A 48,443-nucleotide genomic window follows, 5' to 3' on the forward strand; every position below is an offset into this window, starting at 1 on the left:
GGTGTCCCGGTGGTCGCCGCAGACGTAGAGGCCCTGCAGGATCCGCACCGGGCGGCGCAGGTCGTGCGGGGCCGTCATCGCGGGGAGCGCCTCGGCGTCGTGGTGGACGGCGAGCAGCTCCCACGCCGCCGTGGACGTGCCGTAGAGCTCCGCGAGGTGGGTCCGGACGGCGATGTCGTCCGGGACGGGGGCGGCGGCGCGGCCGAGCAGTACGGAGGTGACCAGGGCGCGGCCCACGGGGGCGCGGGAGGGGTCGACGAGGCTGGCCGGAAACGTGTGGGAGACCGGCCCGCGCCGGTCCGCGTCGAGGACGAGCGCGGGCTGCTTCAGCGGTGCCGCGGGCGCGGCGTGGTGCAGGACGGTGACGCCGTGGAAGGCGGGGACCCGCAGCCCCGGCAGCAGTCCGGCCGCCGCGCGGGCCCCGGTGGCGACGACCACGGCCCGGCACGGGATCTCGTCCCCGCCCGCGGTGCGGACGCCGTTGGTGGCCGCGGCGACCGCCCGCACCCCGGTGCGGACCGTCCCGGGCGGCAGCGCGGCCACCAGGGCCTGCGGCACCGTCACGGCGCCGCCCGCCGGCAGGCACGTACGGCCGAGCGCGAAGCCGCGCAGGACCAGGTCGGCGACCCGGCTGGACGTCGTGAGGTCCGGGTCGCAGAGCAGCGCGGACAGCAGCGGCCGCAGGTACCCGTCGACCGTGCGGGGTGCGAAGCCGCGCGAGGCGAGGGCGGCGGCGGCCGTGGTCTCGGGACGGTCCAGGAGGCGCTCGACGGGGGCGTCGGCCAGGCGGTTGAGGGCCGCCCGCAGCCGGGCCTTGTCCAGCGGCGAGCCGATGGGCGCCCGCGCGGCGGCGAGTGCGCCGCGCGGGTCGCCGACGCGGTAGCCGCGGCCGGCGGCCCGTACCAGGACGCCGGGGGAGAGCGGCCGCAGCTGCAGGCCCCGCAGGACCGCGGTGCGGCGCAGCTCCGGGTAGGAGGTGCTGAGCAGTTGTGGACCCCTGTCGAGGAGGAAGCCGTCGACCTTCTCGGTCGCCATGCGGCCACCGACCCGGTCCTCGGCCTCCAGCACGGTGACGGTGAGCCCCGCACCGGTGAGGTGATGTGCCGCGGAGAGCCCGGCGAGGCCGGCTCCGATCACGCACACGTCCGTAGGTGAACCCGTAGAGCGTGCTGTAGAGAGCACGATGCCCCTCCCCGAGGTCGGCACGTTTCCCCGCTCGCGTCAGCTGGCGCTGGAACCGTCATGCCCACTCACGCGCCAACTGATGCCGGAAAATGGCTGTGGGTGGCATTCAGTGCCTTTCTTCGGCCAGTGCGGCGCGGATCGCCTCGTCGATCCCGGGGTGGGTGTGGGTGAACCCGGAGTCGAGCAGCACCCGCGGCACCGCACGGGTGCTGCCGAGGATCTCGGTGGCGAACTCCCCGACGACCGTGCGCAGTACGGGTCCGGGGACCGCGAACACCGTGGGCCGGCCCAGCACCCGTCCCATCGCCCGGGTCACCTCGGCGTTGGTCAGCGCTTCGGGCGCGCACAGGTTGACCGGCCCGGAGACGGACCCGGTGTCGACGATGTGGCGCAGCGCCGCGATCTGGTCGTGCAGGGAGATGAAGCTCCAGTACTGGCGGCCGTCGCCGAGCCGGCCGCCCAGGCCCGCCTTGAAGAGCGGGAAGAGCCGGCCCCACGCCCCGCCCCTGCCGGAGACGACCAGACCGGTGCGGGCGAACGCCGTGCGGACGCCGGCGTCGCGGGCCGGGCCGGCGGCGGCCTCCCAGTCGCGGCAGACGGAGGGGAGGAAACCGGTGCCCAGCGGGGCGCCCTCGTCGACGCGGCGGTCGCCGGTGTCGCCGTACGCGGTGATGCCGGAGCCGCTGACGAGCACCCGCGGTGGGGTGTCCAGGGAGGCGAGGGCCCGCGCGAGGGTGTCGGTGCCCCGCACGCGGCTTTCGCGGATGGTCCGCTTGTAGTCGTCCGTCCAGCGGTGGTCGCCGACCCCGGCGCCGGCGAGGTGGACGACGGCCTCCACGCCCGCGAGTCCCGCGGTGTCGATCGTGCCTTCCCATGGGTCCCAGCGCACTTCGTCCGGCCCGGACGGCTCGCGCCTGACGAGGCGTACGACCTCGTGCCGGTCGGAGCGCAGGGAGCGGACCAGGGCGGAGCCGATGAGGCCGGACGAACCGGTGATGGCGATGCGCATGGGGACATCGTCGCGCGGAACGGCCCCCGTGGTGTGGGAAGGTGACCCGCATGTCCGACCTCCGCGTGCGCCCGGCCCAGCTCTCCGACGACCCCGCGCTCGTCCGTCTGGAGCGGGCGACCTGGTCGACCCTGCACGCGGTGCGGCCGCCCCGGGAGGAGAACGAGGACTTCTTCAGCGAGCGCTGGGGCCCGGACGCGTTCCTGGTGGCGGAGGCCGACGGCCGCGTCGCCGGCTTCGTCGGGGTGGCGCCGCCGACGCCGCTGGCCTCCAACGCCCACGTGCGCCAGATCCAGGGCCTGGCGGTCGACACCTGGGCGCGGGGCCGCGGGGTGGGGCTGGAACTCGTCCTGGCGGCCGTGGCGGAGGCCCGCCGGCAGGGCGCGGTGCGCGTCACGCTGCGGGTGCTGGGCCACAACACCCCGGCCCGGCGGCTGTACGAGGCGGCCGGGTTCACCGTGGAGGGCGTCCTGCGGGGGGAGTTCCTGCTGGACGGCGTCTACGTGGACGACGTGTGCATGGGGCGCCGGGTCTGACGGGTCACCCGGTACGGCCCGGCGGCGCGGGACGCCGGGCGCCCGGCCGACGCGGTCCGGCTCAGCCGAAGCGTTCCCAGAGCCGGGGGAATCGTTCCGCCACCGCGGCCGTGTTCTCGAAGTCGATGTAGACGCCCTCCGGCTCGGCGGGCTGCGGCGGCAGGTCCAGGTCCGGCAGCCGGACCCCGGTGAGCTGCTCGTACGCCTCGTCCGCCGCGTAGCCGAGGTCCTCCGCGTCGCCGTCGACCTCGGGGTCGAAGGAGTCGGTCATCTCCGCGAGGCTGTCGGGGTCGTGGACGGCACCCTCGAAGACGTGCCGGCCCTGGCCGATGAGCCAGCACCGGAAGAAGTCGAAAGCGTCGTCGCCGGCGCCGCCCAGCATGAGGTCGGCGGCGCCCCACACGTCCCAGCGGTAGGCCCGGTTGAAACGGCTCTCGAAGTGCCGCGCGAAGTCGACGACGGACTCCGGGTCGAGCTGGGTCAGCCGTTCCACCAGGAGGTCGGCGTGCTCCTCCGGGTCGCCCCCCGCTGCCTCACGCGTGCTGTCGACGATCTCCCAGAACTCCGTCTCGTCCATCACCGCTCCAGCATCCTGGCTGCGGCCCTCCGACGCACGCGGAACACGGCAGACGCGGCCCCGTGTCGCGGGCCGCACCGCACGGCCCTCAGGCGTAGACGGCGGCCATGGCGCGGACCGCGTCGGCCAGCCGCTCGCGCAGGGCCGGCGGGCCGAGCACCTCGGCGTCGGGGCCGAGGGAGAGGAGTTGTTCGTAGGCGACGTCCTGGCTCTCGACGGGGAGCGTGACGGTCACCCGCCCCCGTGCGTCCGGCGGCGCGGCGGCCGCGAGGGCCTCGCGGGCCGCGGTGCGGTCGGCGGCGTACGGCAGGCGGCGGGCGCCGTCGGGCGTCAGGCGCAGGACGACCTCGTCGCGGAGCACCGAGCGGGCGAACTCGGCGGCCCGGGCGTCCCAGAACGCGGGGAGGTCGAAGTCCGGGTCCCTGCTGAAACGATCCTCCGTCGGCTCCGCCGCGGTGAACCGGTCCACCCGGTAGACCCGGACGTCCGCGCCGCAACGCGCCACCAGGTACCAGACGCCCCCCTTGAGCACGAGGCCGTACGGATCCAGCGCGCGCTCCACCTCCATCTCCGCCTCCCCGCGCCGGTATCGGGCCCGCAGCCGCCGGTCCCCCCACACCGCCTCGGCGAGCGCCGGCAGCAGCCGCGGCGTCTGCGGTTCCTGCCACCAGCCCGGCGCGTCCAGGTGGAAGCGCTGTGCCGCCGCGCGCGGCGCGTCCCGCAGTTCGGGCAGCAGGGCGGCCGAGACCTTCAGGCGGGCCGAGGAACCGGCGTCGTGCAGGCCCATGGCCCGCAGCGCGGCGGGCACCCCGGACAGGAAGAGCGCCTCCGCCTCCGCGCGGGCCAGCCCGGTCAGCCGGGTGCGGTAGCCGTCGACCAGCCGGTAGCCGCCGGCGCGTCCCCGCTCGGCGTAGACCGGCACCCCCGCCTCCGACAGGGCCAGTACGTCCCGGCCGACGGTGCGCTCGGACACCTCCAGGGCCTTGGCGAGTTCGGTGGCCGTCATCGACTCGCGGGACTGGAGCAGGAGGACGAGGTGGATCAGTCGTGCCGCACGCATGCCCCGAGGCTATGCGGTCGCCGTGGGCACCGGGACGGGGCCGGTCCGGGAGGTCCGGACCGGCCCCGCCGGAGCCCGCTGCGTGCGCGTCAGCGCGGGGGGAAGGTCACCGCAGCGTGCAACCCGCCAGGGCGGCCGGGCCGGTGGGGACGGTGGCGCCCCGGCGGGAGCAGGGGACGGTGACCCGCGGACACCGCCCGGCGGTGGTCGGCCTCGCCGATCCGCCGTCGCTGCAGGGCGCGTTCGGCGGCATCCGGCTCCCCGGGCCCTGCCCCCTTCCGTACGTACGCCGGGCCCGGACCGTTCAACGGGCGGGGGAGTTGCCGGAGAACGGCCGAGGCCCCAGCCCGGAGGGGGCTGGGGCCTCGGCCGTCGTACGGTCCCGCGAGGACTCCGGTCGGTTACAGACCGAGGTCGCCCTCGAACTCGCCGGCCTCGAGACGGGCCTTGACGTCGTTCAGGTAGCGGGCGGCGTCCGCGCCGTCGACCAGCTGGTGGTCGTACGACAGGGTCAGGTACGCCACGTCGCGGATCGCGATGGTCTCACCCAGGTCCGGGTGGTTGATCACGATCGGGCGGCGCACGGTGGCGCCGATGCCGAGCTCGGCGACCTGCGGGTAGTTCACGATGATCGTGTCGAACAGCGCACCGCGCGAGCCGGTGTTGCTGATCGTGAACGTGCCGCCGGACAGGTCGTCCGGGCTGATCTTCTTGTTGCGGACCTTGCCGGCCAGCTCGGCGGTCTTCTTGGCGATGCCGGCCAGGCTCAGGTCGCCGGCGCCCTTGATGACCGGGACCATCAGGCCCTGCTCCGAGTCCACCGCGATGCCGACGTTCTCGGCGTCGTGGTAGGTGACGGTGCCGTCGTCGTTGATCTTGGCGTTGATGACCGGGTGGGCCTTCAGCGCCTCGGCGGCGGCCTTCACGAAGAACGGCATCGGCGAGAGCTTGACGCCCTCGCGGGCCAGGAAGGACTCCTTGGCCCGGGCCCGCAGCTTCATGATCTTGGTGACGTCCACCTCGACCACGGTCGACAGCTGCGCCTGGCTGTGCAGGGCCTTCATCATGTTCTCGGCGATGACCTTGCGGATGCGGGTCATCTTGACGGTCTGCCCGCGCAGCGCGGCGGCGGCGGCCGGCACCGTGACGCCCGCGGCCGGGGCCGGGGCGGTCGGCGCGGCAGCGGCGGCCTTGGCTGCCTCGGCGGCGGCCAGGACGTCCTGCTTGCGGATGCGGCCACCGACACCGGTGCCCTTGACCGAGGCGAGGTCCACGCCGTTCTCGGCGGCGAGCTTGCGCACCAGCGGGGTCACGTACGCGCCCTCGTCGGTCGGCGCGGTCGCCGAGGGGGCGGCCGGGGCGGCCGGAGCCGGGGTGACCGGAGCCGGAGCCGCGACCGGCGCGGGGGCCGGGGCGGGCACCGGAGCCGGGGCGACCGGGGCCGGAGCAGGCGCCGGCGCGGGGGCCGGAACCGGGGCAGCGGCCGGGGCGGGCGCCGGGGCCGCGGCGGCCGGGGCCGGAGCGGGGGCGGCGGGGGCCGGGGCGGCGGGCGCGGCACCGGCGGCACCGATGACGGCGAGCTTGGCGCCGACCTCGGCGGTCTCGTCCTCGCCGACGAGGATCTCCAGCAGGGTGCCGGCGGCCGGCGACGGGATCTCGGTGTCGACCTTGTCGGTGGAGACCTCGAGCAGCGGCTCGTCGGCCTCGACGCTCTCGCCGACCGACTTCAGCCAGCGGGTGACGGTGCCCTCGGTCACCGACTCGCCCAGCGCAGGCAGCAGCACCGGGGTGCCCTCGGCGCCACCGGCCGGGGCCGGGGCGGGGGCCGCGGCGGCGGGCGCCGGGGCCGGGACGGGGGCGGGGGCCTCCTGCACCGGAGCCGGCGCGGGCTCCGCCGCGGCGGCCGGGGCGGGGGCGGCAGCGGGGGCGCCCGTGCCGTCGTCGATGACGGCCAGCTCGGCGCCGACCTCCACCGTCTCGTCCTCGGCCACCTTGATGGAGGAGAGGATGCCCGAAGCGGGCGCCGGGATCTCGGTGTCGACCTTGTCGGTCGACACCTCGAGCAGCGGCTCGTCGGCCTCGACGCGTTCACCCTCGGCCTTGAGCCAGCGGGTGACGGTGCCCTCGGACACGCTCTCGCCGAGCGCCGGCAGGGTTACGGAAACCGCCATGGTTTCGGTTGCTCCTAACGATCTGTGCGGATCTGTCTGCGTGTCCGTGGGTCAGTCGTGCGAGTGAAGGGGCTTGCCCGCGAGCGCGAGGTGCGCCTCGCCGAGGGCCTCGTTCTGCGTCGGGTGCGCGTGGATGAGCTGCGCGACCTCGGCCGGCAGCGCCTCCCAGTTGTAGACCAGCTGGGCCTCGCCCACCTGCTCGCCCATGCGGTCGCCGACCATGTGGACACCGACCACGGCGCCGTCGCGGACCTGGACGAGCTTGATCTCGCCCGCGGTCTTGAGGATCTTGCTCTTGCCGTTGCCGGCCAGGTTGTACTTCAGGGTGACGACCTTGTCGGCGCCGTACAGCTCCTTGGCCTTGGCCTCGGAGATGCCGACGGAGGCGACCTCCGGGTGGCAGTACGTGACGCGCGGCACGCCGTCGTAGTCGATCGGCACGGTCTTCAGACCGGCCAGCCGCTCCGCGACGAGGATGCCTTCGGCGAAGCCGACGTGGGCCAGCTGCAGGGTCGGGACGAGGTCGCCGACCGCGGAGATGGTGGGCACGTTGGTGCGCATGTACTCGTCGACGAGGACGTAGCCGCGGTCCATGGCGACCCCGGCCTCCTCGTAGCCCAGGCCCTGGGAGACCGGGCCGCGGCCGACGGCCACGAGCAGGACCTCGGCCTCGAACTCCTTGCCGTCGGCCAGGGTGACCTTGACGCCGTCGGCGGTGTACTCGGCCTTGGAGAAGAAGGTGCCGAGGTTGAACTTGATGCCCCGCTTGCGGAAGGCGCGCTCCAGCAGCTTCGAGCTGTTCTCGTCCTCGACCGGCACGAGGTGCGGCAGGCCCTCGACGATGGTGACGTCGGCGCCGAAGGACTTCCACGCCGAGGCGAACTCGACGCCGATGACACCGCCGCCGAGGATGATCGCGGACTTCGGCACACGGTCCAGGACCAGCGCGTGGTCGGAGGAGATGATGCGGTCGCCGTCGATGGCCAGGCCCGGCAGCGACTTCGGCACGGAGCCCGTCGCCAGCAGGACGTGCCGGCCGGTGTAGCGCTGGCCGCCCACGTCCACGGAGGTGGGGGAGGAGAGCCGGCCCTCACCGGTCACGTAGGTGACCTTGCGGGAGGCCACCAGGCCCTGCAGGCCCTTGTAGAGGCCCGAGATCACGTCGTCCTTGTACTTGTGGACCCCGGCGATGTCGATGCCCTCGAAAGTGGCCTTGACACCGAACTGATCGGCCTCGCGGGCCTGGTCCGCGATCTCACCGGCGTGCAGCAGAGCCTTCGTGGGGATGCAGCCGCGGTGCAGGCAGGTGCCGCCGAGCTTGTCCTTCTCGATCAGGGCGACGTCCAGACCGAGCTGCGCCGCACGCAGCGCTGCGGCGTAGCCGCCGCTACCGCCACCGAGGATCACTAGGTCGAAAACGGTGCTGGCGTCGTTCGCCACGTCACGTCCTCCATGCATGGATACGCCGGAGCCGGTCCGTCATGACCGGGCGGCGGCTTTTGTTCGGCCGCTTCTGTTAAACGGGGCCCTGTCGTGCCGAGACAACATCTTCGCACTTGTTCGGGGCCGACGAGGCACCGGGCCGGTGTCTGAGACGTACGGAACGTCCCCGGCCGGGGCTACTCGCCGGTATCCCTTGCGAAATACGGAGCGGTTGCACTCTTTGCTCGCCCTTGGCGAACGCGTACGGCCCCGGATGCCATACCCGGGGCCGTACGGAATGTGCCGAGGCTTACACCGCGGTCAGAGCAGCTCGCCCTCGCCGGCCTTCTCGGCCACGCGCACCAGGGTGCGGATGGCGGAGCCGGTGCCGCCCTTGGGGGTGTAGCCGAAGGGGCCGGACTCGTTGAAGGCGGGGCCCGCGATGTCCAGGTGGGCCCAGGTGATGCCCTCGCCGACGAACTCCTTCAGGAACAGGCCGGCCGCCAGGCCGCCGCCCATGCGCTCGCCCATGTTCGCGATGTCCGCGGTGGGGGAGTCCATGGCCTTGCGCAGGTCGGCCGGGAGCGGCATCGGCCAGGACTGCTCGCCGACCTCGGTCGCGACCTCGTGCAGCGCGGTGCGGAAGGCGTCGTCGTTGGCCATGACGCCGAAGATGCGGTTGCCCAGGGCCAGCACCATGGCGCCGGTCAGGGTCGCCACGTCGATGATCGCGTCGGGCTTCTCCTCCGAGGCGCGGGTGAGGGCGTCGGCCATCACCAGGCGGCCCTCGGCGTCGGTGTTGAGCACCTCGACGGTCTTGCCGCTGTACATCTTCAGCACGTCGCCGGGGCGGGCGGCGCTGCCCGAGGGCATGTTCTCGGCGAGCGCCAGCCAGCCGGTGACGTTGACGGGCAGGCCGAGGCGCGCGGCGGCGACCACGGTGGACAGCACGGCGGCGGCACCGCTCATGTCGCACTTCATGGTCTCGTTGTGACCGGCCGGCTTCAGGGAGATGCCGCCCGAGTCGTAGGTGATGCCCTTGCCGACCAGTGCCAGGTGCTTGGCGCCGCGGCCCTTGGCACCCGTGTAGGCGATCTTCACCAGGCGGGGCGGGTTCGCCGAGCCCTGGCCGACGCCCATGATGCCGCCGTAGCCGCCCTTGACCAGCGCCTTCTCGTCCAGCACCTCGATCTTGAGGCCGTGCTCCTTGGCGGCCTCCTGCGCGAGCGCGGCGAAGGACTTCGGGTGGAGGTCGTTCGGCGGCATGTTGATCAGGTCGCGCGCCCGGTTGACCTCCGCCGCGATGACGGCGGCCCGCTCGGCGGCGGCCTTGAACGCCTTGTCCCGCGGCTTCGCGCCCACCAGCGCGACCTCGGCGAGCGGGGCCTTGCCGTTGGACGACTGGTACGCGGTGTACGCGTAGGCGCCGAGCAGCGCGCCCTCGGCGACCGCCTGCGCGGCGTCCGCGTCCTGCACCGGAAGGGCGTAGGCGGCCTTCTTCGACCCGGCCAGCGCGCGGGCGGCGGCGCCGGCGGCCTTGCGCAGCGCCTCGGTGTCGTACGCGGCGCCGTCGGCCGGGGCCTCACCGAGCCCGACCGCCAGCACGACCGGGGACTTCAGGCCGTCCGGGGCGGGGAGCTTGGTCACCTCACCCTCCGCGCCCGAGGCGCCCAGTGTCTCGAGCGTCGCGGCGAGCCGGCCGGAGAAGGCCTGGTCCACCGCCTCCGCCCCGGCGGCGACCTCGGGGCCCTTGGCGCCCTTGGTCACGCCGACGACGACGGCGTCAGCGCGCAGCGCTGCCGCGGAGGAGGTGCTGAGAGTCAGTGCAGTCACGGTGATGCGGATCCTGTTCCTTCGGGGGTCCAATACTTGACGCCGGACTCCGTCCGGCTCCCTCGTGCCCGACGCCGGGCGTCCTTCGCGGCACGGGCGGGGGTGCAGCACCGACCTTACGCTCACTCCTGTCGCTTGCGACCACGACCTGCGCCCATGGCGGCGAAGGCGCGGGTTTTCCCTATGGGAACGCGCCCGCGCGGCACCCCGGGCAGGGTCCCGATCCCCTTCCGCCCGGCGGGAGTCGGGGCGCCGGACCGCATCGCGCCCGGTCGCCGTGCGGCGCTCAGCCCAGGGTGAGCACCAGCAGCGCGGCCGTCGCGGCGGTCTCGCACAACGCGCCGAAGACGTCACCGGTGACGCCGCCCAGGCGCCGGCGGCACCGCCGCAGCAGCAGTTCCGCGGCGGCCAGGGCCACCGCCGCCGCCGCCGCACAGCGCGCCGCGTCCGGCACGCCGAAGGCGGCCCCGCAGCCGGCGCAGACCGCCACTGTCAGCGCGGCCGACGCCCAGGCGGTACGGGCGGGGACCTCGCCCGCCACGGCCGCGCCGAGCCCGCCGGGGCGAGCCGGGGGCACACCGTCACGGCAGGCCAGCGTCATCGCGGCGCGGGCGGTGAGCCCGGCCAGGGCGGCGGCGACCGCACCCCGGGTCCAGGACTGGCCGTACAGCTCGGCGAGCGCGGCGACCTGGGCCAGCAGGACGAGGACCAGCGTGAGCACACCGAAGGGCCCGATGTCGGACTGCTTCATGATGCGCAGCGCGTCCTCGGCGGGCTTGCCGCTGCCCAGCCCGTCGGCGGTGTCGGCCAGCCCGTCCAGGTGCAGCCCCCGCGTCAGGGCGGCCGGTACGGCGGCGCTCGCCACCGCGGCGGGCAGCGGCCCCGAGCCGAGGAGCAGCAGGAGTCCGCCGGCCGCCGCCGCGCACAGCCCCACGACCAGCCCGGCCACGGGCGCCCAGAGCATCCCGGCGCGGGCCGCCGGGCGGTCCCAGCGGGTGACCCGGACCCGCAGCACCGTCAGGGTGCCGAAGGCGAAGCGCAGTCCGTCGGCGGCCGTGACGGCAGGGTCCGCGGGAGCGGGTGCGGGGTCGGCGGTCATGGCGTGCAGGGTAACCGCCGGGCCGGAACCGTATAGTGCCGCGTACGGGGCGAATCTGGAGCAATCGGCATGGGCGACTGGTGGTACCGCAACATCATCGAGCCGGGAAAGCTGCCGCTGCTCCTTGCGCTGGGCGCGTTCGTACTGACCTTCCTGGTCACCCGGATGATCACCCGTCTCATCCGGGCCGGCAGGGGCCCCTTCCGCAACATCTCCTCGGGCGGCACCCACATCCACCACGTGGTGCCCGGGATCATCCTCATGACGATCGGCGGCTTCGGGGGCGTCGCCAGTTCCTCACGGGGCTTCGGCGCCTACCTGTCCGCGGCCCTGTTCGGCGCCGGAGCGGGCCTGGTGCTCGACGAGTTCGCGCTCGTGCTCTACCTCGACGACGTGTACTGGAGCGATCGCGGCCGCAAGAGCGTCGAGGCCGTCGTCGTCACCTTCTCCGTCGTCGTGATGATGCTCCTCGGCCTGGTCCCCTTCGGCGTCAACTCGGTCAGCCCGGACGAGCAGCAGAGCCGCGTCTCGGTGATCCTCACCATCGCCGTCAACTTCCTGTTCGTCCTCGTCGCCCTCGTCAAGGGCAAGCTGCGCTCCGCCGTCGTCGGCGTCTTCGTGCCCTTCGTCGCGCTGTACGCGGCCCTGCGGCTGGCGCGCCCCGACTCGTTGTGGGCCGAGCGGCTCTACTCCCGCAGGCCCGGGGCGGTCCGGCGGGCGGAGGCCCGCGCCGCACGGCACGACGCGCGCTGGTCGGGCCCGTTGCGGCGGCTCCAGGACTGGATCGGCGGCTTCACCGAGCGCTGAGCCCCGGCGCGTCCGCCGGGTGTGCGGCGCGTGTGGTGGCCGCGTGCCGGGTGCAGGCCGCCGCGGCGCCCCGGCAGGGCCCGCCGGCGACGGTTTCCTCGTCGGCACCGCCGGTGGCGGTCGGCCGCTCCAGGTGCCCGATCGTCTCCGTGCCGCCGTGCCGCCGTGCCGCCGTGGCGTCCCGGCGATCCGGGCCGGCTCAGCGCCGCGGCGAGGGCATCCGGGGCGCGGCGAGGAAGCCCTCGGCCCGTGCGCTCGCCAGTCCGATCCGGGGCAGTTCGCCGCCCTTCTCGAAGAGCAGGAAACGCGGCTCCCAGACCGGCCGGTACTTGGCGTTGGCGCGGTACAGCGACTCGATCTGCCACCACCGGGAGAAGAAGGTCAGCAGCGCCCGCCACATCCGCAGCACCGGCCCGGCGCCCAGCCTCGCCCCGCGCTCGAAGACCGAACGGAACACGGCGAAGTTGAGCGACACGCGCTCGACCCCGGTCTCCTCCGCGCGCCGGATCAGCTCGATCACCATGAACTCCACCAGCCCGTTGTCGGAGTCCCGGTCACGGCGCATCAGGTCCAGCGACAGCCCGTGCCGCCCCCACGGCACGAAACTGAGCAGCGCCCTCGGCTCGCCCTGCCCGTCCGCGCACTCCACCATGACGCACCGGCCGTCCGCCGGGTCGCCGAGCCGCCCCAGCGCCATGGAGAAGCCCCGTTCGGTCTGCCCGTACCGCCAGCGGTCCGCGCGCTCCAGCAGGGCCGTCATCTCCCGCGCCGGGATGTCCTCGTGACGCCGTACGCGGACGGTGTACCCGGCGCGCCCGATCCGGTGGTACGCCTGCCGCACGGTGCGCATCGCGCGGCCCTCCAGGGTGAAGTCGGCGACCTCGACGATCGCCTCGTCGCCGAGCTCCAGGGCGTCCAGCCCGTGCCGTGCGTAGACGGTGCCGGCCTCCTCGCCGGCCCCCACCACCGCCGGTACCCAGGCGTGCTCGCGGGCCTCGGCGAGCCAGGCCTCGATCGCCCCGGGCCAGGCCTCTGGGTCGCCGATGGGGTCGCCGGAGGCGAGGGACACCCCGCCGACGACGCGGTAGGCGATCGCCGACTTGCCCGACGGCGACCAGACGACGCTCTTGTCGCGGCGCAGCGCGAAGTAGCCGAGCGAGTCACGTTCGCCGTGCCGGTCGAGCAGGGCCCGCAGCCGCATCTCGTCCTGCGGGCCCAGCAGTTCGCGGCCGCGGGGCGAGCGGAAGGCCGCGTACAGCACCAGCAGGAACAGCACGGCGCTCATGGCGTTGATGGTGACGTCGACCCAGCCCGGGGTCGAGATCCCCGGGAAGGACTCCTCGGCGTCCGCCAGCGAGACCACGCGGAGCATGGCGTACGCGTACCGCTGGCCGAAGGTCGAGCCGTGCCCCGTGTCGGTGACGGTGACCAGGCCCGCGGCGAGGAGTCCGCCGGCCGCGACGCCGCCGACGGCGACCGCCGCGGCCAGCCGGGGGTTGGAGGGGTCGCCCTTGGCGCGGAACGCACGGCGCCCGGCGAGCAGCGCGGCGCAGAAGGCGGCGGTGATCCCCAGCGACACCCAGTTCTGCGGGTGGCCGCGGAACGCGGGGACGGCCGTCGCCGCGGCCAGGAACAGCAGGTAGAGCCCGGCGAGGACGAGGTTGAGCAGCCAGGCCGCGCGCTTCCTGCGGCGCATCGTGACCGCCAGGAAGAGCGCGAGGAAGGCCGGGGTGTAGCCGGCGGTCAGCAGGTACGGGGTGACGTACTCGTCGACGTCATGACGCCGGATGTCGTTCCCGAAGGACACCCACACCGCACCCAGCAGGTCGACCAGGCCGACCAGGCGCAGGTACCGGACGGTGGACACCGCGCCGCGTTCACGCCAGACCGAGACGGCCGTTCCCATAGGTCCGGATCCTACGGGAACGACCCGGTTCGCGATGGGTCAGAAACGTTCCGGCAGCTCCGCCGACAGGGCCGCCGCCGCCTTCAGAAGGGGCAGCGCCAGCAGCGCGCCGGTGCCCTCACCCGCCGTCACCTTCTGGTCGAGCAGCGGCTCGATGGACAGCCGGTCCAGCGCCTTGACCTGCCCCGGCTCACCGCTGGCCTGCCCCGCCAGCCACCAGTCCGGCGCCCGGAAGGCGATCCGCTGCGCGACCAGCGCGCACGCCGCGGACACCACGCCGTCCAGCACCACCGGCAGCTTCCGCACCGAGGCCTGCAGCAGGAAACCGGTGATCGCCGCCACGTCCGCGCCGCCGACCGCCGCCAGCAGCTCCAGCTGGTCGCCCAGCACGGGCCGGGCCCGGCGCAGCGCGTCGCGGATCGCCGCGCACTTGCGCATCCACGCGATGTCGTCGATGCCCGAACCACGGCCGGTCACCACGGAGGCGTCGGTACCGCACAGCGCTGCGATCAGCACCCCGGCCACCGTGGTGCCGCCCACGCTCAGATCGCCCAGGAGCACCAGGTCCGTGCCGGAGTCCGCCTCCTCGTCCGCGACGGCCATGCCGGCCCGGAACGCCGCCTCGGCCTCCTCGGCCGTCAGCGCGTCCTCCACGTCGATCCGGCCGGAGCCGCGCCGCACGCGGTGCGCCGTCACGTCGGCGGGCAGGTCATCGGCCGGCGCGTCCACGCCGACGTCCACCACGCGCAGCGCCGCGCCGTACTGACGGGCCAGCACATTGACCGGGGAGGACCCGTCCAGGACCCGCCGCACCAGCTCGACCGCGGTGCCCCCGGGGCGGGCGGACACCTTCAGTGCCGCCACCCCGTGGTCCGCCGCGAAGAGCACGGCCTTGGGGTGCTCGATCGGGCGTAGGGTCGCCGCGCCCTGGACCGCCGACAGCCAGTCGGCGAGCTCGGCCAGCCCGCCCAGCGCGCTCGCCGGGCGCACCAGCCGCTGCCAACGGTCGCGTGCGTCACGGCGCACACCGGCGTCCGGACGCTCCACCAGGGTCGCGAAGTCATCAAGGTTCAGGCCGCTCACGGGGTCGAACACTACCGGTCCGCGGGGTCGCGCGCCGAGGTCAGCCCCGCAGTGACAGCGCCTGTCCCGCGACCACCAGCACCACGTGCTCGGACTCGTCGGCCAGCGCGAGGTTCAGCCGCCCCAGCTCGTCCCGGAATCTGCGCCCGCTGGCCGTGGCCGGTACGACCCCGGAGCCGACCTCGTTGCTGACCGCCACGGCCGTACGGCGGGTCGCGCGCCACGCCGCGGTCAGTTCCCCGACGCGGCGGCGCAGTTCGCGTTCGGCGCCCTCCGCCCACTTCTCGTCGTCCCACGCGCCGAGTTCGTCCATGGTGTGCGTCAGCCACAGCGACAGGCAGTCGATCAGCAGCGCGGGCCCGTCCTCCTCGGCCAGCAGCGGCAGCAGGTCGCAGGTCTCCACCGTCTGCCACGACTGCGGACGCCGCTCGCGGTGCAGCGCCACGCGCTCCGCCCATTCCGGGTCACCGCCGCGCGTCCCGCCGGTGGCCACGTACAGCACGTCGGGGAAGGCCGACAGCCGCCGCTCCGCCTCCACCGACTTGCCCGACCGCGCCCCGCCCAGCACGAGCGTGCGCCGCGGCACGTCGGGCACGTCGTGCAGGTCGCCGACGGTCAGCGTCGTGCCGTCCGGCACCGCCCGTACGCCGAGCGCGGCCAGCCGGCGCCGCAGCTCCGGCCCGGGGTGGGCACGGTGGTCCAGGTGGACCGCGACGACGTCGGTGGTGCTCCCGACCGCGCCGGCCGCGCGCAGCCGCGCCAGCCCGTCCGGCCGGCCCACGGCGTCCAGCAGCACCATCCGGTACGGCTCCACGGCCTCCGGCAGCCCCGCCGGAGCGCACTCCGGCGGCAGGTACAGCAGCCGCTCGCCGTACGGTCCTGTCACCTCGTAGCCGGTCCCGGGCGCGTCGAGCGGCACCGCCCGCACCCGGTGCCCGGTCAGCAGCGTGATCTCCTGCCCGGCCGCCACCCGGCCCGGCGCGGGCAGCCCCGCCGGGATCTCCACGGCCGGCCCGTCGTGCGGATGCGACAGCAGCACCTGGCGGACCCCGGCGAGCGAGTGACCGGAGCGCGCCGCGGTCAGCGCGAGGCCCGGCGTCAGGTCGAGCAGCAGCACCCCGTCCACGAGCAGCGAGGTCGCCGCCCGCGCCTGGTCGCCCACCGCCGTCGCGCACGCCGCGCACGGGCAGCCGGGGAGGGGCAGGCCGTCGGGGCCACCGGTGCCGAGGAGAGTCAGTTCCACGTGCAGATCCTCTCGCGTCCGCGCACGCTACGCTGCCGGGCAGGCACCCCCAGGGACGAGGAGACGGACATGGCGTGGACGTGGCGTTTCGAGAAGACCGACGGCACGGAGGTCACCCCCGCGGTCGAGCCCGAGGAGTTCCCCACGCAGGGCGATGCCGAGTCCTGGATCGGCGAGGTCTGGAAGGACCTCCTCCAGGGAGGCGCCGACCAGGTGCACCTCTTCGAGGACGGCACGAAGATCTACGGCCCGATGAGCCTGCACGCCGACGAGTAGACCGGTGACCGGGCGGCCGGGGGTCCGGCCGCCGCACCACGGCGGGGGCGGGGTCGTGGGACGTCCCACGGCCCCGCCCCCCGCTGTGCGTCCGGCCGCTACTGGAGCTGCCCGAGCGTGACCTTGACGGTCTTCTCGCTGCCGCCGCGCTGGAAGGTGACGTCCACGGTGTCGCCGGGCGCGTGCTGGACCAGGGCCTCGGAGAGCGACTGGAGGGTCGTGATGTCGTCGCCCCCGACATCGGTGATGACGTCCCCGGGCTTGATCCCGGCCTTGTCCGCCGCTCCGCCCCGGGTCACCTCGACGACGCCCACCCCGGCGGGCTGGAAGTTCTCGTCGAGGACGGTGCGCGCGACGATGCCCAGCGCCGCGCGGCCGGAGTCGACGACCTTGCCGTGCTGGATGATCTGGTCCGCGATGCGGGTGACGGTCGCCGCGGGGATGGCGAAGCCGATGCCCGGGGCCGAGGAGTCGCCCATGGTGGGGTTGACCGCGGCGAGCGTCGGGATGCCGATGACCTGGCCGGAGAGGTTGACCAGTGCGCCGCCGCTGTTGCCGGGGTTGATGGGAGCCGAGGTCTGCACCATGTCGGCCAGGGTGGCGCCGGTGCCGCCCTCGGCCCCGGTCTCGCTGACCGTACGGCCGACGGCCGAGACGATGCCCTGCGTGACGCTGCTGTTCAGGCCGAGCGGACTGCCCATGGCGAGCACGATCTGGCCGACCTGGACGTCGCGTGAGCGGCCGAAGGACGCCGCGCGCAGCCCGCTCGGCGGGTCGTCGAGTTCGATGACGGCGAGGTCCTGCTCGGGGTAGGCGGCCACGAGCCGGCCCTTGTGCGGGGTGTCGCTGTTGGCGAGGGTGACCTCGAAGGTGTGGGAGTTGCCGACGACATGGGCGTTGGTGACGATGTGGCCCTTGGTGTCGTAGACGATGCCGGAGCCCAGTCCCTCGGACGTGTTGATCTGGACGACGGACGGCAGCACCGCCTTGACCACCTGCTGGTAGGAGCGCTCCAGATCACGGGCGCCGGCCAGCTCGGAGGCGGCGACGGGCGCGGGCGCCGAGGATGCCGCGCTGGGGGAGGGGGAGTCCCCCGTGCATCCGGCGGTGACGCCACCGCAGCACGCGACGGCCAGCAGCAGGGCCGCCGCCCGGAGCGCCGTCGGCGGCCGCCATCGGTTGGGCTTCGAATCGCGCATGACCGAAGTGTCGCGTTCGTGACGTCCCGTCCTCGGTATCCCGCCCCGGTCAGTTCCGTACGCCGCACAAATGCAGCAGTGCCGCGACCCCGCGGTAGGGGTCGGTGCGGCCGGCCAGCTCCTCGGCGGCCAGCAACTCCTCCGGCACCTCCACGGAGTCGTCCGGCGCCGTGTCGGTGAAGACCCGCACCCCGTACCAGGCGTGCAGCGGCGCGCCGATGGCGCTGAGGGTCGTCGTCAGGTCCGCGCGCCGGTCGGCACGGGCGGCGAGCCCCAGCCGGTTGGTGTACGTGTCGCCCGCGAAGGCGGACAGCGCACCGGCCCAGTCGCCCTGCAGCGCGGGCCGCATCGCCAGGGCGTCGGCGTTGCGCACCAGCAGCGACAGCAGCCCGCCGGGGGCCAGCACCCGGGCGAGCCCGGCGACCATCGCGTCCGGCTCGGGCACGTACATCAGCACGCCGTGGCAGAGCACGACGTCGAAGCTGCCGGGCCCGAAGTGCCGGCCGGTCTCCCGGCCGTCGCCCTCGACGAGGCTGATCCGCTCGCGTATGCCCTCCGGCTCGGCGGCCACGGCCCCGCGCAGGACCCCCGCCATCTCCGGATCGGCCTCCAGGCCGGTGACCAGGTGGCCGGCACGGGCGAGTCGCAGCGCCTGGGTGCCCTGGCCGGGGCCGACGTCGAGGATCCTGAGCCGGCGCCCCACGGGGAAGCGCGCGGTGATCTGCTCGTCCAGCTGGCGCGCGACCAGCTCCTGGCGCACGGTGTTCCGGAGCCCGCCCAGCCGGTCCAGCCAGGAGCCGGCGGCGCCGGCGAAACCGCCGTTCCCGCTCAGAGCTTGGTGCCGCGCTTGACCTGCGGCTTCGGCAGGCGCAGTCGGCGCATCTGGAGGGTCCGCATGAGGGCGTAGGCGACCGCGCCCTTGGTGGGCTTGTCCGGGAAGCGCTTGGCCAGCTCGCGGCGGAGCAGGAAACCGGTGAAGGCCGAGTCGACGACGATCAGCACGATGACCACGAGCCACAGCAGCAGGGAGAGGTTCTGCAGCGCGGGGTTGCGGAGCATGCTGAGCACGAGGATGACCACGGCGAGCGGCAGGAAGAACTCGGCCATGCGGAAGCGCGAGTCCACGTAGTCGCGCGCGAACTTGCGCACGGGGCCCTTGTCACGGGCGGGCAGGTAGCGCTCGTCCCCGTTCATCAGGGCCTCGCGCTGCTTGGCCAGGTCGGCCCGCCGGGCGTCGCGGGCCTGCCTGGTGGCGGCCTTGCGGTCGGTGGGCGCGGTCACCGCCTTGCGGCGCTGGCCCTGGGCATCGCTGCGCTTGGGCGTGGGGCGACCCTTGGGAGCCTGCGGGTCGCGGGGCTGCCGGTCGTCCACCACAGTGGTGGACGCGGTCTGCTCGCTTTGGGAACGACGTCGGAACACGACTCCAAGGTTACGTGCTCGCCGACGGGACCCCCAGCCCCTCACCTACTCCCTGCGCCTGAGGTCATCGAACTGTGATCGTTCCTAAGGATGAGCGCATCAGCAACAGAACAGTGGGGTAATGGAACCAGGCCCCGTACTGTGGGGTCTGTAGAGGTGTGCTGGCGAGCTGAATGAAGGGGGCGCGCGAGGCCCATGAGCGGTGTCATGAAGCGGATGGGGATGATCTTCCGCGCGAAGGCCAACAAGGCCCTTGACCGGGCCGAGGATCCGCGCGAGACCCTCGACTACTCGTACCAGAAACAGCTGGAGCTGCTGCAGAAGGTTCGGCGCGGTGTGGCCGACGTCGCCACCTCGCGCAAGCGCCTGGAGCTGCAGCTGAACCAGCTGCAGCAGCAGTCCGCGAAGTACGAGGACCAGGGCCGCAAGGCGCTCGCCCTGGGACGGGAGGACCTGGCCCGCGAGGCGCTGTCGCGTCGAGCCGCCCTCCAGCAGCAGGTCACCGACCTGGAGACGCAGCACCAGACGCTGCAGGGCGAGGAGGAGAAGCTCACCCTCGCCGCCCAGCGCCTGCAGGCCAAGGTGGACGCCTTCCGCACCAAGAAGGAGACCATCAAGGCCACCTACAGCGCGGCCAAGGCACAGACCCAGATCGGCGAGGCCTTCTCCGGCATCTCGGAGGAGATGGGCGACGTCGGCCTGGCGATCCAGCGGGCCGAGGACAAGACCGAGCAGCTGCGCGCCCGGGCCGGCGCCCTGGACGAGCTGCTGGCCTCCGGCGCCCTGGACGACCCGACCGGGATCGCCAAGGACGACATCCAGGCGGAGCTCGACCGCCTCTCCGGCGGCAGCGACGTCGAACTGGAGCTGCAGCGCATGAAGGCCGAGCTCGCCGGCGGCTCCCCGCAGCAGGCCATCGAGAGCGGACAGCAGGGCCAGACCCCGTCGCAGACCCAGGACCAGCCCCGGTTCGACAAGCAGTGAGACACCCCTAGAGGAGGGCGTCGTGATCGTGAGGATCATGGGCGAGGGCCAGGTCACGGTGGACGAGAGCCACCTCACCGAACTCAACAAGCTCGACGACGAGCTCCTGGCGGAGATGGAGAGCGGTGACGACGCCGGGTTCCGGCGCACGCTCACCGCGCTCCTCGACGCCGTCCGGCGGCTCGGCACACCTCTGCCGGACGACTCCCTGGAGCCGTCCGAGCTGATCCTGCCGGCCTCGGAGGCCACCTTGGAGGAGGTCCGGGCACTGCTCGGGGACGGCGGGCTCATCCCCGGCTGACACCTCGCCGACCAGCGCACCCGCCGAGTGCCCCGGCCCGGTACCGCACCGGACCGGGGCACGGCCGTTCCTGGGGGACCCGTACCGTTGGTGAGCGTGCAGCATCGATCGATGAAGGACCGGGCCCGGCTGTGGCCGCAGGCCCACCCCGTAGCCCTCGACGCCGGGCTGGCGCTCGCCGTCCTCGCGGTGATCCTCGGCAACATGTTCATCGGGCCGCACACCGAGCGGTACGACGCCTCGGTCCCCGACATCCTGCTGGCCGTCCTCGGCTCCGCCGCGCTGATGGTGCGCCGGCGCAGCCCGCTGGGCGTCCTCGCCTTCACCGGCGCGGTCACCGTCGTCTACCTGCTCACCGCGACCGGGGAGGGCCGCGCCCCGGTGGCCGCCACCGTCGTCGTGGCGCTCTTCTCCGCCTCCACGCGCACCGACCGCACCACCACCTTCCGGCTCGGCCTCGCCACCTGCCTGCTGCTGCCCGCGATCGCCATGCTCTTCGGGGCCCGGCCCTGGTACTCCGCGGAGAACATCGCCCTGTTCGCGTGGAGCGGCATGGCCGCAGCCGCCGGCGAGGCCACCCGGCACCGCCGCGCCTACGTCGCCGCCGTCGAGGAGCGCGCCGAGCGGGCCGAGCGCACCCGGGAGGAGGAGGCCAAGCGCCGCGTCGCCGAGGAGCGGATGCGGATCGCCCGCGAGCTGCACGACGTGGTCGCCCACCACATCGCCCTGGTCAACGTGCAGGCCGGTGTCGCCGCCCACGTCATGGACAGCCGGCCCGACCAGGCGAAGCAGGCCCTCGCACACGTCCGCGAGGCGAGCCGTTCGGCGCTGGACGAGCTCCGTGCGACCGTCGGCCTGCTGCGGCAGTCGGGGGACCCCGCCGCACCCATGGAACCGGCACCCGGCCTCGGTGTGCTGGACCAGCTCGTCGACGGCTTCCGCCGGGCCGGGCTGCCGGTGGAGGTGGCCGAGGAGGACCCCGGCACGCTTCCCGCGAGCGTGGACCTCACCGCGTACCGGGTCATCCAGGAGTCGCTGACCAACGTCCACAAGCACGCCGGCCCGGGTGCACGGGCGCGGATCCGCATCGCGCGCGGCGACGGGACGCTGGAGGTCACCGTGGTCGACCGTGGCGGCAGCCCGCAGGCCCCGGGCACCGCGGGCGGCGGCCACGGCCTGATCGGCATGCGCGAGCGGGCCGCGGCCCTCGGCGGCACCTGCGAGGCCGGCCCCTGCACGCAGGGCGGTTTCCGCGTCCACGCCCGCCTGCCGCTGGTGGTGCCGGGCCAGCCGGCCGCCCGGCGGGGGGATGGGAGGATCCCGGCATGATCAGGGTGCTGCTCGCGGACGACCAGGCGCTGCTGCGGGGCGCGTTCCGCGTCCTCGTGGAGTCCGAACCGGACATGGAGGTCGTGGGGGAGGCCTCGGACGGCGCCGAGGCCGTCGCGCTGGCCCGCAGCACCCGGGCGGACGTCGTCCTGATGGACATCCGGATGCCCGGCACGGACGGCCTCGCCGCCACCCGCGAGATCACCGCCGCCGAGGACCTGACCGGTGTGGCGGTCCTCGTCCTGACGACGTTCGAAGCGGACGAGTACGTCGCGCAGGCGATCCGCGCCGGCGCCGCCGGGTTCCTCGGCAAGGGCGCCGAGCCGGCCGAGCTGCTCGCCGCGATTCGCACCGTCGCCGAGGGCGACGCGCTGCTGTCCCCGTCGGCGACCAAGAGCCTGATCGCCCAGTTCCTGGCGCAGAGCGGCGGCCAGCGCCCGCTGCCCTCGGAGGGCGGACCGGCGGCCCCGGACCTGGACGCGCTGACGGCACGCGAGCGCGAGGTGCTGGTCGAGGTGGCGCTGGGGCTGCCGAACGACGAGATCGCCGAACGCCTCGGGGTGAGCCCGCTCACCGTCAAGACGCACGTGAACCGCACCATGGCCAAACTCGGCGCCCGCGACCGCGCGCAGCTGGTCGTCGCCGCGTACGAGTCGGGCCTGGTGCGGCCCGCGGCGCGCTGAGTACGACCGGCGTGTACCGCATCCGCAGTACGCCCCCGGAACCAATCACGACCTCGGGCTGAGGAAACCACCCTCCGCGACAGGAGAAAGTGGCGTGGGCTGACAAAAGTCCGCAACCCGAGAACACCCGAGCACTCTGAGCACAGAGAAGAGACCGCACCACGATGTCCTGGCTGTCCCGGTTCAGCCTCGCCCAGCGCAGTCTGGTCGCGCTGATGGCGGTGGTCGCCATCGGCTTCGGCGCCATCGCGATACCGTCCCTCAAGCAGCAGTTGCTGCCCTCCATCGACCTGCCCATGGTGTCGGTGATCACGACCTACCCGGGCGCGTCCCCCGACGTCGTCGAGAAGCAGGTCGTCGAGCCGATCGAAGCCGGCGTCAAGGGCGTCGACGGCATCACGGGCATCACGTCCACGGCCAGCGAGGGCGCTGCCGTGATCATGGCCCGGTTCGACTACGGCAACGACAGCGACAAGCTGGTGGCCAACGTCCAGCAGGCGGTGAACCGGGTCTCCTCGCGGCTGCCGGAGGACGCCGACCCGCAGGTCATCGCCGGCTCGACGGACGACATCCCGACCGTCGTCCTCGCCGCCACCTCCACCGGCCTGGACCAGCAGGCACTGGCCGACGCGCTCGACCGGTCGGTCGTCCCGGTCCTGCAGGACATCGACGGCGCCGGCCAGGTGACCGTCACCGGCGTCCAGGACCAGATCGTCACCGTCACCCCCGACGACAAGAAGCTCGCCGCCCGCAAGCTCGGCGCCATCGCCCTGGTGCAGGCGCTGCAGGCTGGCGGCCACCCCGTCCCGGCCGGCTCCTTCGACGACAGCGGCAAGAGCCGCACCGTCCAGGTCGGCGGCGAGTACGCCTCCGTGCAGCAGATCGAGGACCTGCGGATCCCCGCCGCCCCGGAGCCCGTGCGCCTCGGCGACGTCGCCACCGTCGCGGAGCGCCCGGACGCCGCCGCCTCCATCACCCGGACCGACGGCGAGCCGAGCCTCGGCGTCGCCGTCACCATGGACCAGGACGGCAGCGCCGTCGCGATCTCCTCGGCGGTCAAGGACAAGCTGGCCGACCTCGAGCGCGACCTCGGCAAGGGCGCCAAGCTCACCGTCGTCAGCGACCAGGGCCCCGCGGTCTCCAAGTCCATCGACGGACTGACCACCGAGGGCCTGCTCGGTCTGCTCTTCGCGGTCGTGATCATCCTGGTCTTCCTGGCGTCTCTGCGCTCGACGCTGGTGACCGCGGTCTCCATCCCGCTCTCCGTCGTGCTGACGCTGATCGTGCTGTGGACCCGCGACCTGTCGCTCAACATGCTCACCCTGGGCGCGCTGACCATCGCCATCGGCCGTGTCGTCGACGACTCGATCGTGGTGCTGGAGAACATCAAGCGGCACCTCGCCTACGGTGAGGAGAAGCAGTCCGCGATCATCGCCGCCGTGCGCGAGGTGGCCGGTGCGGTCACCGCCTCCACGCTCACCACGGTCGCCGTCTTCGTGCCGATCGGCCTGGTCGGCGGCATGGTGGGCGCCCTGTTCGGCTCGTTCTCGCTGACCGTCGCCGCCGCGCTGCTGGCCTCGCTGCTGGTGTCGCTGACGGTCGTCCCGGTGCTCTCGTTCTGGTTCCTCAAGCCCCCGGCCGACGCCGGCACCGTGGACCCGGACGAGATCCGCCGCAGGGCCGAGGAGGAGGAGGCCCGCAGCCTGCTGCAGCGGCTCTACGTGCCGGTGCTGCGCTTCGCCACCCGGCGCCGCCTCACCAGCATCGCGATCGCGGTCGCGGTCCTGCTGGGCACCTTCGGGCTCGCCCCGATGCTCAAGACCAACTTCTTCGACCAGGGCGACCAGGACACCCTGACCGTCAGGCAGGAGCTCCCGCCGGGCACCAGCCTGGCGGCCTCCGACGCGGCGGCCCGCAAGGTCGAGAAGCTCCTCGAGGGTATCGACCAGGTCCAGGACTACCAGGTCACCGTCGGTTCCTCCGGCTTCCTGGCGGCCTTCGGCGGCGGCACCGGCGCCAACCAGGCCAGCTTCCAGGTGAAGCTGAAGAACGCCGACGACAGCGCGGACGTCCTCGACGAGATCCGCGCCGGCCTCAAGACGCTCGACGGCGTCGGCACCACCTCGGTCTCCGGTGGCGGCGGCTTCGGCAGCCAGAACCTGTCGGTCGTGGTCAAGGCCGCGGACGCCGACACCCTGGCCAAGGCCAGTGCCGAGGTCCGCGACGCCGTCGCCGGGCTGGACGACGTCACCGACGTCACCAGCGACCTCGCGCAGAGCGTGCCCCGCATCGAGGTCCACGCCAAGCAGGCCGAGGCCGCCAAGTACGGCCTCAACGACGCCACCATCGGCGCCGCCGTCACCCAGGCCGTGCGCGGTACGACCGTCGGCACCGCGGTGCTCGACGACACCGAGCGCGACGTGCGGGTGGTCTCCGAGCAGAAGGCCGGGACGGTCGCCGAACTGAAGGCCCTCACCATCCCCGCCCCCGCGGGACCGGTGAAGCTCGGCAAGGTCGCCGAGGTCGTCGAGGCCCCCGGCCCGGTGCAGAAGACCCGGATCGACGGCGCCCGCGCCGCGACGATCACGGCGACGCCGGCCGGTGACAACACCGGCGCGGTGAGCACCGCCCTGCAGTCGAAGATCAAGTCGCTCGACCTGCCCAAGGGCGCCACCGCCGAGATCGGCGGTGTCTCCTCGGACCAGGACGACGCCTTCGTGGGGCTCGGGCTCGCGATGCTCGCCGCGATCGCCATCGTCTTCATGCTGCTGGTCGGCACCTTCCGCAGCCTGATCCAGCCGATGGTGCTGCTGGTGTCCATCCCGTTCGCCGCGACCGGCGCGATCGGCCTGCTGCTGATCACCGGCACCCCGATGGGCGTCCCGGCGCTGATCGGCATGCTGATGCTCATCGGCATCGTCGTGACCAACGCGATCGTGCTGATGGACCTCATCAACCAGTACCGCGCCCAGGGGTACGGCGTCGTGGAGGCCGTCATCGAGGGTGGCCGGCACCGTCTGCGGCCGATCCTGATGACCGCGCTGGCGACCATCTTCGCCCTGCTCCCGATGGCCCTCGGGGTGACCGGCGAGGGCGGCTTCATCGCCCAGCCGCTCGCCGTCGTCGTCATCGGCGGTCTGCTCACCTCGACGCTGCTGACCCTGCTGCTCGTCCCGACCCTCTACACGATGGTCGAGATCCGCAAGGAGCGCCGTGCCAAGCGCAAGGCGCTGAAGCGGGCGGCCGGGGCCGCGGGCCCGGGCGAGGAGGAGACGCAGAAGAAGTCGGAGCTGGCCGGGGTCTGAGACCCGGCGCAGTACGACAGGCGGCAGGGCCCGGGGCGTTCACGAACGCCCCGGGCCCTGCCCCGTCTACAGGAAGAACCCGGACGGGATGTACGGCTCCGGCGGACGCATCCCGCGCAGGCAGACCCAGCCGGACGTGCTCAGCTCCAGCCCGGCCGTCAGGCCCACGTCCACCGCCCACTGCTGTTCGGCCGTCAGGTTGGGGACCTGCGCCGTCGTGCCCTCGGGCAGGCTCAGCAGCGCGGCGGTGAGCAGCCGGGACGCCAGGCGACGGGAGGTGGCGGCCAGCAGCCGTACGTTCCCGTCCCGGTCGACGTAGCAGTAGCCGCTCCCGGCGAGGTCGTCCACGACCAACAGGGGGCACTCGGTGAGCAGTTGGTCGTGGTCGGGGCCGTGCGCGCCGCCACGGGTGCGCCGGTCCACGGAGTCCATCAGGTCGCGGTGCTTCGCCGAGCCCTCGTGCACCGCCCCGTCCGGCGCGGGCAGGTCGCCCTTGCGGACGGCGCCTTCCAGGCGCATCGCCGGGTGCAGCGCGAAACCCGCCCGGCGGTAGGTCGCCGCCGCCCGCGGGTCGCGGGAGCTGCAGATGATGCCGCGCAGGCAGCCGCGCCCGTACGCCATCGCCGCGGCGAGCAGTTCGCGCCCGACCCCCTGCCGCTGCGCGGAGGGCAGCACGGCGAAGAGCGACAGCCCCCACGTCCCCTCGCGGCGCGTCGACATGGCGACCCCGAGCGGCATGCCGGAGGTCTCGTCCACGGCCAGCCAGCAGCCACCGGGGTCGGTGCGCGCGACGTACCGGTTGCGCCGTCGCAGCAGGGCGGCCCGCTCGGGAGGCATCTCCTCGGGCGGGCCGCCACCGGGCAGGGCGTCGGAGGCGCCGAACGCGGCGGCGGCCACGACCGCTACGGCGTCGGCGTCCTCGTCGGTGTCGTGCAACGGGCGCAGGATCATGCGCCCATCCTGCCCCTAGGGCAGGGCGAGCATCCGCTCCAGCGCCAGCTTCGCGAAGTGTTCGGTCTCCCGGTCGACTTGGATGCGGTTGACGACCTTGCCGTCGGCCAGCGACTCCAGCGCCCACACCAGGTGCGGCAGGTCGATCCGGTTCATGGTCGAGCAGAAGCAGACGGTCTTGTCGAGGAAGACGATCTGCTTGTCCGGGTGCGCCTTGGCCAGTCGGCGGACCAGGTTGAGCTCGGTGCCGATCGCCCAGGACGAACCGGCCGGCGCCGCCTCCAGGGCCTTGATGATGTACTCGGTCGAGCCGACCTGGTCGGCCGCGGTGACGACCTCGTGCTTGCACTCGGGGTGCACCAGGACGTTGACGCCGGGGATGCGGGCGCGCACGTCCTCCACCGAGTCCAGCGAGAAGCGGCCGTGCACCGAGCAGTGCCCGCGCCACAGGATCATCTTGGCGTCGCGCAGCTGCTCCGCGGTGACCCCGCCGTTCGGCTTGTGCGGGTTGTAGAGGACGCAGTCCTCCAGCGAGAGGCCCATCTCCCGGACCGCGGTGTTGCGGCCGAGGTGCTGGTCGGGGAGGAAGAGCACCTTCTCGCCCTGCTGGAACGCCCACTCCAGGGCGCGCTTGGCGTTGCTGGAGGTGCAGATCGTGCCGCCGTGACGGCCGGTGAAGGACTTGATGTCGGCGGAGGAGTTCATGTACGAAACGGGCACGGTGACGTCGGCGACGCCGGCCTCGGTGAGCACGTCCCAGCACTCGGCGACCTGCTCTGCGGTGGCCATGTCGGCCATGGAGCAGCCGGCCGCCAGGTCGGGGAGGATCACCTGCTGGGCGTCGGAGGTCAGGATGTCCGCGGACTCGGCCATGAAGTGCACACCGCAGAAGACGATGTACTCCGCCTCCGGCCGGGCGGCGGCGTCACGGGCCAGCTTGAAGGAGTCGCCGGTGACGTCGGCGAACTGGATGACCTCGTCGCGCTGGTAGTGGTGGCCCAGGACGAAGACCTTCTCGCCGAGCTTCGCCTTGGCGGCGCGGGCGCGCTCCACCAGATCCGGGTCCGAGGGGAGGGGCAGGTCGCCGGGACAGTCGACGCCGCGCTCGCTGCGCGGGTCGGACTCGCGGCCCAGGAGGAGCAGGGCGAGCGGGGTCGGCTGGACGTCCAGCGGTTCGGATGTGGTGGTCACGGGCCCGAAGCCCTTTCTCTGCGGAACTACGGCTCAAACCTTTTCGTCTATTTGACGCTATCTATCATAACCCGTTCGCGTCAGAATGACGATGGCCCTCGCGTCAATGTGACGCATTACCCGAACAAGGCCCGGTGTGCGAGCATGGATGGCGCCAAGACGCATGGGACCCGGAGGAATGAATCCGGGAAGCCACCGGTTCACCGTTGTGGCAGCATCCGTACAACCCGGGAGTGGATCAGATGACGGTTCAGGACGAGACCAGCCAGAGCGAGGGCATCATCCTGTCCGACGCGGCGGCCTCCAAGGTCAAGAGCCTGCTCGAGCAGGAGGGCCGCGACGACCTCGCGCTGCGCGTCGCCGTCCAGCCGGGCGGTTGCTCCGGCCTGCGCTACCAGCTGTTCTTCGATGAGCGCGCGCTCGACGGCGACGTCGTGAAGGACTTCGGCGGAGTGAAGGTGGTCACCGACCGCATGAGCGCCCCGTACCTCGGCGGCGCCTCCATCGACTTCGTCGACACGATCGAGAAGCAGGGCTTCACGATCGACAACCCGAACGCCACCGGCTCCTGCGCCTGCGGCGACTCGTTCCACTGAGCCCCGCGCGAAAGCGGCGGACACCCGGGGTGCCCGCCGTTTTCGGCATGTCCTGACGCGCCTTCCCGGCGCCCCGGTTACTTCCGCGGCACCGTGCTGCCGTCGGAGAGGTCGACGACCTTGCGGTCGCCCAGCGGCGTGTCGAGCCGGACCGTGCGGGAGAACCGCTCGGCGATCATGATGCAGGCCTTCCCCGGCTCCTTCTCCACCGCAGTGACCTTGACCTTCACCACCGTGCCCGAGCCGTCGGCCGAGACCGTGTAGTCGCTGCACACCCCGCCCCAGAAGCGCAGGGTCAGCTGCGTCCCCTCGGCGCGGTACGACTCGACCTTCGCCGCCCCGGCGGCCGGTGCCGCCGTCCCCGAGGGCGCGGGGGAGGCCGTGCCGCCCCGCACGTACGCCGGGTCCACCGCCGGCTGGGCCAGCACCGAGGTGCGCGTCACGCCCTCCTGCGCCACCTCGAAGAGCCAGGACGGCACGAGCGTCTGCCGCCCGGCCACGAACTGGGCCGACAGGCCGAACTCGGCCTTCCGCACCTCCATCGGCCGGTGCGCCGTCGGTACGCAGGGGAGCACCTGCGGCAGCGTCGGGTCGTCGCCGGGGGCGCGGGAGGGCTTCGGCACCACGGTGGGGCAGTCGCCGATCCCCAGGTCACCGCCCGTCCCGGGGCGCTCCAGCAGCTTCAGCGCCTCCTTCGCCGACACCACCGGGTAGGTGTCACCCCTGGTCAGCGGTGCCATCATGCCGTGCCCGGTGACCAGCAGCCCGTCCGAGGCGACCTGCACCGCCGACCGCCAGCCGTGCGTGGGCAGCCCCGCCACCCGCGGGTCCGCGGTGACCGTGCGCAGGACCCCCGAGACCTCGCCGGCGTCCGTACGTGCGCCCTTCAGTCCCAGCGCCGCGAAGACCGGCGCGGCCCTGCGCAGCGCCTCCGCCGCCGGCACCGCGAGGTCGTCCTGCGCCGGGGCGCGGCCCTCGCGGGGCTTGCCGCCGTAGTACGAGTACGCCCAAGTGCCTGGAGCGTCCTTGTTCACCCGGAGCACCGGACCGCCCCCGTCCGGCGTACCACCGGCCTTCCACACGCCGTGGTCGGACTTCACCGTGCCCGGCACGCCCAGGGCCTGCGCGAGCCGCTCCACGGCGGCACGCGACACGCTGCCCGGCCGCTGCACGGCGGCGGAGGAGGGGCCGTCGGGCAGATCGCCCCGGACGGTGAGCTCGGCACCCGTGCCGCCGGTGGCGGAGTCCAGTTCGAGCGGCTCCGCGGCGTCGCTCCCGCTGCCGCCCGAGGCGCGCGGTACACCGCCCTCGGCACTCGACGAGGCCCAGTAGGCACCACCGCCCCCGGCGGCCAGTACGGCCACGGCCACCGTCGACATCACCCACGGCGGCCTGTGCCGGCGGCGCGTTCGCGTCGGCTCGCTCTCCACGATGGCTCCTTCGGCTCCGCACAGCTGCTGACGTCCCGGTCCTTCAACCGGGGGACGCCACTTGGACGGGCCGGAGCGCTTCGCGGTTCCGATCAGTCGGCGTACTCGGCCATGCCCTCGACGACGTGCGACGACGCGGCCGGCACCGTGATCCCGTGCAGGCTCGCCGGGCTGACCCGCGCGGACTCGTCCTCCGCGGGGACCTCCCAGTGCGCGGCCATCTTGCGGCAGTCGCCGATCAGCTCGGCGAGCGACTCGGGGTCGCCGAGGGGCGCGGGGGGAAGAGGAGTGGTCATGCATACGACCCTAGGCACGTGGCGTCACGGGAGAAAGCCCTACTATCGGGTAGTTTCACCATGTCGGCGTCCACCGGCCCAGCCGGTAGCGTGGACAGGTCCCGTCCGCAGCCCGCCTCCGCAGGAGCGTTCCAGCCGTGCGTATCGCAGTCACCGGCTCCATCGCCACCGACCACCTGATGACCTTCCCCGGCCGATTCGCCGACCAGCTCGTCGCCGACCAGCTGCACACGGTCTCCCTCTCCTTCCTGGTCGACACGCTCGACGTACGCCGCGGTGGCGTCGGTGCGAACATCTGCTTCGGTATGGGCCAGCTGGGTGTCCGGCCCGTCCTCGTCGGCGCCGCCGGCTCCGACTTCGACGAGTACCGCGCCTGGCTCGACCGGCACGGCGTCGACACCGCCTCCGTCCGCATCTCCGAGGTGCTGCACACGGCGCGCTTCGTCTGCACCACCGACGCCGACCACAACCAGATCGGCTCCTTCTACACCGGTGCCATGAGCGAGGCCCGCCTCATCGAGCTGCACTCGGTCGCCGCCCGCGTCGGCGGTCTCGACCTGGTGCTCATCGGCGCCGACGACCCCGAGGCGATGCTCCGCCACACCGAGGAGTGCCGCTCCCGCGACATCCCGTGGGCGGCGGACTTCTCGCAGCAGATCGCCCGCATGAACGGCGACGAGATCCGGATACTGCTGGACGGCGCGGCCTACCTCTTCTCCAACGAGTACGAGAAGGGCCTCATCGAGTCCAAGACCGGCTGGACGGACGAGGAGATCCTCGGCCGGGTCGGCACCCGCGTCACCACGCTGGGCTCGCGCGGCGTCCGCATCGAGCGGGCCGGCGAGGAGCCGATCGTCGTGGGCTGCCCGGAGGAGGACGCCAAGGTCGACCCCACCGGCGTCGGCGACGCCTTCCGCGCCGGCTTCCTCTCCGGCCTCGCCTGGGGCGTCGAGGCGGAGCGCGCGGCACAGGTGGGCTGCATGCTGGCGACGCTGGTGATCGAGACCCTCGGCACGCAGGAGTACCAGCTGCGGCGGGCCCACTTCATGGACCGCTTCACCAAGGCCTACGGCGACGAGGCCGCCGAAGAGGTCCGCACCCACCTGCACTGAGGCTCACCGCGGGGTTGCGGGCGGTCGCCCGCAACCCCCGGGCCCGTCAGGAGACGCGGCGCACCCAGTACGCGACGCCGCGGGGCGCGGCGTGCGCGCCGAGGTACTCCTGCTCGCGCATGTCGCACCACGCGGGGATGTCGAGCCGGGCGGCCTCGTCGTCGGAGAGCACCGACACGACGCCGCCGACCGGCACGTCCCCGATGACCTTCGCCAGCTCGATGACCGGGATCGGGCACCGCTTGCCGAGGGAGTCCACGACGAGGTCGGGCTCGCCCTCCTCCTCCGCAGCCCCCGCTCCACCCGCCGTCCGCGCCGCCCGCGCCGCGGGCCCGGACGCCGGCGCCGGAGCGCCGAGCCGCTCCCGTACCGTCCGCACCACGCCCGGCAGCACCTCGAGGAAGCGGTCCACGTCGCCCGCCTCCGTACCCGCCGGCAGCGAGACCCGGACGTTCCCCTCGGACAGCACGCCCATCGCCTTCAGCACGTGGCTGGGCGTCAGCGTGCTGGAGGTGCACGACGACCCGGAGGAGACGGAGAAGCCCTCCCGGTCCAGTTCGTGCAGCAGCGCCTCGCCGTCCACGTAGAGGCAGGAGAAGGTCACCACGTTCGGCAGCCGCACCTCGGGGTGGCCCACGACCTCCACGTCCGGGAGGAGTTCGGGCACCGCCGTACGGATGCGGTCGACCAGGGCGGAAAGCCGTGCCGCCTCCGCGTCCGCCGCGGCGCGCACCGCCCGCAGGGAGGCCGCCGCGGCGACGATCGCGGGCAGGTTCTCGAAGCCGGGTGCCCGCCCCGACTCCCGTTCGTCCGAGGGGTGCTGGGCGGCGAAGCGGGTGCCCTTGCGGACCGCCAGCAGGCCGACGCCGGACGGTCCGCCCCACTTGTGGGCGCTCGCGGTCAGCAGCGACCAGCCACCCGCCACCGCGCCCCAGCCCAGTGACTGGGCGGCGTCCACGAGCAGCGGCACCCCCGCCGCCCGGCACAGCTCGGCGGCCCGGTCGACCGGCTGCACCGTGCCGACCTCGTGGTTGGCGGACTGCAGGCAGGCCAGCGCGGTGTCCTCGCGCAGCGCGGCGCCGAAGGCGTCGGGGTCGACCAGACCCGTGCGGTCCGTGCCCACCTGCGTGACGTCGGCGTCCTCCACCGCGTGCAGCACGGAGGAGTGCTCGACGGCCGAGACGACCACGTGCCGGCCGATCCGGCGTCGGCCGGCGAGCGCCCCGGCCACCCCCGCGTGCACCGCACGAGTACCCGAAGGAGTGAAAACGAGTTCGTCCGGACGGCACCCGACGGCGTCGGCGGCGGCCTCGCGGGCGGCGTCGAGGAGCAGCCGTGCGCGGCGCCCCTCGCGGTAGAGCCGGGAGGGATCGGCCCACCCTTCGTCGAGCGCGGCGAGGAGTGCCTGCCGGGCGACGGGATGCAGTGGTGCGGCGGACGCGGCGTCGAAGTAGGGCACGTCCTGCACGCTACGCCCCGGCGTCCCCGCGGAGCGTCTGGGGACCAGTCAAAAGCCCCCGAAACGGGGCCCTCCGCAGGTGCGCAGCGGTGCCCGACACCCCTTCGGGGGCAGCCCCGGCGCGTTGGCACCCCTCCCCGCGCGCCCCAAAATCGAGTCCAGTAGGGTTTGGTCCGCATAAACATCCACACCACTGCCCGCGCCAGGGCGACCGACCAGCACAGGCCGGGCATCCGGACGCGTGGGCGAGACTCTCGGGAAGGCGCTACGTGAGTCCCTACGGCTCCGACCGCTCGTCGCGGCGCCCGATGCGGCGGATTCTGCCGCAGGCGCTGGCCGCGGGCCTGGTCCTTGCGACCGCCACCGGTTGCACATACGAGGACTTCCCCCGCCTCGGCATGCCCAGCCCCGTCACGGAACAGGCACCGCGGATCCTGTCGCTCTGGCAGGGTTCCTGGGCTGCCGCGCTGGCGGTCGGCGTGCTCGTGTGGGGCTTGATCCTCTGGAGCATCATCTTCCACCGGCGCAGCCGCACCAAGGTGGAGATCCCGCCCCAGATCCGCTACAACATGCCGATCGAGGCGCTCTTCACCACCGTCCCGCTGGTCATCATCTCGGTGCTCTTCTACTTCACCGCCCGGGACGAGTCCAAGCTCCTGGAGACCTCCGCGCGGCCCGACCACGTCGTCAACGTGGTCGGTTTCCAGTGGAGCTGGGCCTTCAACTACGTCGAGGACGTGGACGGCAACCCGTCGACCCCGGCGGCCGGCACGGTGCCCGCGGAGCTCTCCACGATCTCGGCGAAGAAGCTGGACGCGCCCGCGGGTGCCGACGGCGTCTACGACTTCGGCACGCCGGCCTCCAAGGACCAGGACACCGGCAACCCGGGCCCGACCCTGTGGCTCCCCAAGGGCGAGTCGGTCCGGTTCGTCCTCACCTCGCGTGACGTCATCCACTCCTTCTGGGTGGTTCCCTTCCTGATGAAGATGGACGTCATCCCCGGACACACCAACGTCTTCCAGGTGACCCCCAACAAGGAGGGCACCTTCGTGGGCAAGTGCGCCGAGCTGTGCGGTGTGGACCACTCCCGGATGCTCTTCAACGTCAAGGTCGTCTCCCCGGAGGCCTACAAGCAGCACCTCCAGGACCTGGCGAAGAAGGGCCAGACCGGTTACGTCCCGGCAGGCATTGCCACCACCGGCAACGCCAAGAACGCGGAGACCAAGACCCAGTGAGCATTCTCAACGAACCCCACGGTGCGGCCGCCGCGCACGACGACGCGTACGCGGACGAGATGCCGGTCCGCACGAAGCAGCCGGGCAACGTCATCGTCAAGTGGCTGACCACCACCGACCACAAGACGATCGGCACGCTCTACCTGGCGACGTCGTTCTTCTTCTTCCTCATCGGTGGCGTGATGGCGCTCGTCATGCGCGCCGAACTCGCCCGCCCGGGCACCCAGGTGGTGTCCAACGAGCAGTTCAACCAGCTCTTCACGATGCACGGCACCGTGATGCTGCTGATGTTCGCGACCCCGCTCTTCGCCGGCTTCGCGAACTGGATCATGCCGCTGCAGATCGGCGCCCCCGACGTCGCGTTCCCGCGGCTGAACATGTTCGCCTACTGGCTCTACCTGTTCGGCTCGCTGATCGCGGTCGCCGGCTTCCTCACCCCGAACGGCGCCGCCGACTTCGGCTGGTTCGCCTACTCCCCGCTGACCGACGCGGTCCGCTCGCCGGGCATCGGCAGCGACCTGTGGATCATGGGTCTGGCGTTCTCCGGCTTCGGTACGATCCTCGGCTCGGTCAACTTCATCACCACGATCATCTGCATGCGCGCCCCCGGCATGACGATGTTCCGGATGCCGATCTTCGTCTGGAACGTGCTGCTCACCGGTGTGCTGGTGCTCTTCGCCTTCCCGGTGCTGGCCGCCGCGCTGCTGGCCCTGGAGGCCGACCGGAAGTTCGGTGCGCACGTGTTCGACGCCGCCAACGGCGGCGCCTTGCTATGGCAGCACCTCTTCTGGTTCTTCGGGCACCCAGAGGTGTACATCATCGCGCTGCCGTTCTTCGGCATCATCAGTGAGGTCATCCCGGTCTTCTCCCGGAAGCCGATGTTCGGCTACGTCAGCCTCATCGCGGCGACGATCTCGATCGCCGGCCTCTCGGCGACGGTGTGGGCCCACCACATGTACGTCACCGGTGGTGTGCTGCTGCCGTTCTTCTCCTTCATGACCTTCCTGATCGCGGTACCGACCGGTGTGAAGTTCTTCAACTGGATCGGCACCATGTGGAAGGGCTCACTGAGCTTCGAGACACCCATGCTCTGGGCCATCGGCTTCCTGATCACCTTCACCTTCGGTGGTCTGACCGGTGTCATCCTGGCCTCGCCGCCGCTGGACTTCCACGTCTCCGACTCGTACTTCGTGGTGGCGCACTTCCACTACGTCGTCTTCGGCACGGTCGTCTTCGCGATGTTCTCGGGCTTCCACTTCTGGTGGCCGAAGTTCACCGGCAAGATGCTCGACGAGCGCCTGGGCAAGATCACCTTCTGGACGCTGTTCATCGGCTTCCACGGCACCTTCCTCGTCCAGCACTGGCTGGGTGCCGAGGGCATGCCCCGCCGCTACGCGGACTACCTGGCCGCCGACGGCTTCACCACGCTGAACACCATCTCGACGATCAGCTCCTTCCTGCTGGGCCTGTCGGTCCTGCCGTTCGTCTACAACGTGTGGAAGACGGCGAAGTACGGCAAGCCGGTCGAGGTGGACGACCCGTGGGGCTACGGCCGCTCGCTGGAGTGGGCGACCTCCTGCCCGCCGCCGCGGCACAACTTCCTCACGCTGCCCCGCATCCGGTCCGAATCCCCGGCCTTCGACCTCCACCACCCGGAGATGGCCGCTCTGGACCAGCTGGAGAACGTCGGCGCGGCCCCGGCCGTCTCCGGCGGCGATGAGAAGGAGAGCGGCAAGTGAAGTTCCAGGGCAAGCTGTTCCTGTGGCTGTCCGTCTTCTTCCTGGGCATGGCCGTCGTCTACGGCCTGTGGTCCAAGGAGCCGGTCGGCACCACGGCGCTCTTCCTCTCCTTCGGCCTCGCCGTGATGGTCGGTTTCTACCTGGCGTTCACCGCCCGGCGCGCCGACACCGGCGCCCAGGACCGTGAGGACGCGGACGTCGCGGACGACTCCGGCGAGCTGGGCTTCTTCAGCCCGCACAGCTGGCAGCCGCTGCTGCTGGCCTTCGGTGGAGCCACCGCCTTCCTGGGCATCATCTTCGGCTGGTGGCTCATCTACTTCGGCGCGCCCTTCATCCTCGTCGGCCTGTGGGGCTGGGTCTTCGAGTACTACCGGGGTGAGAACCGCACCCAGTGAGCGCCCGGCGCCCACGCACCGCACGGCGATGGCCCGGACCCCGAACGGGGGGTCCGGGCCATCGCCCGTTCGTACGCGCTCGGCGAGCGCCGGAGATCATCTCTGCCTAGCGTGGTGACCATGGGTCACTTTTCTCCGCGCCGCATGGCGACCGCGATCGCTGCAGTGACACTCTCCGCGCCGCTGGCCTCCTGTTCGGGCGGCGGCGATCCCCTCGCCACCGCCCCCTACGACGCCGCCGGCCAGGTCGTGTGGACCGGGGGAACCACCGGGTCGAAGAAGGCCGACCCCAAGAAGCCGCTGGAAATCACCGTCAAGGGTGAGGGCAACCGCATCACCGATGTGACGGCCACCGACGGTTCGGGACGCTACGTGAGCGGCCGCCTGTCCGCGGACGGCAAGAGCTGGCGCAGCACCTCGAAGCTCTCCTCCGCGGCGCACTACGTCGTCAAGGTGACCACCGAGGACGCGAAGGGCCACCAGGGACGCAAGACGCTCGCCGTGGACACCTCGGGCACCAAGCGCCATCTGAAGGTCACCTTCGGCCCGGAGAGCGGCACCTACGGCGTCGGACAGCCCATCACCGCCGAGCTGAGCGCGGCCGTGAAGGACACCCTCGGCCGGAGCGTCGTCGAGCGCAACCTGCACGTCAACGCCTCCCCGGCGGCCGACGAGGGCGCCTGGTACTGGGTCGACGACAAGACCCTGCACTACCGCCCCCGTACCTACTGGCCCGCGCACGCCCGCATCGACGTGCGCAGCACCCTGGACAACGTGCACATCAAGGGCTCGCTCTACGGGGGCGACGTCAAGCCGCTGACGCTGCGCACCGGCGACCGCGTCGAGGCCGTCACCGACGCCGCGACGCACTCCATGACCTTCAAGCGCAACGGCAAGCTCGTCCGCACCATCCCGGTGACCACCGGCAAGCCGGGGTTCTCCACCCGCAACGGCATCAAGGTGGTGCTGGGTCAGGAGGCCAACGTAAGGATGCGCAGCGAGACCGTGGGGATCGCCTCGGGCAGTTCCGACTCCTACGACCTGCCCGTCCAGTGGGCCACCCGTGTGACCTGGAGCGGTGAGTACGTGCACGCGGCGCCCTGGTCGGTGGGCTCTCAGGGGATCGCCAACGTCAGCCACGGCTGCGTCGGCATGAGCACCGAGAACGCCCACTGGTTCTTCGACAACGTGCGGCGCGGCGACCTGGTCTCGGTCGTCCACAGCCTGGGTGAGGACATGCCCGCCTTCAGCAACGGCTTCGGCGACTGGAACCTGTCCTGGAGCGAGTGGCGCAAGGGCAGTGCGACGGGAACGCGCAAGGGCGCCGACCCGGCCGTCGCCGACCGTACCGACGCCCCTGAGGCCCGTCTTCAGCCCGAGATGTGACGCTACGCGTCGACGGCCAGCCGCTGCCTCAGCAGCCCCGCCAGGGCCTCGTTCAGCGCGACCGGGTCGACCGGGTGGCTCACCGCCGCGTCGGCCCGGCTCCAGCTGGCCAGCCAGGCGTCCTGGGGGCGCCCGATGAGCACCAGCACCGGCGGGCAGCGGAAGATCTCGTCCTTCACCTGGCGGCACACTCCCATGCCGCCGGCCGGGACGGCCTCGCCGTCGAACACGCACGCGTCGATGCCGCCGTTCTCCAGCGCGCTGAGGACCGCCGGGAGGGTCGCGCACTCCATGTACTCCACCGGCGGCAGGTCGCTCGCCAGGCGGCGGCCGACGGCCAGACGGACCTGTTCCCGGGTGTTCCTGTCGTCGCTGTAGACCAGCACCGTCGCGGTCGTCTGCATCCGTGCCTCCTCGCCCTCGTGGAGTCGCCTGCCTGTGGCCGAACCTTACTCCCGGGCAGGGTGCTTCGAGGAGGGTTAGCTCCTTCGGGCGACGCCTTTCCCTACCTCAAGGGCCTTGACACACCGAATGGCACCCCCCGGAGTGAGCGCGAGATAAGCGACCGACATAATGTCGGTCGTGGCGACAGCAACAGCAGTAGAAACCGGGCACGCGCACCCGTCGGTCAACCGGCCGAACCTCACCAGCGTCGGAACCATCATCTGGCTGAGTTCCGAGCTGATGTTCTTCGCGGCCCTCTTCGCGATGTACTTCACCCTTCGCTCGGTGACGGGTGCCGAGTACTGGAAGGCGCACGCCGACGTCCTGGACATCCCGTTCTCGGCGACGAACACCACGATCCTCGTGCTCTCCTCCTTCACCTGCCAGATGGGTGTCTTCGCCGCCGAGCGCGGCGATGTGAAGAAGCTGCGCGCGTGGTTCATCGTGACGTTCATCATGGGCGCGATCTTCGTCGGCGGTCAGATCTTCGAGTACACCAACCTGGTCAAGGAGGACGGCCTCTCGCTCTCCTCCGACCCGTACGGTTCGGTGTTCTACCTGACCACCGGATTCCACGGTCTGCACGTGACGGGTGGTCTCATCGCCTTCCTGCTGGTCCTCGGACGGACCTACGCGGCACGGCGGTTCACCCACGAGCAGGCCACCGCGGCCATCGTCGTGTCCTACTACTGGCACTTCGTCGATGTCGTCTGGATCGGCCTCTTCGCCACGATCTACCTGATCAAGTAGTCGGGGCCCCGCGCGAGTTGCGCACACGGTCAACGACATCCAGAACCATCGACGCAAGAGATCCTGACACCGGGGTAATCCGTGAAAAAGCTCTCCGCACGACGGCGCCACCCGCTGGCGGCGCTCGTCGTCCTACTTGTCGCGCTCACGGCCATCGGGGGGCTGTACGCCGCGCTCGCGCCGGCGCCCAAGGCGCAGGCCGACGACAGCTCTCAGTCCCTCGCCATCGAAGAGGGCAAGAAGCTGTTCGCCGTCGGCTGCTCCAGCTGCCACGGTACGTCGGGGCAGGGCGGCAGTGACGGCCCCAGCCTCGTCGGCGTCGGCTCCGCGGCCGTGGACTTCCAGGTCGGCACCGGTCGCATGCCGGCCCAGCAGCCCGGCGCCCAGGTGCCGCGCAAGAAGGTCATCTACGACCAGAAGCAGATCGACCAGCTCGCGGCGTACATCGCCTCGCTGGGCCCCGGTCCGGTCACGCCCACCGAGGAGCAGTACGACCCGGCCGGCGCCAACGCCGCGCGCGGCGGGGAGCTCTTCCGCACCAACTGCGCCCAGTGCCACAACTACCAGGGCAAGGGCGGAGCGCTGACGCACGGCAAGTACGCGCCCACGCTGGAAGGCGTGAGCGACAAGCACCTGTACGAGGCCATGCTGACCGGCCCGCAGAACATGCCGTCCTTCCCCGACACGACGATGCCGGAGGAGAACAAGCGGGAGATCATCGCTTACCTCGACGCCGTCAACGGCGAGGGCGCGCCGAGCCCCGGCGGCATGTCGCTGGGCAGCCTCGGCCCGGTCACCGAGGGTCTCTTCGGCTGGATCTTCGGCCTCGGGGCCCTGATCGCCTGCGCCATTTGGCTCGCGGCCCACACCACCAAGGCGAAGAAGTCATGAGTCAGGACATGTCACAAGAGAACCTGCCGGACAGGCCGGCACACCAGGGCGGCGGCCAGCTCGCGACCGCGGAGAACCCGTTCGCGGACCCGGGCTTCCCGGCCCACCTGCCGCGCCGCCAGGACATCGACGAGAAGGCCGCGAGGTCCTCCGAGCGCACGGTGGCCTTCCTGTTCACCGTGTCGATGCTCGCCACGCTGGCCTTCATCGCCAGCTTCGTGGTCATCCCGATCGACAAGATCGTCTACATCTGGCCGCTGGGTCACATCAGCGCGCTGAACTTCGCGCTGGGCATGACCCTCGGCGTCTCGCTCTTCGCCATCGGCGCCGGCGCGGTCCACTGGGCCCGCACGCTGATGTCGGACGTCGAGGTCGCCGACGACCGCCACCCGATCGAGGCGAGCCCCGAGGTCAGCGCCAAGGTCAAGGCCGACTTCGCCACCGGGGCCGGGGAGAGCCAGATCGGCCGCCGCAAGCTGATCCGCAACACCATGCTCGGCGCGCTGACCCTGGTGCCGCTCTCCGGTGTGTTCCTGCTGCGCGACCTCGGCCCGCTGCCGGAGGACAAGCTCCGCCACACGCTGTGGTCCAAGGGCAGGCTGCTGATCAACCAGAACACCAACAAGCCGCTGCGTCCCGAGGACGTCGCCGTCGGCTCGCTCACCTTCGCCGTGCCCGAGGGCCTGGAGGAGGAGCAGCACGACTACCAGGAGCAGCTCGCCAAGGCGGCCCTGATGATCGTCCGCATCCAGCCGGACGACATCAAGGACAAGAAGTCCCGCGAGTGGGCGCACCAGGGCATCCTGGCGTTCTCCAAGATCTGCACCCACGTCGGCTGCCCGATCAGCCTCTACGAGCAGCAGACGCACCACGTGCTCTGCCCGTGCCACCAGTCGACGTTCGACCTTTCCGACGGTGCCCGGGTGATCTTCGGTCCCGCCGGTCACGCCCTGCCGCAGCTGCACATCAGCGTGAACGGTGAGGGTTACCTCGAGGCACTGGGCGACTTCGAAGAGCCCGTGGGCCCTGCGTTTTGGGAGCGTGGATGAGCACCAACACGAGCGCGAGCGCGAAGCAGCGCGGAAAGGCGCCCGCCGGCGAACGTGTCGCCGACTGGGCCGACGGCCGGCTGGGCATCTACAGCCTGGGCAAGGCCAACCTGCGGAAGATCTTCCCGGACCACTGGTCCTTCATGCTGGGCGAGATCGCCCTCTACAGCTTCATCATCATCATCCTGACCGGTGTCTACCTGACGCTGTTCTTCCACCCGGCGATGAACGAGGTCGTCTACGACGGCTCCTACGCGCCGCTGCAGGGCATCACGATGTCCGATGCGTACGCGTCGACCCTGCACATCAGCTTCGACGTGCGCGGCGGTCTGCTCGTCCGCCAGATCCACCACTGGGCGGCCATCGTCTTCGTGGCCGCGATGCTCGTGCACATGATGCGCATCTTCTTCACCGGTGCGTTCCGCAAGCCGCGCGAGGTCAACTGGGTCTTCGGCTTCCTGCTGCTGTTCCTCGGCATGTTCGACGGCTTCATGGGCTACTCGCTGCCGGACGACCTGCTGTCGGGCACCGGTATCCGCTTCATGGAAGGCGCCGTGCTGTCCGTGCCGATCGTCGGCACGTACCTCTCGTTCTTCCTCTTCGGCGGTGAGTTCCCCGGCACCGACATCGTGCCGCGGTTCTACACGATCCACGTGCTGCTGATCCCCGGCATCATGGCGGGCCTGCTGGTGGCGCACCTGATCCTGATCGTCTACCACAAGCACACGCAGTGGGCCGGCCCCGGCAAGTCGGAGAAGAACGTCGTGGGCATGCCGTTCTTCCCGGTCTACACGGCCAAGGCGGGCGGCTTCTTCTTCATCGTCTTCGGTGTCATCGCGGCCATGTCCGCGCTGGTCTCCGTGAACCCGGTGTGGGCGTACGGCCCCTACCGTCCGGACCAGGTGTCGACCGACGCCCAGCCCGACTGGTACATGGGCTTCTCCGAGGGCCTGATCCGCATCATGCCGGGCTGGGAGATCAACTTCGCGGGCCACACGCTCGTCCTGGGCGTGTTCATCCCGCTGGTGATCTTCCCGCTGGTCCTGGGCTTCATGGGCGTCTACCCGTTCCTGGAATCCTGGGTCACCGGTGACAAGCGCGAGCACCACCTGCTCGACCGGCCGCGCAACCGGCCCGTCCGCACGGGCATCGGCGCCGCCTGGATCAGCCTCTACCTGATCCTGCTCGTCGGCGGTGGCAACGACCTCTTCGCCACCCGCTTCCATCTGTCGATCAACGCGATCACCTGGGTGGTCCGGATCTCGTTCTTCGTGCTGCCGGTGCTGGTCTTCGTCGTCACCAAGCGGATCTGCCTGGGTCTGCAGCGACGCGACCGCGACAAGGTGCTGCACGGTCGCGAGACCGGCATCATCAAGCGGCTCCCGCACGGTGAGTTCATCGAGATCCACGAGCCGCTGGAGCAGGGCTCGCTGTTCAAGCTCACCCAGCACGAGCAGCCCAAGCCGCTCGAGGTCGGCCCCGAGGTCGACGAGAACGGCGTGGAGAAGAAGGTCGGCCCCACGGCGAAGCTGCGCGCGAAGCTGTCCCGCGGCTACTACGGCGAGGGGACGCAGATCGACAAGCCCACGGTCGAGGAGTACGAGGAGATCACGAGCGGCCACGGTCACCACTGATCACTGAAGCTGTGCCACCGGGCAGGGTCCCGTCCATCCGATGGACGGGGCCCTTTCCCGTTCCCCGGCGCCGATAGGCTGGAGCCGAAGGATTCCCGTCGCACGTCAGACCCCATGGAGTGTGGACCATGAGCGTTGTGAACCCCGCCGGAGGCGCATCAATGGCGGGCGGCTCCTGGCCCGACCTCCTGGGTGCACTGCTGAACGGCAAGGACCTGACCGCCGCGGAGGCGGCGTGGGCGATGGACCGGATCATGAGCGGTGAGGCCTCGGACGCCCAGGTCGCCGGCTTCATGGTGGCGCTGCGGGCCAAGGGGGAGACCGTCGAGGAGGTCACCGGCCTCGTCGAGTCGATGTACGCGCACGCGGAGCCGCTGCACATCCCCGGCCCCGCCGTGGACATCGTCGGCACCGGCGGCGACCGGGCCAGGACGGTGAACATCTCGACGATGTCCGCCATCGTCATCGCCGGCACGGGGGCCAAGGTCGTCAAGCACGGTAACCGCGCCGCCAGCAGCGCCAGCGGCGCCTCCGACGTCCTGGAGAAGCTCGGCATCAACCTCGACCTGCCCGCCGACCGGGTGGCGAAGGTCGCCGAGGACACCGGGATCACCTTCTGCTTCGCGGCGAAGTTCCACCCCGCGATGCGGTTCGCCGCCCCGGCCCGCCGCGACCTGGGCATCCCCACCTCGTTCAACATCCTCGGCCCGCTGACCAACCCGGCACGCGTGGGCGCCTCCGCCGTGGGGTGCTTCGACACCCGGATGGCCGGGCTGATCGCCGGCGTGCTGGCCCGCCGCGGCTCCTCCGCGCTGGTGTTCCGGGGCGACGACGGGCTGGACGAGCTCACCGTCACGTCCACCTCCCAGGTGTGGGTGGTGCGGGACGGGAAGGTCGAGCAGGAGTCCTTCGACCCGCGCGACGTCGGCATCGAACTGGTGCCGATCGAGGCGCTGCGGGGCGCGGACGCGGCGTACAACGCCGACGTCGCCCGGCGGCTGCTGGCCGGCGAGACGGGCCCGGTGCGTGACGCGGTGCTGCTCAACTCGGCGGCCGCGCTGGTGGCGCTGGAGGGCGCGGGCGGCTCGCTGACCGACCGGATCGCGGCCGGGATCGCCCGGGCGGCCGAGTCGGTCGACTCGGGTGCGGCCGCGCGGACGCTGGAGCGGTGGGCGGCGGCCACGCAGGCGTAGTCGCGGGAACGACCGCGGAGGGCCGGGGCCGTTGCCCCGGCCCTCCGTGCTGTCCGCCCGCGGGCGGACCGTCCGGGATGCGGACCGCGGCTTGCGGCGCCCCGCGCGTGTGGCATGATGCTGCGCAGGTCACGAGTGACAGCGACACGGCCCCGGCCCGCTGTCCGGCAACCCTCCTTCCGTGGCGGGGTGCCCCGGGTGATGACCAGGCCGCAGGCAGCGAGGTCTGCGGCAAGCGCGGTCAGAGGAGTTCCTCCATGAGCAAGCGAATGCGCTAGGGCCTTTCGGGCCCCCAGCCGTCCTCCCCCCTCCCCGGGCCTTCGCCCGTCGTGCCGAGGGCTGTTCCGTCATCACTGACGTCCCGTCACTCCCGCATGCTCCCAGGAGAGTTCGCCATGTCGCTGCGCCCTGCCCTGCCCTCGTCCGTCCACGCCGCGCTGCCCGTGCTCGGGCGCGACGTCCTCGTGCCGCTCGTGACCGGGGGCGAGGTCGGCTACGCCGCCCTCGACTACGCGGCCAGCGCGCCCGCCCTGCAGCGGGTCTGGGACGACGTGGCGGCCTACGCGCCGTACTACGGCAGTGTCCACCGGGGGGCCGGCTACCTCTCGCAGCTGTCGACGGACCTGTTCGAGCAGAGCCGCGCCACGGTCGCGGAGTTCCTCGGCTGCCGCCCCGACGACCAGGTGGTCTTCACCCGTTCGACCACCGACTCGCTGAACCTGCTGGCCGCCGCCGTACCGGCCGGCACGAGCGTCTTCGTCTTCGAGACCGAGCACCACGCGTCCCTGCTGCCGTGGCGGAACGCCGACGTGACCTACCTGGGCGCCCCCCGCACCCCGGGGGAGGCCGTGGCGACACTGGAGCGGGCACTGGCCGCCCGGGAGTCGTACGGACCGGCGCTGGTCTGCGTGACCGGGGCGTCCAACGTGACCGGCGAGCTGTGGCCGGTGCGGGAGCTGGCCGCGGCGGCCCACGCGCACGGGGCCCGGATCGTGCTGGACGCGGCGCAGCTGGCCCCGCACCACCCGGTGGACATCGCCGAACTCGACGTGGACTGGGTGGCCTTCTCCGGGCACAAGCTGTACGCGCCGTTCGGCTCCGGTGTGCTCGCCGGCCGCGCCGACTGGCTGTGCGCGGCCGAGCCCTACCTGGCCGGGGGCGGCGCCTCGCGGCGGGTGGCCCGGCGAGCGGACGGCGGCGTGGACGTCGACTGGCACACCACGGCCGCCCGGCACGAGGCCGGCTCGCCCAACGTCATCGGCGCCTACGCGATCGCCTCGGCCTGCCGCGTGCTGACGGAGGCCGGGTTCGACCGGCTGGTCGAGCGCGAGCAGGCGCTGGTGGCGCGGGTGCGGGCCGGACTGGCCGAGGTGCCCGAGGTGAAGGTGCTGTCGCTGTTCGGCGACGACGCCCCCCGGGTCGGCGTCATCTCCTTCGTCGTCGAGGGCTGGAACAGCTCCCACTTCGCGGCGGCGCTCTCCGCCGAGTACGGCATCGGCGTCCGCGACGGCCTCTTCTGCGCGCACCCCCTGGTGCGCACCCTGCTCGGCGGCGTTGACCAGGAGCCGGGTGAGTGCGGGGCCCCCGACGCCGCCCCCGGCGAGCCCGCCCGGCCTTCGGCCGGGGGTGCCCCCACGCTCAACGCCATCCGCGTCTCGTTCGGCGCGGGCACCCCGGACGAGCACGTGGAGCGCTTCGTCGCCGCGGTGCGGGAGCTCGTGGCGGACGGTGCCAAGTGGCGCTACCGCACCGAGGACGGCCGCTGCGTCCCGGACCGGGACCAGGCCTGAGCGTCCCGGTCCGCCCCGCAGCGCCGGGCCGGGCGGACCGGTTACGCGTCCAGGCCGATGGCGAAGGCCGTCTCGAGGTCGTGCTGGGAGTAGGTGCGGAAGGCCACGTGCGTGTCCGTGGCCTCGACACCGGGGATCTTGCTGATCCGGCCGGGGATGACGTCCGCGAGCTCGTCGTGCCGGGCCACCCGCACCATGGCGACCAGGTCGTACGTGCCCGTGACGGAGTAGACCTCGCTGACGCTGTCGAGCGCGGCGATGGACTCCGCGATCTCGGGGATACGGTCGACGCTGGTCTTGATGAGCACGATCGCGGTGATCACGGCTGTAGGTCTCCTTGGGTCGCCCTGGCTGCGGGCTCAAGCTTAGGCGTTGCGCGATAGCACACCCACGCGCACAGGAAGCCGAAGACGAAGCCGGTGATGTGGGCGAGGTAGGCCACCCCGGGACCGGTCTGCTGGATCTCGCCGGCGAGCCACTGCAGCACGAACCAGAAGATCAGCACCATCCAGGCCGGGAAGCGCAGCGGCAGGAAGAAGAGGAAGGGGAAGACACTGGTGACCCGGGCCTTGGGGTAGAGGTAGAGGTACGCGCCGAGCACCCCCGAGATCGCGCCGGACGCCCCGACCAGGGTCTGGGTCGAGGAGGCGTGCCCGAGCGCATAGCCGTACGTCGCCAGGTAGCCCGAGACGACGTAGAAGAGCAGGAACCGGAAGCGGCCCATGCGGTTCTCGACGTTGTCGCCGAAGACCCAGAGGAACAGCATGTTGCCGAGCAGGTGGACCCAACTGCCGTGGACGAACAGTGCGGTGAGCACCGACACGAACGGCGAGGTGGCGAAGGACCCCAGCGGCGGGCAGTCCGCCGGCATCGGCACCTGCGCCAGGGGGATCCGGCCGTGCCAGAGCTCGGCGGGGATGACACCCCAGCGGGCGAAGTACGTCGCCTGGGCGCACACCTGATCGTGGCCCATGCCGTACATGTAGTTGAGCCCGGAGGACGGGCTGATGAGGAAGAGCGACGCGCACAGCCCGATCAGGGCGTACGTCACCACGGGTGTGCGGTGGACGGGGTTCTTGTCGTACACCGGGATGACCATGGACCGATCATGGCGGAACGGGCGTAACGGTCGCGGGGCGCCTCGCCGCAGCGCGGGGGACCACCGAGGCCGTAGGGTGACCGGAACGCATCCGCGCGACCGAGGAGACGACCGATGCCGGTGCCCCTGCCGACCGCCACGACCCGCTGGCGTTGCTCCCTGTGCGGCAACCTGACCCGGTTCGACGTCACCCGTTCCAGCAAGGTCGTCGAGTACGTCCACCTGGACCTGGCGGGCGAGCCCACGGTCGAGGAGCGCGAGGTGCTCAGCGAGTCCGTGGAGTCGGTGCGCTGCCGCTGGTGCAACGCCGTGGACCAGGTCGAGCTGGTCGACCGCCCCGGCGCGGCGGCGGCGACGCAGGCCTGAGCGCCGCCGGGGACAATAGAAGAATGCGGCGCGGCCAGAGAGGTTGAAGGAGGCCGGGGAGGCGCCCACGGACTGGACGGGAGTGACGGGTGGACGGGACCGGCGGTAACCCGGGCCGCGGCGACGAAGCGGCCGCGCCCGAGGCTACGGCTGCGCCGGAGGAGTCCGTCCACGGCGAGTCGCTGGACCGGCCGCTACCCGAGGGCGTACGGCACCGCGTGGTCGCCCTGGCGGCGGAGGCCTTCGGCGGGCTGACCCCGGGCGAGCTTCCCGCGGTGCTGCGCCCGTACGCCCGGTTCACCCCGAGCCGTCGCGCCAAGTTCGCCGCCACCGCGCTCGCCACGGCCCTGGAGGGCGACCCGTCCTTCCGGCAGCGGGTGGGCGCACGGCTACGCGAGTCCGAGCCGGACCTGTGCGAGGCGCTGGACGCCGGCACCCCGCCCCCCGCGGTCGACCCGCTGGACGTGGCGGCCGCCGCGTACCTGCTGCGTCCCGCGGGCTGGGCCAAGCTGGTGGCCGCCGCTGGCGAGGAGGCGCAGCGGGTCAGCGCCGAACGGGCCGGCGAGGAAACGCAGCGTGAGCTGCGGCAGCTGAAGGCGGAACTGGACGAGGCCCGCGCCCAGGCGCGTACCGAGGGCGTGCGGGTCCGCACCGAGCTGGAGGCGGCCCGCAAGGAGGCCGAGTCGCTGCAGCGCAAGCTGCGCAGTGCGGCGAGCGATGTGAAGCGGGCCGAGGCGGCGCTGCGCAAGGTCGAGGCCGAACTGGACGAGACCCGCGCGGCCGCGGCCGCGGAGAAGGCCTCGGCCGACGGCGAGGCCCGCCGGCTGCGGGCCCGGCTCGCCGAGGCCGAGCAGGCCGTGGAGGCGTCCCGCCGGGCGGCCCGGGAGGGCCGCAGCACCGAGGACATGCGGCTGCGCCTGCTGCTGGATACCGTGCTCGACGCCGCCTCGGGACTGCGCCGGGAGCTCGCGCTGCCGCCGCGCGACACCCTGGGCGCCCGGCCCGCGGACACCGTCGACGCGGTCATGCCGGGGGCGATCAGCCCCAAGGACATCGCGCGGCGCGCCCTGTCCGAGGACGACCCGGCGCTGCTGGACCAGCTGCTGGCGCTGCCGCAGTCCCATCTGGTGGTCGACGGCTACAACGTGACCAAGACCGGTTATCCGGCGCTGCCGTTGGAGAAGCAGCGGCTGCGGCTGCTGGGCGGCTTGGCCGTGCTGGCGGCGCAGAGCGGTTCCGAGGTCACCTGCGTCTTCGACGGCGCCGACCTGGACGCCCCGGTGCTGCTGGCACCGCCGCGCGGGGTGCGGGTGCTGTTCAGCAAGGCCGGTGAGACGGCGGACGAGTTGATCCGGCGTCTGGTTCGGGCGGAACCTCCCGGTCGTCCGATTGTGGTGGTTTCTTCCGATCGCGAAGTTGCTGACGGTGTGGCCCGTGTAGGCGCCCGCCCGGTCGCATCCACCTTGCTACTGAAGCGACTTGCCCGGGTGTGACCTGGAGCACACCGTGGGGCGCGTGAGGCGCTTTTCGGGGACGCAGTGTCAACTCGTCATCACTGCACGTGCGATGTATGTAAAGAAAACGCTGCCGAGCGACTTTTTTTCTTCAGGGATTTGATCCGATCACAAGATGGTCACTAGGGTCGTGCCTCGAACCTCTGCCCAGTCGATCATCCAGCCCGGATGGCGGCGGAGGTCCCGCCGATCTGAAGTGCCGCGCGTACGACGGGGGACGCCGACACTTGGAGCCGGGGAACGCAGTTCCCGATGCATGCGGCAGGCGGCTGGAGGAAGAAGGAGCTCGCCCGAGTGGCGTCCCACCGTCGTCCCAAGCAGGCCAGTCGCACACGTGTCACCGTGCTCACCGCGACCGCCGCCGCAGCCGTCGCCCTGTCCGCGCAGGCAGCCCAGGCGGCGCCGGCCAAGCCGTCCGTCAAGAGCGTCAAGGCCAAGGTCGACGGTCTCTACGAGCAGGCCGAGCAGGCGACCGAGAAGTTCAACGGCGCCAAGG

At 72.2% G+C, this 48,443-nt stretch carries 44 protein-coding genes, 1 pseudogene and 1 riboswitch (1 of these 46 cut by a window edge); of the genes and pseudogenes, 23 read left to right on the forward strand and 22 right to left on the reverse strand.

The annotated features are described in order from the left end of the window. Positions 1–1,137 carry the 5' portion of an NAD(P)/FAD-dependent oxidoreductase gene (locus tag ABZ312_RS15000; protein WP_500360082.1) on the reverse strand. The gene continues 105 nt to the left of window position 1, outside the view, so only the first 1,137 of its 1,242 coding nucleotides appear in the window; it begins with the start codon at positions 1,135–1,137; its stop codon lies beyond the left edge, outside the window. A 154-nt stretch (positions 1,138–1,291) separates the two neighbouring features. Further along, on the reverse strand, positions 1,292–2,194 hold the full coding sequence (locus tag ABZ312_RS15005) for a TIGR01777 family oxidoreductase (protein ID WP_500322341.1): 903 nt from the start codon (positions 2,192–2,194) through the stop codon (positions 1,292–1,294). Between the two features lie 50 nt (positions 2,195–2,244). Here ABZ312_RS15005 and ABZ312_RS15010 point away from each other — a divergent pair, with 50 nt between their 5' ends. Then, entirely contained in the window at positions 2,245–2,730 is a 486-nt protein-coding gene (locus tag ABZ312_RS15010; protein ID WP_500322342.1) for a GNAT family N-acetyltransferase, read from the forward strand. A gap of 61 nt (positions 2,731–2,791) precedes the next feature. Here the strand turns inward: ABZ312_RS15010 and ABZ312_RS15015 are convergent, their stop codons facing one another. The 6 genes from ABZ312_RS15015 to ABZ312_RS15040 all read right to left on the reverse strand — a co-directional run bounded on the left by ABZ312_RS15015 (position 2,792) and on the right by ABZ312_RS15040 (position 10,892). Next, the gene (locus tag ABZ312_RS15015) at positions 2,792–3,307 is read right to left on the reverse strand and encodes a DUF4240 domain-containing protein (protein ID WP_500322344.1); all 516 of its coding nucleotides are present in this window, start codon (positions 3,305–3,307) and stop codon (positions 2,792–2,794) included. Positions 3,308–3,395: 88 nt separating this feature from the next. After that, positions 3,396–4,367: a helix-turn-helix transcriptional regulator gene (locus ABZ312_RS15020; RefSeq protein ID WP_500360084.1), complete on the reverse strand. Its 972-nt coding sequence runs from the start codon at positions 4,365–4,367 to the stop codon at positions 3,396–3,398. A gap of 401 nt (positions 4,368–4,768) precedes the next feature. Beyond that, positions 4,769–6,538 (reverse strand): 2-oxoglutarate dehydrogenase, E2 component, dihydrolipoamide succinyltransferase, encoded by a 1,770-nt coding sequence (gene sucB, locus ABZ312_RS15025; RefSeq protein ID WP_500437806.1) that lies wholly within the window; start codon positions 6,536–6,538, stop codon positions 4,769–4,771. Between the two features lie 51 nt (positions 6,539–6,589). Beyond that, positions 6,590–7,978: a dihydrolipoyl dehydrogenase gene (gene lpdA / locus ABZ312_RS15030; RefSeq protein WP_499511451.1), complete on the reverse strand. Its 1,389-nt coding sequence runs from the start codon at positions 7,976–7,978 to the stop codon at positions 6,590–6,592. Between the two features lie 303 nt (positions 7,979–8,281). Continuing rightward, on the reverse strand, positions 8,282–9,793 hold the full coding sequence (locus tag ABZ312_RS15035; protein ID WP_500437808.1) for a leucyl aminopeptidase: 1,512 nt from the start codon (positions 9,791–9,793) through the stop codon (positions 8,282–8,284). 286 nt (positions 9,794–10,079) lie between these two features. After that, positions 10,080–10,892 (reverse strand): adenosylcobinamide-GDP ribazoletransferase, encoded by an 813-nt coding sequence (locus ABZ312_RS15040; RefSeq protein ID WP_500437810.1) that lies wholly within the window; start codon positions 10,890–10,892, stop codon positions 10,080–10,082. A gap of 69 nt (positions 10,893–10,961) precedes the next feature. On the opposite strand from ABZ312_RS15040, the gene ABZ312_RS15045 reads away from it, so the two are divergent. Then, positions 10,962–11,699: a hypothetical protein gene (locus ABZ312_RS15045; RefSeq protein WP_500329947.1), complete on the forward strand. Its 738-nt coding sequence runs from the start codon at positions 10,962–10,964 to the stop codon at positions 11,697–11,699. A gap of 199 nt (positions 11,700–11,898) precedes the next feature. Here the strand turns inward: ABZ312_RS15045 and ABZ312_RS15050 are convergent, their stop codons facing one another. The 3 genes from ABZ312_RS15050 to ABZ312_RS15060 are packed head-to-tail and all read right to left on the reverse strand — an operon-like array spanning position 11,899 to position 15,931. Next, a complete protein-coding gene (locus ABZ312_RS15050; RefSeq protein WP_500329945.1) occupies positions 11,899–13,605 on the reverse strand; it encodes a phosphatidylglycerol lysyltransferase domain-containing protein in 1,707 nt (568 codons plus the stop codon). Positions 13,606–13,644: 39 nt separating this feature from the next. Further along, positions 13,645–14,688 (reverse strand): nicotinate-nucleotide--dimethylbenzimidazole phosphoribosyltransferase, encoded by a 1,044-nt coding sequence (gene cobT / locus ABZ312_RS15055; protein WP_500437812.1) that lies wholly within the window; start codon positions 14,686–14,688, stop codon positions 13,645–13,647. 40 nt (positions 14,689–14,728) lie between these two features. After that, positions 14,729–15,931, reverse strand: coding sequence for a bifunctional adenosylcobinamide kinase/adenosylcobinamide-phosphate guanylyltransferase (locus tag ABZ312_RS15060; RefSeq protein WP_500329942.1), 1,203 nt, complete (start codon positions 15,929–15,931; stop codon positions 14,729–14,731). Between the two features lie 69 nt (positions 15,932–16,000). Here ABZ312_RS15060 and ABZ312_RS15065 point away from each other — a divergent pair, with 69 nt between their 5' ends. Further along, positions 16,001–16,207 carry a hypothetical protein gene (locus tag ABZ312_RS15065; RefSeq protein WP_500329941.1) on the forward strand — a complete coding sequence of 69 codons (207 nt, stop codon included), beginning with the start codon at positions 16,001–16,003 and terminating at the stop codon, positions 16,205–16,207. A gap of 98 nt (positions 16,208–16,305) precedes the next feature. On the opposite strand, the gene ABZ312_RS15070 is transcribed toward ABZ312_RS15065, so the two are convergent. From ABZ312_RS15070 to ABZ312_RS15080, 3 genes are all read right to left on the reverse strand, one after another. Next, positions 16,306–17,406 carry a S1C family serine protease gene (locus ABZ312_RS15070; protein ID WP_500437814.1) on the reverse strand — a complete coding sequence of 367 codons (1,101 nt, stop codon included), beginning with the start codon at positions 17,404–17,406 and terminating at the stop codon, positions 16,306–16,308. A 49-nt stretch (positions 17,407–17,455) separates the two neighbouring features. Beyond that, entirely contained in the window at positions 17,456–18,166 is a 711-nt protein-coding gene (locus ABZ312_RS15075; protein ID WP_500329939.1) for a class I SAM-dependent methyltransferase, read from the reverse strand. A 68-nt stretch (positions 18,167–18,234) separates the two neighbouring features. Next, entirely contained in the window at positions 18,235–18,825 is a 591-nt protein-coding gene (locus ABZ312_RS15080) for a DUF3043 domain-containing protein (protein ID WP_500329937.1), read from the reverse strand. Positions 18,826–19,020: 195 nt separating this feature from the next. Between ABZ312_RS15080 and ABZ312_RS15085 the strand changes: the two genes are divergently transcribed. From ABZ312_RS15085 to ABZ312_RS15105, 5 genes are all read left to right on the forward strand, one after another. Beyond that, positions 19,021–19,809 (forward strand): PspA/IM30 family protein, encoded by a 789-nt coding sequence (locus tag ABZ312_RS15085; RefSeq protein ID WP_499511440.1) that lies wholly within the window; start codon positions 19,021–19,023, stop codon positions 19,807–19,809. A gap of 22 nt (positions 19,810–19,831) precedes the next feature. Next, a complete protein-coding gene (gene pspAA / locus ABZ312_RS15090; RefSeq protein WP_499511439.1) occupies positions 19,832–20,110 on the forward strand; it encodes a PspA-associated protein PspAA in 279 nt (92 codons plus the stop codon). 111 nt (positions 20,111–20,221) lie between these two features. Beyond that, positions 20,222–21,439, forward strand: coding sequence for a sensor histidine kinase (locus ABZ312_RS15095; RefSeq protein WP_500329957.1), 1,218 nt, complete (start codon positions 20,222–20,224; stop codon positions 21,437–21,439). Continuing rightward, positions 21,436–22,122: a response regulator transcription factor gene (locus tag ABZ312_RS15100; protein ID WP_500358008.1), complete on the forward strand. Its 687-nt coding sequence runs from the start codon at positions 21,436–21,438 to the stop codon at positions 22,120–22,122. Before ABZ312_RS15095 ends, ABZ312_RS15100 begins: the two co-directional genes overlap by 4 nt. A 164-nt stretch (positions 22,123–22,286) precedes the next feature. Further along, positions 22,287–25,427: an efflux RND transporter permease subunit gene (locus ABZ312_RS15105; RefSeq protein WP_500437816.1), complete on the forward strand. Its 3,141-nt coding sequence runs from the start codon at positions 22,287–22,289 to the stop codon at positions 25,425–25,427. Positions 25,428–25,493: 66 nt separating this feature from the next. Here the strand turns inward: ABZ312_RS15105 and ABZ312_RS15110 are convergent, their stop codons facing one another. After that, positions 25,494–26,378, reverse strand: coding sequence for a GNAT family N-acetyltransferase (locus tag ABZ312_RS15110; RefSeq protein WP_500329932.1), 885 nt, complete (start codon positions 26,376–26,378; stop codon positions 25,494–25,496). A gap of 15 nt (positions 26,379–26,393) precedes the next feature. Continuing rightward, positions 26,394–27,569, reverse strand: coding sequence for a quinolinate synthase NadA (nadA, locus tag ABZ312_RS15115; protein ID WP_500329931.1), 1,176 nt, complete (start codon positions 27,567–27,569; stop codon positions 26,394–26,396). Between the two features lie 242 nt (positions 27,570–27,811). Between nadA and ABZ312_RS15120 the strand changes: the two genes are divergently transcribed. Next, positions 27,812–28,165, forward strand: coding sequence for a HesB/IscA family protein (locus ABZ312_RS15120; RefSeq protein ID WP_499511434.1), 354 nt, complete (start codon positions 27,812–27,814; stop codon positions 28,163–28,165). 77 nt (positions 28,166–28,242) lie between these two features. Here ABZ312_RS15120 and ABZ312_RS15125 read toward each other — a convergent pair whose 3' ends face one another. Together ABZ312_RS15125 and ABZ312_RS15130 are read right to left on the reverse strand one after the other, a co-directional pair. Further along, on the reverse strand, positions 28,243–29,595 hold the full coding sequence (locus ABZ312_RS15125) for a hypothetical protein (RefSeq protein ID WP_500437818.1): 1,353 nt from the start codon (positions 29,593–29,595) through the stop codon (positions 28,243–28,245). Between the two features lie 92 nt (positions 29,596–29,687). After that, a complete protein-coding gene (locus ABZ312_RS15130) occupies positions 29,688–29,891 on the reverse strand; it encodes a hypothetical protein (protein ID WP_499511432.1) in 204 nt (67 codons plus the stop codon). A 137-nt stretch (positions 29,892–30,028) separates the two neighbouring features. Between ABZ312_RS15130 and ABZ312_RS15135 the strand changes: the two genes are divergently transcribed. Further along, positions 30,029–31,003 (forward strand): carbohydrate kinase family protein, encoded by a 975-nt coding sequence (locus ABZ312_RS15135; protein ID WP_499511431.1) that lies wholly within the window; start codon positions 30,029–30,031, stop codon positions 31,001–31,003. A 46-nt stretch (positions 31,004–31,049) separates the two neighbouring features. Here ABZ312_RS15135 and ABZ312_RS15140 read toward each other — a convergent pair whose 3' ends face one another. Then, entirely contained in the window at positions 31,050–32,462 is a 1,413-nt protein-coding gene (locus ABZ312_RS15140; RefSeq protein ID WP_500329927.1) for a cysteine desulfurase/sulfurtransferase TusA family protein, read from the reverse strand. A 269-nt stretch (positions 32,463–32,731) separates the two neighbouring features. Between ABZ312_RS15140 and ctaC the strand changes: the two genes are divergently transcribed. The 4 genes from ctaC (at position 32,732) to ABZ312_RS15160 (ending at position 37,217) form a co-directional block, all read left to right on the forward strand. Further along, positions 32,732–33,697: a cytochrome c oxidase subunit II gene (gene ctaC / locus ABZ312_RS15145; protein ID WP_499511429.1), complete on the forward strand. Its 966-nt coding sequence runs from the start codon at positions 32,732–32,734 to the stop codon at positions 33,695–33,697. Then, the gene (gene ctaD, locus ABZ312_RS15150) at positions 33,694–35,436 is read left to right on the forward strand and encodes an aa3-type cytochrome oxidase subunit I (RefSeq protein ID WP_500370028.1); all 1,743 of its coding nucleotides are present in this window, start codon (positions 33,694–33,696) and stop codon (positions 35,434–35,436) included. Before ctaC ends, ctaD begins: the two co-directional genes overlap by 4 nt. Then, a complete protein-coding gene (locus tag ABZ312_RS15155) occupies positions 35,433–35,831 on the forward strand; it encodes a cytochrome c oxidase subunit 4 (RefSeq protein ID WP_499511427.1) in 399 nt (132 codons plus the stop codon). Before ctaD ends, ABZ312_RS15155 begins: the two co-directional genes overlap by 4 nt. A 120-nt stretch (positions 35,832–35,951) precedes the next feature. Beyond that, the gene (locus ABZ312_RS15160) at positions 35,952–37,217 is read left to right on the forward strand and encodes a L,D-transpeptidase (protein ID WP_500329925.1); all 1,266 of its coding nucleotides are present in this window, start codon (positions 35,952–35,954) and stop codon (positions 37,215–37,217) included. Between the two features lie 2 nt (positions 37,218–37,219). Here the strand turns inward: ABZ312_RS15160 and ABZ312_RS15165 are convergent, their stop codons facing one another. After that, positions 37,220–37,621, reverse strand: coding sequence for a hypothetical protein (locus ABZ312_RS15165; protein ID WP_499511425.1), 402 nt, complete (start codon positions 37,619–37,621; stop codon positions 37,220–37,222). Between the two features lie 169 nt (positions 37,622–37,790). On the opposite strand from ABZ312_RS15165, the gene ctaE reads away from it, so the two are divergent. The 6 genes from ctaE to ABZ312_RS15195 all read left to right on the forward strand — a co-directional run bounded on the left by ctaE (position 37,791) and on the right by ABZ312_RS15195 (position 44,968). Then, a complete protein-coding gene (ctaE, locus tag ABZ312_RS15170; protein ID WP_500329923.1) occupies positions 37,791–38,411 on the forward strand; it encodes an aa3-type cytochrome oxidase subunit III in 621 nt (206 codons plus the stop codon). A gap of 81 nt (positions 38,412–38,492) precedes the next feature. Beyond that, on the forward strand, positions 38,493–39,302 hold the full coding sequence (gene qcrC, locus ABZ312_RS15175; RefSeq protein WP_500329921.1) for a cytochrome bc1 complex diheme cytochrome c subunit: 810 nt from the start codon (positions 38,493–38,495) through the stop codon (positions 39,300–39,302). An 8-nt stretch (positions 39,303–39,310) separates the two neighbouring features. Beyond that, entirely contained in the window at positions 39,311–40,351 is a 1,041-nt protein-coding gene (gene qcrA, locus ABZ312_RS15180) for a cytochrome bc1 complex Rieske iron-sulfur subunit (RefSeq protein WP_500329920.1), read from the forward strand. Next, positions 40,348–41,985 (forward strand): cytochrome bc1 complex cytochrome b subunit, encoded by a 1,638-nt coding sequence (gene qcrB, locus ABZ312_RS15185; protein WP_499511422.1) that lies wholly within the window; start codon positions 40,348–40,350, stop codon positions 41,983–41,985. The genes qcrA and qcrB overlap by 4 nt, the downstream gene beginning before the upstream one ends. A 128-nt stretch (positions 41,986–42,113) precedes the next feature. After that, positions 42,114–43,178 (forward strand): anthranilate phosphoribosyltransferase, encoded by a 1,065-nt coding sequence (trpD, locus tag ABZ312_RS15190; protein WP_500437820.1) that lies wholly within the window; start codon positions 42,114–42,116, stop codon positions 43,176–43,178. Positions 43,179–43,305: 127 nt separating this feature from the next. Next, positions 43,306–43,422: riboswitch (SAM riboswitch) on the forward strand. Positions 43,423–43,573: 151 nt separating this feature from the next. Next, positions 43,574–44,968, forward strand: coding sequence for an aminotransferase class V-fold PLP-dependent enzyme (locus ABZ312_RS15195; RefSeq protein WP_500329916.1), 1,395 nt, complete (start codon positions 43,574–43,576; stop codon positions 44,966–44,968). A gap of 41 nt (positions 44,969–45,009) precedes the next feature. On the opposite strand, the gene ABZ312_RS15200 is transcribed toward ABZ312_RS15195, so the two are convergent. After that, the gene (locus tag ABZ312_RS15200) at positions 45,010–45,291 is read right to left on the reverse strand and encodes an Lrp/AsnC family transcriptional regulator (RefSeq protein ID WP_018557042.1); all 282 of its coding nucleotides are present in this window, start codon (positions 45,289–45,291) and stop codon (positions 45,010–45,012) included. Next, positions 45,288–46,067, reverse strand: coding sequence for a rhomboid family intramembrane serine protease (locus ABZ312_RS15205; protein ID WP_500329914.1), 780 nt, complete (start codon positions 46,065–46,067; stop codon positions 45,288–45,290). The genes ABZ312_RS15200 and ABZ312_RS15205 overlap by 4 nt, the downstream gene beginning before the upstream one ends. Before the next feature lie 114 nt (positions 46,068–46,181). On the opposite strand from ABZ312_RS15205, the gene ABZ312_RS15210 reads away from it, so the two are divergent. The 3 genes and pseudogenes from ABZ312_RS15210 to ABZ312_RS15220 form a co-directional block, all read left to right on the forward strand. Beyond that, positions 46,182–46,433 carry a hypothetical protein gene (locus ABZ312_RS15210; protein WP_499511418.1) on the forward strand — a complete coding sequence of 84 codons (252 nt, stop codon included), beginning with the start codon at positions 46,182–46,184 and terminating at the stop codon, positions 46,431–46,433. A gap of 89 nt (positions 46,434–46,522) precedes the next feature. After that, on the forward strand, positions 46,523–47,926 hold the full coding sequence (locus ABZ312_RS15215; protein ID WP_500329913.1) for an NYN domain-containing protein: 1,404 nt from the start codon (positions 46,523–46,525) through the stop codon (positions 47,924–47,926). 315 nt (positions 47,927–48,241) lie between these two features. Then, positions 48,242–48,443 (forward strand): annotated as a pseudogene (locus tag ABZ312_RS15220) (hypothetical protein); the annotation flags it as partial.

It is taken from the genome of Streptomyces sp. NPDC006207 (assembly GCF_040613835.1).
Classification (GTDB): domain Bacteria; phylum Actinomycetota; class Actinomycetes; order Streptomycetales; family Streptomycetaceae; genus Actinacidiphila.

Coding starts and splice junctions, on each gene's coding strand:
- ABZ312_RS15005 (WP_500322341.1), bottom strand. CDS start 2,194: ATGCGCATCGCCATCACCGGTTCGTCCGGCCTCATCGGCTCCGCCCTG.
- ABZ312_RS15010 (WP_500322342.1), top strand. CDS start 2,245: ATGTCCGACCTCCGCGTGCGCCCGGCCCAGCTCTCCGACGACCCCGCG.
- ABZ312_RS15015 (WP_500322344.1), bottom strand. CDS start 3,307: ATGGACGAGACGGAGTTCTGGGAGATCGTCGACAGCACGCGTGAGGCA.
- ABZ312_RS15020 (WP_500360084.1), bottom strand. CDS start 4,367: ATGCGTGCGGCACGACTGATCCACCTCGTCCTCCTGCTCCAGTCCCGC.
- sucB (WP_500437806.1), bottom strand. CDS start 6,538: ATGGCGGTTTCCGTAACCCTGCCGGCGCTCGGCGAGAGCGTGTCCGAG.
- ABZ312_RS15040 (WP_500437810.1), bottom strand. CDS start 10,892: ATGACCGCCGACCCCGCACCCGCTCCCGCGGACCCTGCCGTCACGGCC.
- ABZ312_RS15045 (WP_500329947.1), top strand. CDS start 10,962: ATGGGCGACTGGTGGTACCGCAACATCATCGAGCCGGGAAAGCTGCCG.
- ABZ312_RS15050 (WP_500329945.1), bottom strand. CDS start 13,605: ATGGGAACGGCCGTCTCGGTCTGGCGTGAACGCGGCGCGGTGTCCACC.
- ABZ312_RS15065 (WP_500329941.1), top strand. CDS start 16,001: ATGGCGTGGACGTGGCGTTTCGAGAAGACCGACGGCACGGAGGTCACC.
- ABZ312_RS15070 (WP_500437814.1), bottom strand. CDS start 17,406: ATGCGCGATTCGAAGCCCAACCGATGGCGGCCGCCGACGGCGCTCCGG.
- ABZ312_RS15085 (WP_499511440.1), top strand. CDS start 19,021: ATGAGCGGTGTCATGAAGCGGATGGGGATGATCTTCCGCGCGAAGGCC.
- ABZ312_RS15095 (WP_500329957.1), top strand. CDS start 20,222: ATGAAGGACCGGGCCCGGCTGTGGCCGCAGGCCCACCCCGTAGCCCTC.
- ABZ312_RS15100 (WP_500358008.1), top strand. CDS start 21,436: ATGATCAGGGTGCTGCTCGCGGACGACCAGGCGCTGCTGCGGGGCGCG.
- ABZ312_RS15105 (WP_500437816.1), top strand. CDS start 22,287: ATGTCCTGGCTGTCCCGGTTCAGCCTCGCCCAGCGCAGTCTGGTCGCG.
- ABZ312_RS15110 (WP_500329932.1), bottom strand. CDS start 26,378: ATGATCCTGCGCCCGTTGCACGACACCGACGAGGACGCCGACGCCGTA.
- ABZ312_RS15120 (WP_499511434.1), top strand. CDS start 27,812: ATGACGGTTCAGGACGAGACCAGCCAGAGCGAGGGCATCATCCTGTCC.
- ABZ312_RS15130 (WP_499511432.1), bottom strand. CDS start 29,891: ATGACCACTCCTCTTCCCCCCGCGCCCCTCGGCGACCCCGAGTCGCTC.
- ABZ312_RS15160 (WP_500329925.1), top strand. CDS start 35,952: ATGGGTCACTTTTCTCCGCGCCGCATGGCGACCGCGATCGCTGCAGTG.
- ABZ312_RS15165 (WP_499511425.1), bottom strand. CDS start 37,621: ATGCAGACGACCGCGACGGTGCTGGTCTACAGCGACGACAGGAACACC.
- ctaE (WP_500329923.1), top strand. CDS start 37,791: ATGTCGGTCGTGGCGACAGCAACAGCAGTAGAAACCGGGCACGCGCAC.
- qcrA (WP_500329920.1), top strand. CDS start 39,311: ATGTCACAAGAGAACCTGCCGGACAGGCCGGCACACCAGGGCGGCGGC.
- qcrB (WP_499511422.1), top strand. CDS start 40,348: ATGAGCACCAACACGAGCGCGAGCGCGAAGCAGCGCGGAAAGGCGCCC.
- trpD (WP_500437820.1), top strand. CDS start 42,114: ATGAGCGTTGTGAACCCCGCCGGAGGCGCATCAATGGCGGGCGGCTCC.
- ABZ312_RS15195 (WP_500329916.1), top strand. CDS start 43,574: ATGTCGCTGCGCCCTGCCCTGCCCTCGTCCGTCCACGCCGCGCTGCCC.
- ABZ312_RS15205 (WP_500329914.1), bottom strand. CDS start 46,067: ATGGTCATCCCGGTGTACGACAAGAACCCCGTCCACCGCACACCCGTG.
- ABZ312_RS15210 (WP_499511418.1), top strand. CDS start 46,182: ATGCCGGTGCCCCTGCCGACCGCCACGACCCGCTGGCGTTGCTCCCTG.